This is a genomic window from Sphingomonas sp. SRS2 (assembly GCF_000971055.1).
Taxonomy (GTDB): domain Bacteria; phylum Pseudomonadota; class Alphaproteobacteria; order Sphingomonadales; family Sphingomonadaceae; genus Rhizorhabdus.
Map to the genome: position 1 here is coordinate 1 of NZ_LARW01000061.1, position 57,671 is coordinate 57,671.

Below are 57,671 nucleotides of genomic sequence, written 5' to 3' on the forward strand. Positions count from 1 at the left end.
GTCGGCAGATCACGCCATGGACTGCCCGTCCGGACAATCCATAGCACTGCCTCCAAAAATAGACGGTTGTTCCTCCCGCTTCGTCCCGGGTCGGTCGGCTTACCCAGACAATGCGGTTCCATCTTTGCCCACTGGGCGTCGGTCAGTACGAAGCGTTCCATCCAAAGTGTGAATCACATCTCCCCAAAAATGTGAATCCTAAATCCCCACAACCCCTAGAGCTTCGACAACTCCACCTTCGCCGCCTCATATTCGCGTATGAACTGCGCGACCCGCTCGGCGGCGGGAACGATGTCGTGGATTGCGCCGACGCCCTGCCCCGCGCCCCAGATGTCGCGCCACGCCTTGGCATCGCTGTTGTTCATTTGCATCGCCGAGGGATCCGACACCGCCAGATTGTCGGGATCGAGGCCCGACGCGATGATCGACGCTCGCAGATAATTGCCGTGCACGCCCGTGAACAGGTTCGAGTAGACGATGTCGGCAGCGCCGCCGTCCACCACGGCCTGCTTATAGGCCGCAGCCGCATTAGCCTCATCGGTCGCGATGAAGGCCGATCCGGCATAGGCGAAGTCCGCGCCCAGCGCCTGCGCCGCCAGGATCGATCGGCCATGGGCGATCGCCCCCGACAGCGCTATCGGGCCATCGAACCAGGCGCGGGTCTCTTGCATCAGCGCGAAGGGCGACTCTACCCCGGCATGACCGCCCGCCCCGGTCGCAACGAGAATCAACCCGTCAGCGCCTTTCTCAATCGCCTTATGAGCGAAACGCTGGTTGATCACATCGTGGAAGACCAGCCCGCCATAGCCGTGGATCGCGCTATTGACGTCCGGCTGCGCGCCCAGCGACGTAATGACGAGAGGCACCTTGTAGCGCACGCAGCTCTCGACATCGGCGGCAAGCCGGTCATTCGACTTGTGGACGATCTGGTTGACCGCGAAGGGCGCGGCCGGGCGCTCCGGATGCTTCGCGTCATGCTCCGCGAGTTCGGTAGTGATCCGATCGAGCCATTCGTCGAGCAGGTTTTGCGGCCGCGCGTTCAGCGCCGGAAAGGCCCCGATCACGCCGGCCTTGCACTGCGCGATGACGAGGCCGGGATTGGAGATGATGAAGAGCGGCGCGGCTATGACCGGCAGGCGCAGGCCACGCCGCAAAATTACTGGAATCGCCATGGTCGTCTGCCCTTTACCGTCTCTTGCCCTTGTGCCGGATATTGGCCGGACGGCCGCGCCGGCCCATCATCGGCTTGCCCTTGCCGCCCGTGCGTGGACCCCGGGGGCCGCCGCGCATCGGCAGATGGCTCGCGCCTTCCTCCAGTTCGAAGCGCAGCGAGCCGCTGATCGGATTGGCTTCGACCAGCCGGAGTTTCAATTTCATGCCCGATGTGTAGCGGTCGCCGCTCTCCTCACCTTCCAGCGCGCGGGCCGCCTCGTCATAGCGGAAGCGTTCGGCGCCCAGCGTCGACACGGGGACGAGCCCGTCGCCACCCAGCCCTTCCACCGTCGCGAAGAAGCCGAATGATTGAACCCCGGTAATCCGGGTGTCGAGCAGCTCGCCGATCTTGGTCGACAGGAAAGCCGCGACATAGCGGTCGACCGTTTCCCGCTCGGCCTCCATCGCCCTCCGCTCAGCCTGGCTGATCAACTCGCCGATCGCGGTCATCCGCTCGGCCTCGTCCTGCGTCAGCGCGGTCTTCGCGGGAATGTCTGCGGTCTTTCCGGGCCCGTTGAGCTTCGGCTTGCCGCTCTCCAGTCCATAGGCGCCGACCAGCGAGCGATGGACCAGCAGATCGGCATAGCGGCGTATCGGGCTGGTGAAATGGGCATAACTGCCGAGTGCGAGGCCGAAATGGCCGGTGTTTGCCGGGGCATAATAGGCTTGGGTCTGGCTGCGCAGCACCTGCTCCATGATCTGCGGCTTGATCGTGTCGTCGCTGACCTTGCTGAGAATATGGTTGAAGGTCGATGGGCGGACGACTTGCCCCAGCGCGAACTCCATGTCGAAGGTCGCGAGATAATCCTTGAGCGCGACCAGCTTCTCGCGGCTCGGCGGCTCATGGTCGCGGTACATGACCGGTGCCTTCTTCGCCTCAAGCGCCTTGGCGGCGGCGACATTGGCCGCGATCATATAATCCTCGACCAGCCTGTGGGCGTCGAGCCGCTCGCGCGGCGCGACCGACAGGATGCGGCCCTTCTCGTCGAGCACGACGCGCCGCTCTGGCAAATCGAGATCGAGCGGCTCGCGCGCCTCGCGCGCTCTGAACAGCGCCTTCCAGCAGGCCCATAGCGGCTTCAGCGCGCTGTCGGTCAGCGGGTGTTCGATCTCGCCATCGATCGCCGCCTGGGCGTCCTCATAGGCGATGTTCGCCGCGATCCGCACCACCGCGCGCGTAAAGCGCCATCTCGCGAGCGTGCCGTCCGCCTTGACGGTCAGATGACAGACCAGCGCCGCCCGATCGACGCCTTCCTTCAGCGAGCAGATATCCGCCGACAGCGCCTCGGGCAGCATCGGTACGACCCGGTCGGGGAAATAGACGCTATTGCCGCGCTTCTTCGCCTCGCGATCGAGCGCCGATCCGGGGCGGACATAGAAGGACACGTCGGCAATCGCGACGATCGCCTGGAAGCCGCCGGGGTTGGCGGCGTCATCATCGGGCGCGGCCCAGATCGCGTCGTCATGGTCGCGCGCATCGGCGGGATCGATCGCCACGATCGGCAGATCGCGAAGATCCTCCCGATTCTCGCCGAGATCGAGCCTCGGCACCAGCTCGGCTTCCTCGATCGTCGCCTCGGGGAAGACATCGGGAATGCCCAATTTATGGATCGCGACGAGGCTGAAGGAGCGCGGCGCAAACGGATCGCCGAGCCGCTCGGTCACGCGCGCCGTGATGCGCGGCGGGCGGCCCGCCTTTTCGGCAAGCACCAGATCGCCGGCGTCGGCGTCACCCGCGTCGGACACCAGTGTATCGCGCTTCTCGCGTTTATCGACCGGGCGCAGCCATAATTTGTCGCCCTCGCGATGGAGCACGCCGAGCATCAGCTCCTCGCCGCGCGCCAGCTTCTTCATCGGGTGGGCGATCCAGCCCCTGCCGGCCTCCTCGGTGCGCGCGAGGAAGCGATCGCCGACGCCCAGCGCCGGCCCCTTGCGCCCGCGCACTTCCTTGACGCGCAACTGCGGCGGCGGACCATTTTCGCCATGCCAGGTTTCGGGCACCGCCAGGGCTATGCCCTCGTCGGTTATGTCGGTCACGCGCAGCACCGTGACCTTGGGTATTCCACCCATCTTGTGGAAGGCGCGGCCGCGCGCGCTGTCGATAAGGCCCTCGTCGGCCATGTCCTTCAGAAGCGCCTTGAGCGCGATCTTCTCATTGCCCTGAAGCCCAAAGGCGCGCGCGATCTCGCGCTTGCCGGCAGGGATATCGGACTTGGCGATGAAGTCGAGGATCTGCTCGCGGCTCGGCAGGCCCGGGGAAATTGGACGGCTCATTTTTCACACATAGGTAGCCGCGACCGCCAAGTCACGCGCTGGAAATCCGCGGCTTTTGCTTTGGGCTAAACGCTATTGCGATTGATTTGCACTAAGAATAGCGTTAGCGGCATCTGTGACAGGGAGTCGGGTGAAAGTGACGATGCACGGGACTTTGGGGCGGGACATAGCGGCGGACGGCGATGCGCTGTTCTTCGCGGATCCGATCGCACTGCCCCGCGCAACGGCACTCCTCGGCGAACCCCGCTCCGCCTATGGCGCGAACCGACGGCCCAATTGGCCGTCGATCGTCACCATCCTGCTGGTCCATGTCGCCGCCTTCTATGCGTTATTGAAGTTCGACGTGATTGAAATCGCGCCGAAGAAGAAGGCTCTCGTCGTCGATCTGATCGCCGAGCCGCCGGCGCCACCCGCCGAGAAGCCGGAGCCGCAGCCGGTACTCATCGAAAAGGTGCAGCCGGTCGTCATCGCGCCGCCGCCGATTGTCCAGGCGCCGGCCCCACCGCCGCCGATTAACGTAACCACCACTCCGCCGCCGCCGCCGAAGCCCGTGGCCACGCCCGCGCCGCCAGCCGGACCCGTGATGGTCGGCAATCTCGACGAGCGGCTATTGGAGGGCAAGCCGCCTCGTTATCCGTTCGAGTCGCGCCGCAAGCATGAAGAAGGCACGGTGGTGGTCCGTCTGCTGATCGGTACCGACGGGCGCGTCGCGCAGATTTCGATCGTGCAGAGCAGCGGCTTCGAGCGGCTCGATCAGGCGGCGCTCCAGGCCATCCGCGGCTGGCGTTGGCAGCCGATCATGCGCGATGGCCAGCCGGTTGAGGTGCGCGGCGTCTACAGCATGCCGTTCACGCTTCAGGGCTGACGCAGATGATGCTGGCAATTCCCGGGGTGCTCCAGGGGCGCACGCTCGACCATGTCCGTGCCCTGCTGGGCGAGGCGGAGTGGATCGACGGCAATGCAACCTCTGGCCACCAATCGGCGCTTGCCAAGAAGAACCGCCAGCTTCCCGAGGATTCTGCGGCAGCGCGCGAGGCGGGCAACATCATCCTCGATGCGCTGGGCGTGGCGCCGCTGTTTATTGCCGGGGCGCTGCCGCTCAAGGTCTATCCGCCCTTGTTCAACAGCTATGCCGGCGGCGACCGCTTCGACACCCATGTCGACAATGCGATCCGCATCAAGCGCGGCACCGATTTCCGTATCCGGTCCGACCTGTCGGCCACGCTCTTCCTGACCGATCCCGACGATTATGACGGCGGCGAACTGGTCGTCGAAGACACGTTGGGCACCCATGGCGTCAAGCTCGCCGCGGGCGACATGATCCTCTACCCCGCGTCGAGCCTCCACCATGTCACGCCGGTGACACGCGGCGAGCGGGTCTGCGCCTTCTTCTGGATCCAGAGCATGGTGCGCGACGATGGCGCGCGTCAGACCTTATTCGATCTCGACAGCGCCATCCAGGCGATCGCCACCGATCGCGGCCAGAGCGATCCCGCGATCATCCGCCTGACCGGAGTCTATCACAATCTGCTGCGGCGCTGGGCCGACGCCTGAGGACTGTACCGCGCAGGGCGCGCGGCATGCGATCGCTCAGGCGGCCCTGCGGGCGCGCCGGGCCTTGTCGAGCTTCTTGAGCACCATGTCGCGCTTCAGCCGCGACAGATGGTCGATGAACAATACGCCTTCGAGATGATCCATCTCATGCTGGAGGCAGGTGGCGAGCAGCCCCTCCAGCTTCTCCTCGTGCTTCTCGCCCTTCTCGTCGAGCCAGCGAGCATGGACCAGCGCGGGCCGCTCCACTTCGGCATATTGATCGGGAACCGACAGGCAGCCTTCATTATAGACCGAATAATCCTCGGACGGATCGAACAGCTCGGGATTGACGAAGACGCGCGGGTTGCGGATCGGCTTGCCCTCCTCGTCCTCTTCTTCCTGAAGATCGATCACCAGCACGCGTTTCGGCACGCCGATCTGAATGGCAGCGAGGCCGATGCCCGGCGCATCATACATCGTCTCGAACATGTCCTCGATCAGCGTGCGCAACGCATCGTCGACGCCGTCGACCGGCGTTGAAATGGTGCGCAGCCGCGGATCGGGCGCCTCGAGAATAGGGTGGATGGCCATGGGCTTCAGCTAGGTAGTCGGGGCCGAATCGTCAAGCTCAGGCGACGGGCCGCCGCGCCCTGAGCGCCTGCGCCAGCGTGCCTTCGTCGAGATAATCCAGCTCGCCGCCGACCGGCAGGCCATGGGCGAGCTGGGTCAGCCGCACCGGCAGGCTTTCGAGCCGGTCGGCGATATAATGAGCGGTTGTCTGGCCTTCGAGGGTGGCGTTCATCGCCAGCACGACCTCGTCGATCCCGCCCGCTGCGACCCGACCGACCAGCAGATCGATCGACAAATCCTCGGGGCGGACGCCCTCCAGCGCGGAAAGCCGCCCGCCGAGCACGTGATAACGGCCGGGAAATAGCCGCGACCGGTCGAGCGCCCAGAGATCGGCGACCTCCTCGACCACGCAGAGCATTCGCGCGTCGCGGCGTGGATCGTTGCAGATGCCGCAGGGATCGCTGGTGTCGACATTGCCGCAGACATGGCAGCTGGTCAGCTTCTCGTTCACCGCCTCCAGCGCACGCAGCAGCGGCGCCATCGCCGCCTCGCGCTTCTTGAGGAGATGGAGCACCGCCCGCCGCGCCGAACGCGGTCCCAACCCGGGCAGCTTCGCCAAGGCCTGCGTCAGGGTTTCTATCTCGGGAGATGCCATGTTTTACCGATATGGGCTTGCATAGTTCCATGGCAAGCGTTTCAGAGGAGACATGCGCATCGCCTTCATGGGAACCCCCGATTTCGCCGTACCGACGCTCGATGCGCTGCTCGCGGCGGGACATGACCTTGTCGCGGCCTATTGCCAGCCGCCCCGCCCCGCCGGCCGCGGCAAGGCGCTGATGCCTTCCCCGGTCCAGAAGCGTGCGGAGATGCTGGGGATCGAGGTGCGCCACCCGGTCACGCTGCGCGACGCCGAGGCCCAGGCCGCCTTCGCCGCACTCGGCCTCGATGTCGCGGTGGTCGCGGCCTACGGGCTGATCCTACCCCAGCCGATCCTCGACGCGCCGCGCTTCGGCTGCCTCAACGTCCACGGCTCGATCCTGCCGCGCTGGCGCGGGGCCGCGCCGGTGCAGCGCGCCATCCTCGCGGGCGATCCGGTCAGCGGAGTGACGATCATGCAGATGGAGCGCGGGCTCGACACCGGGCCGATGCTCGCGACGGTCGAAACCCCGATTGCCGGCAAGACCGCGGGCGAGCTCACCGACGAAATTGCGCGGAGCGGCGCTGCGCTGATGGTACAGGTCCTCGCCGATCCGGAAGCCTATACGCCGGCCGTACAGCCCGAAGCCGGCGTCACCTATGCCGCCAAGATCGACAAGGCCGAGGCCCGTATCAACTTCCGCGAGCCCGCAGGACAGGTCGAGCGGCAGATCCGCGCCTTCAACCCAGCGCCGGGGGCGTGGTTCGATTATCAGGGCGAGCGCATCCGCATTCTCGCCTGCGACATCGTAGACCGCCACCCCATCGCCGCACCGGGCGAGGTGATCGACGATCATTTGACGATCGAATGCATCTTCGGCGCGATCCGCCCCACTCGTGTCCAGCGCGCCGGCAAGGCGGCGATGAGCACGTCCGAACTGCTGCGCGGCTTCGCGATCCCGCCCGGCAGCAACCTCGCCGCACCGACCCTCGGATGACCCGCTACCGCCTGACCGTCGAATTTGATGGAAGACCCTATATGGGCTGGCAGCGACAGCCCCATGGCCCCACCGTCCAGCAGGCGATCGAAGAGGCGATCACCGCGATCACCGGTGAGAAGGCGATAGTCCACGCCGCCGGCCGCACCGATGCCGGCGTCCACGGTCGCGCAATGGCGGCGCATGCCGAAATCCTCAGGCCGATCACCCCTTACAGGCTGATGGAAGCGATCAACGCCGCCCTGCGTCCCCAACCCATCGCCATACTCGCCTGTGAGAGCGTGCCTGAGGACTGGCATGCCCGCTTTTCATGCATCGGGCGACGCTACATCTACCGCATCATCAACCGCCGCGCGCCGCTGACGCTCGATGCAGCGCGTGCGTGGCAGATCAAGGTCCCCCTCGACGTGGGCGCAATGCGTGACGCGGCGCAGCGGCTGGTCGGGCTGCACGACTTCACCACCTTCCGTTCGGCGCATTGCCAGTCGCAGAGTCCGGTCAAGACACTCGATCGCCTCGACGTCCGCCGCGACGGCGACGTCATCGAGGTCGAGGCGGCGGCGCGCTCCTTCCTCCACCATCAGGTGCGGTCGATGGTCGGCTGCCTTGCGCTGGTCGGGCGCGGAAAGTGGAGCGCCGATGACCTGTCCGACGCGCTGGAAGCGCGCGATCGGGCGCGACTAGGGCTGAACGCGCCGCCGGACGGACTGTATTTCGTGGAAGCGGTATATCCTGACGGTTTATTTCGAAGCCATGAAGTGTCAGGCGCCTCCGATCATTTCTGACCGGAGGGTGTCTGCTGCAGGCCAAGAAAACTCTGCGCTTCGGCAATGGGTATGAACAGGTTGACCATAGGCGCCCCGTCGAAACCCAAATCCGTCAGACCCACCACCTGTCCTTTGCTATCGATGATGGGTCCGCCACTATTGCTGTGCGTTACGCCGACACACCGAACAGGTTAGACAGCGACCGATCGAGCATCATCAGCTGCCACAGCAGCCGGCCGTGGTCGACGCGCCCGCTTTGATGTTCGGTGACGATCGTATCTAGCGCCTTGCCGTCGAACCAGCCAGTTTCACCCAGTGCCGATCCGCGCGCGATGCGTTGCGCTTCGGCGGCGAGCGGACCACGGAACCAGGCGCTGATCGGGGTCGAGAAACCCATCTTCTTCCGAAACAGGATGTCGTCCGGCAAATAGCGGCGCATCGCCTGCTTCATCAGCCATTTGCCGGTGCTGCCACGCGCGCGCATCGACACCGGCAGCCGCGCGCCGAACTCGATCAGCCGGTAATCGAGCAGCGGTTCGCGCGCTTCGAGGCTCACCGCCATGCTGGTGCGGTCGACCTTGGTCAGGATGTCGCCGGGCAGCCATATCTTGAGATCGGCATATTGGGCGCGGTCGAGACCGTCGCGGGCGGGCGCGGCGCGCATCGCGGCGATATAACGGTCCTCGGCCCGGTGTCCCTGGAGGTCGCGGCGGGCGCGATCCGAATAGATGCGCTGGCGCAACGGACGCGCGGTAACGCCGACCGCATCGGCGTAGGCCTCCTCGCTCGACCGGCCGAGCCCCTGGAAAGTCGTCTTGGCACGCAGCATCTGCGGCGCCCAGTCGAGCTTGGGATAGACGCGCCCAAGCGTGCCGAAGATGCCCGACCGCACGCTGAGCGGCAGCAACCGGCGCACCCGCTCCTCGGCGTTGAAGAAGGTCAGCCGCCGGTAGCCGGCAAAGGCTTCGTCCGCGCCATCGCCCGACAGCGCCACCGTCACGGTCTGCCGCGCCAGTTCGGAAACGCGATAGGTCGGCAGCGCCGAGGCATCGGCGAAGGGCTCGTCGAAGGCGTGCACCAACGTGTCGATCAGGCCATAGTCGTCGGCCGAGACGATGCGGGTGCGATGATCGGTGGCGAAGCGCGCCGCCACCTGCGCGGCATAGCGCGACTCGTCGAAGTCGGGATGGTCGAAGCCGATCGAACAGGTCTTAACCGCCTGGGTGCTCGCCTCCGCCATCAGCGCCACCACCGCCGAGCTGTCGACCCCGCCCGACAGAAACGCACCCAGCGGTACGTCCGCGATCATCCGCGAGGTCACGGCGGCACGCATCTTCTCGATCAGCGCGTCTTCGAGCGCGGCCTCCGATCCGCGCTCGCGGTCGGCAAAGCTGACGTCCCACCATTGCGCCGGGCGCGGCAGGGGATGACCGCGCTGGAGCAGCAGGCTGTGCCCGGCGGGAAGCTTCTTCACCCCCGCGACGATGCTCGCATCATCGGGGACGTAGCCGAGGCCCAGATAATCGTCGATCGCGCTGAAATCCGGCGTGCGGCGCAGCAACGGGTGAGCCAGCAGCGCCTTGAGCTCGGAACCGAAGATCACGCTGCCATCCGACAGCTCGGCATAGAAGAGCGGTTTCACGCCCAGCCGGTCGCGCGCGAGGAACAGGCAGTTGCGCCGCGCGTCGTGGATCGCGAAGGCGAACATGCCGTTGAGCCTCGACAGGCAATCCGGGCCCCAGCGCTGCCACGCCTGCAGGATGGCCTCGGTGTCGCTATGGCTATGGAAATGGTGGCCGAGGGCAACCAGCTCGGCACGGACATCGAGGAAATTATAGATTTCCCCGTTGAAGATAATGACGGCCTGCCCGTCCTCGCTCGCCATCGGCTGCGCGCCGCCGGCAAGATCGATTATCGACAACCGCCGATGGCCGAAACCGACGCCCGGCGCGGTCCACACCCCGTCGCCGTCGGGGCCGCGATGCGCGATTGCGTCGGCCATCGCGCGGACGCGCGCCTCGTTGACCGGCTTCGCCGTCTGGAGATGATAGATGCCCGTGATTCCGCACATGGGCTCAGACGAAACCCATCATCGCGTCGAGCTTCGCCAGTTGCGCGTCCCAGCCGTAGCGGGCGATCATATGTGCGCGCGCCTTCTGTCCCATGGCGTCGCCTTCGGCGGGGTTGGCAAGGAGGTGGCTAACCGCATTGGCCATATCATAGCCATGAGCGACGATCAGATGCACCCCCGGTGTCGCATCGATGCCCTCAAAGGCAGCGGGAGATGCGACAACCGGCCGCGCCATGGCCATCGCTTCCAGCACCTTGTTCTGGACGCCACGCGCGATCTCCAGCGGGGCGACCACCGCCGCGGCGGCGGCGATCCACGGGCGGACGTCGGGCACTTCGCCTGTGACGATGACATTTTTCAGCTTGGCGAGTTCCTGCACCGCGGGGGTCGGATCGCGGCCGACGATCGCGAACAGCGTCGCCGGATGCTTCGCGCGGATTGCCGGAAAGGTCCGCTGCGCGAAATAATCGACCGCGTCGACATTGGGGCGATAATCCATCTGTCCGGTGAAGACGATCATCGGCTCCGCGCCTTCGACACGCGGGAAGCCCGCCGGGTCGAAGCGCACGGTATCGATACCGTTGTCGAGCGGGCGCACATGACTGACGGAGAGCCCGGCCCGCTTGCGGAATAGCGCCGCCTCCGCCTCGCTGACGAACAGGTTGATATCGGCCCACAGGCCGACATCCTTCTCATAACTGGCGAGCAGCCGCGCCTCACGCCGGTGGACCCAGCCCATCAGCCCGCCTTCCGCTGCGCCATAGGCGGCGAATTTCTCCGAATCGATATCGACGAAATCCATGATGAAGCGTCGTCCGGCACGGTCGTCGGGCACAAACTGCGCCATCTGCCCCGAATAGGCGAAGATGGTGTCGATCGGCCGTTCGTCGAGCAGTTGATCGACCATGTGCGTGATCCGCCGTGAACCGAACGCCGCGATCGATACCGGCTCGCCGAGCATCAACGCCTCCAGCCCGGCGCGCAGCCGCGACTTCCGGCGCACCTCGATGTGGAGCGACGCGAGCATCGGCAGCAATTCCTTCGCCGCCTTGCGATCCTCTTCCTTGTCGACGAAGCCGAGCAGGTGGACCGGCCGATATCGGGCAAGATGGCGCAGAATATGGAAACTGCGAATCCGGTCGCCGCGATCGGGCGGATAGGGGATGCGATGCGCGAGGAAGATGATCTCGTTCATCAGCCCAGGCCCCGGGCTATCCAGGGGCCAAGCCGGTTGGCGATCGCCAGCGGCAACTTCTGCCACAGCGCGACCTGCAGCCGGTAGCGCGGGCTTAGGGGGTTGATCTGGCGCGGCTCCTGCCCGTCGGCGGTGCGGATCGCATAGCCAAGTGGTTCGGGCTCGAACCCCCAGTTCTTCTTGAAGGCGAAGGCGCCGGTGCCGAATTTGGACCGGCCGAAATCAAAGGCGGTGCAGCCCCGCCGGCGCGCGTGGAGCATTAGCGCATAATACATCATGTCGTTTGCGCGCCACGTCCGCGCGTCATGCTTGCCCCCGCCCCAATAGGGCATGACGACGCCTTTATCATACAGGCTGAGCACGCTCGACAGCGGCCGGCCATCATGGCTGACGGTCAAGATGTCGGCATCTTCGCCGAATTGATCGAGCACCGCGTCGAACAGGCTACGCGGAAAGACCGGAGTACCGAGGTTGCGGACGCTTTCGGCATAGACCGCATAATGATCGGCGCGGTCCTGCTCGCCGCGCCCGGTGCGCACCGCCAGATCGAAGCCCTGCGCCCGGCGCACCTCGGCGCGCTGCTTGCGCGGGATCGCCAGCAGTTCGGCCTCGTCATCGGCGGCAAGCGCCCGGGAGAAGCCGGCATAGATCCCTTCCTCGACATGCCAGCCCGACGCCGAAGGCAATGTGCCGCCGCGCAGTTCGAGCGACGGGCAGCTCAAGCGTTCCGCCAGCTTCCACGCCGCGTCGGCCAGAGCGTCGACCGTCGCCTGATCGTCGCCGATCGGTCCGCCGCCGACCGCGAACCCCGCAGAGGCGAGCGCGCGGCCGAACAGTGGCGAATGCACCTCGGTAAGCGGCAACGCTCCCCTGAGGCTGCCTTCGCCCCCTGCAACCAGATAGTGCGCGGCCTGTCGGCAACCGCGTTCGATCGCGCGGCTCCATGCCGGGCGGTGGAAGGCGCTGCCTTGCGGATGCTCCGCGACATAGGCATCGATCGCCCGCACATGCGCGGCATCGGACAGGTCGACGCGGCGGATGGCGACCATCGCTCAGCCGGCCCAGGCGGCTTCGGCGGCCGCGACCTGGTCCACCCGGCCCCAGCTGAACTCGCCGATCACGCGTTCTAGTTTTCCCTCCATCGCGCCAAGACGCGTATAATGGCGCAGCTTCGACTTGAGCGGCGCATCGGCGACGCGCGGCTGGCCGGGATCGATTTCCCACGGGTGGAAATAGAATATTGCGGGCCGCTGCTCGGCATTGACCTGTCGTATCGCCCAGCGCGAGAAGACATAGGGAAACAGCCGGAAAAAACCGCCCCCGCCCGCCGCGACCGTCCGTCCGCCGAGCTTGGCCGTGGTCACGGGCAATTCGACCAGCGCGCTGCCGGCCACCGGGCGAAAGGCGAAGCGCGGCGCTTCGGGCCAGCCATAATGATCATGCGCGATCGGGGCGACGCTCGATGAATAAGCATAGCCGTCTTCGGCCAGTATCTCGTGAGCCCAAGGTGTCCGCTTGTCGATCGAGAAGCTCGGCGCGCGATAGCCGCTCACCTTCTGGCCGCCAAGATCCTCGAGCACCGCACGGGTACGGCGCAGATCGTCGCGAAACTGATCGGGGGTCATGGTGAAGACGCGGACATGGTCCCAGCCATGGCTGGCCAGTTCATGCCCAGCCTCGACGATGCGGCGGATCAGGGCGGGATGACGCTCGGCGACCCAGCCCAGGGTGAAGAAGGTCGCCTTCGCGCCCATCCGGCCGAACAGATCGATCACCGCATCGCTATTGCGCTCGACCCGTGAGGTAAGGCTGTCCCAGTCCTCGCGGCGGATCGTGCGCTCGAACGCACCAACCTGAAACCAATCCTCGATATCGACCGACAGGCCGTTGATCACGACAGGTCGATCAGGCCGCATCCTGATTGCCGCCGCTGCCATCGTCACGGGGCCCTTGTGGCGGTGGCGGATCGGTTTCGACCAGTTCGACCAGCAACGACAATGTGCGGCGCAGGATAGCTTCCTGCTCTACCAGCCGCGCCTCAAGCTGTGCGTTGCGCGCAGCATAGTCGATATAGCCTTCCGCTGCGGGGGCCGGTGGCGGCGCCGGTTGCGCGGCGGGCGGCTGATAAACCGGCGCCTGCGGTTCAACATCGTAGAAGGGCTGCCGCGTCGGTGGCTGGGCCATGAATGGCGGCTCCGGCGGCGCCTCCACGGCCCGAAGCTGCGGTCGCGCCGGGGCAATCGGCTGCGCCTGCGGCGTAACATCGGGCGGGACATAGCCGTCATAGCGTGGTGGCTGCTCGATCGCGGGCGGCGGGATATCGGCGGGCAGCGTAGCGAAAGGATCGTTCAGCGGCGCATAGCTGGCCGGATTATAGCTGGCGGGCGCGGCCGGAATATCGGCTTCGTCGTCGCCCGGCGAATAGCTGTCATAGGATGGCAGGCCGGGCGCGCTGGGTGGCGCGGCGGGCGTGAACTGCGGCACCGGCGCGGCCATCGGCGGCGGCACAGCGCCAGCGCCCATCGGCAGATCGGGATAGAAGGGCATCGCCTGCGCCATCGGCTGCGGGCCTTCGGCGGGCATGATGCTCTCGCTCGCCAGATCGGCGGCGACATCCTCGACCACTTCGCCGTCGATATCGGTGAGCCGCTCGATTGCACCCTGGAGCATCACCCGCCCGGCCAGCATGTTAAGCCGGCGCGGAATGCCGTCCGACAGGCGATGGAACGCCTCATAGGCGCTCTGGGTGAAGCGCGGCGTGCCCTTCCACCCGGCGCAGGCCAGCCGGTGCATGATATAGGGCGCGGCCTCGTCGGGGTTCATCGCGGTCAGATGGTGAGTAGCGATGACGCGCTGGCGCAACTGCTCGAAACGCGGCTGAGCCAACGCATCCCGGAATTCGGGCTGGCCGAGCAGGAAAATCTGGAGCAGCGCCTGTCCGCCGAACTGAAAGTTCGACAGCATGCGCAGTTCCTCGAGCGCCGAAATCGGCAGGTTCTGCGCCTCGTCGACGATCAGCAGCGTGCGTTTGCCGCTGCGCGCCTGTTCGTGAAGGAAACGCTCGATCCGCGCGAGGAGCTGGCCCTTAGCCGCAACATCGGTCGCGACGCCCAGCGCGAGCGCGACGATGCGCAGGATATCCTCGCCTTCGAGCTGGGTCGAGACGAGGTTGATCGCGGTCAGCCGCGACCGGTCGATCGTCGCCATCAGGCGGCCAACCAGCATGGTCTTGCCGGTGCCGACCTCACCGGTGACGACGATGAATCCCTCGCCCTGCGCCAGGCCATAGCCCAGGTAGGTCATTGCCTTGCGATGGGTCGCGCTCTCGAAATAGAAGCGCGGATCGGGCGTCAGCTGGAACGGCCGGTCGCTCAGCCCATAGGGATCATGGTCCAAATCGACCCTCCCGGCTGGATGAGGCGCGATCGGGCATCTCAGAACTCATACTGCATGCCAATCTGCGCACGCCCGGAAACATCGGCTGTAATCCCATCCTGCTTCGAAGCATCCACGGCCAGACTGGCGCGTGCACGGATGCTCCGTCCGAATGTCCGATAGTAGCTGGTGCTGAAACTACCAGCCTTCACATCAGACGCTCCGACCTGCCCGTTCTTAAACAAACTGCCCGTAAAAGAAAAGGAGACGCCCGAAACGCGGGAGAGTTGCCCATTCAGCGACAGGTCGCCGAAAAAGCTCTGATCGACGACGCCATCCAGCGAGAAGGGATCGTTCGGATCGTCGATATAGGTGCGCCGCGTGTAACCCAGCGAGCCCGAGATCGTCCATTCCCGCAGCGCGCGACTGACGATGATGCTGGCCGCCCGTTCGCGATAGGCCTGGGCGGAAGCTCCACCCAGCGAACCGCCAAGGCATCTGCCCGAACCGGCCGTCTTGCCGAACAGGCAGTTCTGATAGCCGGTCGCCGGATCAGCCGAGGGATCGATATTCAGATCGACCGGTGCGCCGGCAAGCCCTCCCGAAACGCCCTGACCAAAGGACTGGACCTGATCGGTCAGGATGAAGGTCAGCCCGGTCCGGTCATTCGGGCGCATTTCGGCAAGCCCGGTGACGGAGAAGCCGCCATAGCGATAACCCGCCCGCAGCTCGACGCGGCTACGGCGGCTGGGCTTCCAGATGAGGCCGGCATCGCCGATCAGCCCGGCCATGTCATAGGTCAGCACCCGGGGACTGGCTGGATCGACGACGAACCGGCCGCCTTTGCCGAGCACGGGAAAGCCGGTGGCGGGATCGAGCAGCGCTTCGCGCTCGGAGGTCTCGGTCTTCTCATAGCCGCCGCTGGCGACCAGCGCGACGGTCGCCGCGATAGGCTGCTTTATCTCGCCGCTAACCTTCAGCGCTCGGAAATGCTGGGCGAGATTGGTGGTATTCTCGCGCCGATATTGCGCGCCCACGGTCCAGTCGAACGGCAAGGCGCTCTGCTGCATACCGACGTTGAGATTCGCTTCTTGCGCCGTCGAACTGTCGAAGCGATCGACCGGCGGCCCCAATAGGGCACCGGTCTGCCCGCTCTCATTCTTGGTATAGGCATAGCGGTAGCTTGCCGCGAAGCCGACGTCGCCGATCCGGTGGGCGAGACTCGGCTGGATGAAAGCCGAATAGGTCTGCGCGAGATTCTTCGGATTACCCGAGTTGAACTGCTGCGCCGCACCGCTCGGATTGATGCGGCTTCGGGTGACGATCGCCCCGACATCGGTGGACAGCCACTCGTCGATGACGTTGGCCTGCATCCGCAATATGCCGTCCTGATTGAAGTTCTTCGACAGATCACCGACTTCGGGAATTCGATAGGATGCGCGGTAGTTGGCCGAGAGGACGATGCGGCGATTGCGTATGCTGGCGGCGAGATTGCCCGACACCTCGGTATAGGTGACGATATCCTCGCCGACGCCCTTCAGCTGGGATTCGGCGATCTGCTGAAGATCGATAAAAGCCCCGATCTCCGGACGTTCGGCGTGCGCCGCGCCGCAAAGGGCGCTCCCGGACAAGAGCCCCAGCAAGGCGCGCGCCCCCATCGACCTCATCGGGGCGCTTCATATCCGTAATAGCTGCCGAACCGGCGGGCGTTGGGCGCAAAGCGCGCGCCGTTGAGGAGAAGCTGGATCTCCTCGCACCCGCCGAGCAGCAGCACCGCGTCGCGCAATTCGGCCTCCGCAGTCTTGTCGGCACGCACCACCAGCAACACCTGACCGACATGATAAGCCAGCACAGAAGCCGGCGACGCGGCAAGCGCGGGCGGGCTATCGAACAGGATGATGCGGTTGGGCTTCGATGACAGCCGCTCGATGATCACCCGGGTGCGGTCGGCGGCGATCAGCTCGGTCGCCTCATTGGTATATTTGCCCGACGGCAGGACCGACAGGTTACCGACATCGGTCTTGATCACCAGCGATTCGACATCGATCTCGGTATCCGCCAGCGCGTCCATCAGGCCGATTGGACCATCGATGCCGAGCGTCGACAACACGGTGGGCTTGGCGAAGTCACCGTCGATCAGCAGCACTTCGATATCGCGCTCGTTCGCCATCGACAGCGCCAGATTGACCGCACAGAAGGTCTTGCCCTCATTCGCCTGCGCCGAGCAGATCAGAATGCGCCGGCCATTGGGCAGCGCGGTCGGCCCGATCGCATTGAGCAGCAAGGTGCGCTTGACGATGCGGAACTCTTCGGCGAGCGCGGTGATCGCCGCGTCAGGCATCACAAAGCCCTGATCGATCAACTCGGCGCGGTTCACCTTGGCGGTGCGGTAGACGATCTCTGGAGACGGCAGCGCGGCCGGCCCCGCCGGGGTTGCCGCAGGCGTAAGCGTCGGGGGCTGCGCGCCATGCCCCGATCCGCCGGCCAAAGCCTGTGGCGGGGCCGAGATCGTAGTGACGCCGGCGGCCTGATAGGTTGGCAGCTCCGGCGCGATCGGCTCGGGAGTCAGCGTGGGTTGCGGCGTCAGCGTCGTCTGCGGCATCACCGGAGACAACGGAACGTCGATCGTCTGGCCCGGGGCGGGGCCCTGGTCGGGCATGACCACGCGCGCACGCAGCACCGCCTCGAAATCATAGACCGACCCGGCCCGCTCGATCAGCGAACCACGGCGCCTGCGCTTCTTGGGGGGCGTCTTGTCGGTATCGTCGCGATCATCCATCCGATCAGGATACCATGATACGCTTAATGAATTCGATCAGCATCAGCAGCATGAACATCCCGGGTAAACCGGCTGCCGCGGAAGAAAACCACATCATCTGTTTCCGCCGTACCGCGCGTGTCTCGCTCGTGATGACCTCGGAGATCGATCCCAGCACCGGTAGGCCGCTCGCCTTGGCGAGTTGCTGGGTGGTCGTGTAGACACTGGCAAGCTGGCTTTTGGCGAAGGCGACGCCCGCGCCGACCACGACGCCCGCGACCAAGACACCGGTGAGCAGGAAAGTGCGGTTCGGCGCGGCGGGCTGGCGCGGCAACGACGGCTGATCGATCACACGAAAGCGCGCACCGGCAGTCTTGCCGCTAGCGTCGGCCCGCAGCTTGGCGCTCTCGCGCTGGCCGAGCAGCTTGTTATATTGTTCGCGCAGCACATCATAATCGCGATCGAGCCGCGACTGATCGATCTGCGAACCCGGCGCGGTCAGCTGGCGCTGGGCGATGCGGGTGACGTCGCCGGTCAACTGGGCCTTGCGAGCCTCCAGCGCAGCGACATTGCCCTGACGCTCGGCCTGCATCGACCGGATCGAGACATAGACGGGGTTGGGCGCCATCGGCACCGATCGGGTGCCGCCCCGCGCCCGTTCGGCGCGGAGCTGGCCGAGCTGTGCGCGGATCGCGATCACGTCAGGATGCTTCTCGGTCCAGCCGCGCGACACCGCTTCGGAAAGCTGGCCTTCAAGCTGACCAATTCGCTGGTCGATCGAGTCGACGGCGCCCATGGCGCCGCCGGCGGGGATCTGGGCGGGCGTGGCGGCGATCTGCCCATTCATCGCGGCAAGCGAACTGCGCGCCGACATCAGGCTGGACTCGATCGTCATCATCTCGTTGCGCGCAGCATCCATCCGCTGTTCGAGCGAGCCCGAACCGGGCAGCGATCCCATCGTCTCCTGAACGATCTGCGCGCGGCGGCGATCGACATCCGCCAGTTCCTTGGCGCGGCGGGCCAATTCCTGCTCAAGGAAATCCAGCGTCTCGGCATTGTTGGCGCGATTGCCGACCAAATTCTCCTGAACGAAGATATCGATCAGCTTCTGGGTCACGTTACGAACGATGAAGGCGGTCTGCTGCTCGGATATGCCCTTCAGGCTGATCCGCGTCTTGATCTCGAGCAGGTCCTCGCCCTGTGCGGTGATCGAGATGCCGCCGCGCAGCGCACCGATCAGCGACAGCGCCTCCGACGAGGTCAGGGGCCGTTCGCCGTTGGAGACGGTGCGGACGACCTTCTTCAAGATCTCGGTCGAGGTGAGCGACTGACGAACCCGGTCGATGCCTTTTTGCACATCGCCTTCGCTGCCATCTGCGAGCAGCGATTTGACCTGCACCGAAATGCGCGCGCTGCTCTCATAGGCGGCGGGCACCCGCATCACCATCACCCAGCCGATCAGACAGAATCCCCACGCGACGGCGAGCGCAAGCCAGCGCATCCGCCAGATCGCGTAGAGCGCAATCCTAATCTCGGTATAGATTGCTTCCATCGGTTTAGTCCGTCACCCCCACGGCCAACCTAGAACACGCTCTCGGGGATGATGATCACATCGCCCGGCTGTAATTTGACGTTCGCCTTGATGTCGCCCCGCTTGAGCAGACTGTCGATCCTGAGCCGGAACTCCTGCTGCTTGTTGGTGGCGGGATCGTGGCGGACCAGCTTGGCCCGGTTGCCCGCCGCGAATTGCGAAAGGCCGCCGACCGAGATCATCGCGTCGAGCAGTGTCATGTCCGACCGATAAGCAACCGCCGCGGGCCGCTCCGCCGCGCCGACGATGCGGATCTGCTGCGCGAAGGTCCCCGAGAAATTGTTGATGATCACCGATACGATCGGATCCTTGATATAGGTCGACAAGGCATCGCGAATATCGTCGGACAGCTTCGACGGAGTCTTGCCGACGGCGACCATGTCGCTGATCAGCGGCAGCGTGATCCGGCCATCGGGACGGACCTGCACCTGTGCGCCCAGCTCGGGGTTGCGCCAGACGAAGACCGTCAGCGCATCGAGCGGGCCGATGGTATAATCCTCGCCAGGCTGCGCACCCGAGGGCACGAACGGCGCCGGCGGCAATTCCTTCGCCTTCTCCTCGGCGCGCACAGGCATCGCGAAGACGATGCTCGCCAGCATCATCGCGCCCACCAGTCTCTTCACCGCACCCCACGTCATCTGCATTCCCTTCAGGGTATCGACCCCACTTACGGACCGCCATTGCCCGTAAAACTCAATCCCCGCTTATTGCGCCATAACGCATGAACATATGCTTAGGAATCACAGGATGTCAGTCCCGTCTATGGTTAATTCACCTGGGGCCGGATGACCGAGGAAAGCTTGCGGGCTCGCACTCGCCCCATAGGCCCCCGCCAGGAACAGCGCTACGACATCCCCCACCTCTGCCCGCGGTAACCCGACATGGTCTCCAAGCCGATCGATCGGCGTACACAGACACCCTACCACAGACACGTCCTCGACCATGCCAGATCCAGGGAGTTTCGTCAAAGAAATCGGATAGTTACGACGGACGACCGTTCCGAAATTGCCGCTTGCCGCGAGCTGGTGATGCAAGCCTCCGTCGACGACAAGAAATATCTCGCCATGGCTCGCCTTGCGGTCGACGATCCTGGTCAGATAAACCCCCGCCTCCCCCACCAGCCAGCGTCCCAACTCAATTGTAAATTCTGCGTCGCGGAGGATAGCGGGACGCGACGCGAGCGTGTCGGCGAGCGCCGCGCCGACCGCCACCTCATCGAGCGCGAGGTCATTGGCGAAATGAGGGATGCCGAAGCCGCCGCCGAGATTGACGTGCGGTGGCGCGACCCCCGCCTCCTCGCTCAGCCGCGCGGCCAGCGCCACCGCCGACGCCTGCGCCTCGATCAGCGCGGCGGGATCGAGCGCCTGCGACCCCGCGAAGATGTGAAGCCCGCGATATTCCGCCCCCGCCGCAACGATGCGGGCGATGATCGCTGCGGCCTGATCGGCATCGACCCCGAAAGGCTTCGCGCCGCCGCCCATCTTCATCCCCGATCCCTTGAGCTCGAAATCGGGGTTTATCCTTAGCGCGAGCCGGGGCGTGCGCCCGATGCCGCGTCCGATCGCCAGCGCACGATCGGCTTCATTGCCGGATTCGAGGTTGAGGGTGATCCCCGCTTCGATCGCCATCGCCAGCTCGCGGTCGCGCTTGCCCGGTCCCGCGAAGGAGATGCGCCGCGCATCCATCCCGGCGTCGAGCGCGCGTTGCGCCTCCCCCGCCGAAGCGACGTCGATGCCATCGACCAGCGGCGCGATCGCCTTGATCAGCGGAGGGTGCGGATTGGCCTTCACCGCATAATGGAGCGACACCCCCGAAAAGGCGGCGCGGAAACGCGCTATGCGATCACGCACGATGTTCAGGTCATAGACGAACAACGGCGTGTCGCCCGCCGCGTCGATCCAGGCGGCGGCAGTGCGCCCACCGATCATCAGCTCGCCGTCGCGCCACTGATAGTCGGGGGGGATCGGTCCGGCGGCTTTCATGCCCCCGCCTCTGCTTTCAGCGCGGCGCGGTCAAGCTTGCCATTGGCGTTACGCGGCAATTCGTCACGCCAGACGATGCGCGCAGGCTGCATGAAGTTCGGCAGATTGCGCCTGAACCAGTCGGTCAGGCGCTGATCGGCATCGTCGGTGGCGGGTCGCGCGTAGAGCAGGATCGCCTGGCCCAGCCGATCGTCGGCGATCCCCAGCGCCACCGCCTCGGCCGCCGCGCCGCTCGCGATCGCCGCTTCCTCGATCTCGGTCGGACTGATCCGATTGCCCGAACTCTTGATCATCTCATCATCGCGCCCGACGAAACGCAGCAAACCGGCGGCGTCGCGCACCACGGTATCCCCCGACCAGACCGCCATGCCCCCCTGCCGCGACGCGGGTGGTGCGGGGCGGAAGCGCTGGGCGGTGCGATCAGGGTCGCCCCAATATCCTTGCGCCACCAGCGGGCCGGCATGGACCAGTTCGCCCGGCTCGCCATCGTCGGTGACGGCGCCATCAGGGCGGACGACGAGAATTTCGGCAAAGGGGATCGCGCTGCCGATCGACTCGGGATGCACGTCGATCAGCGCGGGATCGAGCCAGGTCGAGCGGAACGCCTCGGTCAGGCCGTACATCGAGAAGAGCCGCGCTTGCGGGAACAGCGCGCGCAGGCGGCGCACCAGCGACACGCTCATCCGTCCGCCCGTGTTGGTGAGCCGGCGCAGCCGCGCGACGCTTTCGCACGGCCATTCGCTCTCGGCCAGCTGGATCCATAGCGGCGGAACGCCCGCCAGCGTGGTGATGCCGTGCCGCCCGACCGCGCGGACGACATCGCGCGGCGTCAGATAATCGAGCGGGTGAACACAGCCACCCGCCGCCCAGGTCGAGAACAGTTGGTTCTGGCCATAGTCGAAGCTGAGCGGCAGCACCGCCAGCGTGCGGTCGTCCGCTGCAAGGCCGAGATAGTGCGCAACGCTGATCGCGCCGAGCCACAGATTCGCGTGGCTGAGCATCACCCCCTTGGGCCGGCCGGTCGAACCTGAAGTGTAGAGGATCGCGACGAGATCGCCGGCATCAGCCGAAGATGGCGGCAGAGGCACATTGCCCGCGAACAGCGCCGCGCCGTCCGCTTCCTCAATCAGGAGCGCGCAGCCATCGGGCCGGTCGCCGGATTGGAGGCTGTCCGCCCTGCCCTGTCCGGTGATCAGCAGCCGCGCGCCGCTGTCGGCCAGGATATGCGCGACCTGAGCGCGCTTGAGCAGCGGATTGACCGGCACATGGACCAGCCCCGCCCGCGCGGCAGCCAGCGGCATCAGGCAGGCGATGCGGTTCTTGGGCAGCCAGCTGGCCACCCTGTTGCCGGCCGTGAGCCCGCGCGCGCACAGCCCCGCCGCCAGCAACCCCACGGCCCGATCGAGTCCCGCATGATCGAGCAGCCCGATTTTGTCGGCCAGCGCCGGTGCGTCGCGTGGCCCGATGACAGCGAGATGATCGAGAGGACGAGGATTGGGATCGGGGTGCATCACGGCAACGACTAGCCTATTTCAAATCCAAATCCTTGTCCCGATTGCGCTATACCGCTAGTGGGCACGCCATTTCGCCAGTGCAGGGACGAGAAGACGTGGGCGCAACCGATCCGATCAACACCGAAGACGCGGTACGCGCCGTGCTGGTCGATGTCCTCGGCATCGATCCCACACGTGCCGCCGGGTTCACCGCCGATACGGGGCTGTTCGGATCGATGCCCGAGCTGGATTCGATGGCGGTCGCGGGGCTGCTCACCGAGCTCGAAGACCGCCTCCACATCATCATCGACGATGACGAGGTCGATGGCGAGATGCTCGAAAGCTTCGGCGCGCTGGTCGACTTCGTGCAGCGCAAGATCAAGGCCTGACGCCGCCCTCAGGCGGCAACCGTCACCCGCGCCTCGAAATCGGCTTCGGCCAGGAAGCGCTCCGCGTCGAGCGCGGCCATGCACCCCATGCCCGCCGCCGTCACCGCCTGACGATAGACCTTGTCGGACACGTCGCCGCAGCCAAAGACGCCGGGAATATTGGTCCGGGTGCCGCCCTTCTCGACGACGAGATAGCCGTCCTCGTCCAGTTCGAGATGACCCCGGAACAGCTCGGTCGACGGATGATGGCCGATCGCGACGAAGCCGCCATCGACCGGGAGGGTCGATGCCTCACCCGTGACGGTGTCCTTCAGGTCGATCGCGACAAGGCCCTGATGTGCTTCGCCGCCGACGAAGCGTTCGACGCCTTTATTCCACAGGATCTTGATGTTGGGGTGGGCGAACAGCCGCTCCTGCAGGATCTTTTCGGCACGCAGCGAATCGCGGCGGTGGATGAGAGTCACGTCATGGCTGTGGTTGGTCAGGTAGAGCGCCTCCTCGACCGCGGTATTGCCGCCGCCGATGACCGCCACCTTCTTGCCGCGATAGAAGAAGCCGTCGCAGGTCGCGCAGGCCGAGACTCCCTTACCGCCGAGTTCCTGCTCGCCCTCGATGCCAAGCCACTTGGCTTGCGCGCCGGTGGCGATCACGAGCGTGTCGCACACATAGATGGTGCCGCCGTCGCCCCTCAGCCGGAAGGGGCGCTCGCTCAGATCGACATCGACGATCGTGTCCCAGATCATCTGTGCGCCAACATGCTCGGCCTGGGCCTGCATCTGCTCCATCAGCCAAGGGCCCTGAATGACGTCACGGAAGCCCGGATAATTTTCGACGTCGGTGGTGATCGTCAGCTGGCCGCCCGGCTGAATCCCCTGCACCACGATCGGCGCCATCCCGGCGCGCGCGCCATAGATGGCGGCGGACAGGCCGGCCGGGCCCGATCCGAGAATCAGCATGCGGGTCGAGTGGGTAGCGGTCATGGGTCAGGCTGGCTCCGGAATCGGGACGGTCGAATCTTCGATGTTCAGATAGGGATGCGTCCCCCGGCTTGGCAACCGTCGCGGCCTTTACCAGACCTTAGGGTTCGGTCGTTACGGACCTCGAAAATCTATGGCGCGCCAAAGACGGGGTTGGATGGGAAATATGGTCGCGATGTTTTCTGGCCTGATCCGTGACGAAAGCGGCAAGGCCCCGCTCAAGCTTGTGGTGGGCAGCTGCCTGCTCGGCATAGCGGTGGCCAGCGCCTCGCCCGCCTTCCAGGCAAATCCGCTGATCAGCGGCACCATCCACAAGATGGGCAAGCATCTGCCCGAGACGCTCGAGACCATCACCCGCGCGATGGGCGGCTGATTGCACAAACTAAGACAAAGTTAGTCCGTGTTTTTACTTGACGCCATAACTCGGATCATTATGGTCCGCGTTATGGCACATATCACCACCAGCGTCGAATATGGCATCCACTGCCTCCTCTTCCTCGTCGGCAACGACAAGGCGATGAGCAGCCGCGACCTCGCTGAATTGCAGGGAATATCGCCAAGCTTCCTCGCCAAGATCTTTCCGAAACTGGAGAAGGCGGGAATCGTCGCGGCTAGCGAAGGCGTGCGTGGCGGCTACCGGCTGGCCCGTGAGCCCGACGAAATCAGCTTCCTCGACATCGTCGACGCGATCGAGGGCCGCAAGCCGCTGTTCGATTGCCAGGAGGTCCGGGGCCGCTGCGCGGTGTTCGGCGAAGCGAAGCCCAAATGGGCGACGGCGGGCATCTGCGGCATCCACGCCGCGATGATCCGGGCCGAGCGTGCGATGCGCGATAGCCTCGCCAGCGTCACGCTGGCGAGCATCGCATCCGACTTCGGCAAGGTAGCGCCGGCCAGCTTCTTCGAGGATGTCGGCGGCTGGATGGGCGACCGTCTCAGCGGCCGCACCGCCCGCATGCCGAGACCCGACAAGGCCGCGCCGCCCTAAGCGGCGACGCGCTCCACCAACCACTGAAAATCCTTTCCCGCTGTCCTGCCGGACGCGCCGGGAGAGTATTCGCGCGCCCTGTCGATCGGCGCTGCGGAACGACCACGCACGTCCGGTGACCATCAGGGAAGAACCATCATGACCCAGAACATCATCATCGCAGGGTCCGGCTTCGCCGGTCTCTGGTCGGCCATCTCGGCCGCCCGCGCCATCGCGCTCGCCGGGAGGTCGGGCGACATCCAGGTGACCATGGTGTCGCCCAGCCCGAATGTCGGCATCCGCCCGCGCCTCTATGAAGCCGTGATCGAGAATATGAATCCCGACATCGCCGCGCTGCTGGACGCGGTCGGCGTCCGCCATGTTGCCGGGCTGGTCGAAACGATCGATGCAGCGGCCAAGCTTATCACTATCGCGCATCGCGACGGAGGCTGGACCACCCTCCCCTATGACCGCTTCGTGCTGGCGACGGGCAGCAGGGCGTTCGCGCCCGACCTGCCCGGTCTGCACGAATATGCCTTCGACGTCGATACGGTCGAACGCGCGCTGCAACTCGACGCGCATCTCAAGGGCCTGCGCGATGCCCCCGCCACAGCGGCGCGCAACACTGCCGTCATCGTCGGTGGCGGTTTCACGGGTTTGGAATCGGCGACCGAGATGCCCGACCGGCTGCGTGCCATATTGGGCGGGGACGCTGATATCCGCGTGGTGATTGTCGACACCGCGAAGGAGATCGGCGCGGAACTCGGCGCCGAAGCCGCGCCGGTCATCCGCGAGGCACTGGCCGAATGCGGCGTCGAATCGCGCTCCGCCGTCCGCGCCACCGCGATAGATGCGAACGGCGTCACCCTGTCGAGCGGCGAACGGATCGAGGCGAGCACTGTCATCTGGGCCGCCGGCATGCGCGCCAATGCGCTCGCCGCGCAAATCCCCGGCGAGCACGACCCGCTCGGCCGTGTGGTTGGCGACGCCTTCCTTCACGCGCCGCAGGCCGACGGCATCTTCGTCACCGGCGACACGGTAAAAGCGGCAACCGACGATCAGGGCAACTTCGCCGTGATGTCATGCCAGCACGCGCTGAGCCTCGGCCGCGTAGCCGGGCACAATGCCGCCGCCGAACTGGTCGGGCTGCCCCTCCATCCCTATAGCCAACCCAAATATGTCACCTGCCTCGACCTCGGCCCATGGGGTGCGCTCTACACCGAGGGATGGGACCGCCAGGTCCGCCTGACCCGCGCGGAAGGCAAGAAGGTGAAGCAGGAGATCAACACCGTCTGGATCTACCCGCCAGCCCCCGACCGCGACGCAGTCTTCGCGGCGGCGAACCCGGATTATGTAATCGTGCCGTAAACAGGAATATCGCTGCTCCTGGCCGGGCAACCGGTCAGGAGGCGTTCTCGCGGAATCGCCAAAAATATTATTAGCGACCGGGATATTCTCCGTCCGGTCCGATCTCGATCGAATAACCGATTCCGACCCACCGAAAGCTAAATCACGAGAAGCTCAAATGTTCGAGCTTTGAACGATGTTTCCTCGCCTTCGACCGAGCCGCTCTATCGCGTCCTCCCCCGCGTTGGAGCGCGGCTTTAATATAAGCGCTGTGATAGCCAGACCCGAATGCTCGCAAAGCAAGGCTGGAAACCTTCATTTCTCGCAAGATCATCAACTGATCAATCTCAGCGAGCAATTTCGCTCGATGCGCTAAAATCCGGGCGATATGGGCGGCGTTGATCATGGTCAGGGTTAGCACGGGCCGTTACCATTGCGAACGTCAAAATTGGGGGCGGCGGCAGTCGTTAGATCCAGTTTGGTGCAGAACGGCTCAGATTGGTGGTTTACTGCGATCCTGGTTACGCACCTGCGCAAATTACTACAGCCGCTGCTCTGAATATTGCTGACAGCCTTCGGACTCGAGGCGATGTTCCAGGCGCTGACTCCTGATCAGCAGGTGCTACCCGCATCCACCGTCAATATCGTTCCAGTGACTGCCCCGCCGTCAGGACCAAGAAGGTAGGCCACCGCTCCTTCGACATCTTCGGGGGTCGCCAGTCGTCGGAGCGGGCTGCGGCGCATGATCGAGCGGAGCTTGTCGCCTTCGAGCCCTAGCGTCATGTCGGTCTGCATATAGCCGGGAGCTACCGCGTTTACGGTGATATTCACGCGGCCCAGCTCACGCGCAAGCGAACGGGTGAAACCTTCGATAGCCGCCTTCGACGCGGCATAGGCCGCAAGCCCTGAAAAGCCGGTGGATGCGATGATCGAGGAGATATTCACCACGCGGCCCTGGCGGTTGAGCATCATCGATCGCGAGACATATTTGGTCAGCACCATCGGAGCCAGCGTGTTGATCCGCAAGGCCCGTTCGATATCGGAATTGTGCATCGTCCCCAACACGCCGTCGATTCCGATCGCAGCGTTGTTCACCAGACCGTAGATATCATCATGGGCGCTCGTGATGCTTTTCACGAGATCATGAATGCCATCCACTTGGGCCATGTCGAATGAATAGAAACTCAGCGTCTCGGGATATTGCTCCTGTAGCGCTTCAACGGCTTTGGTGATGTTCCGGCCGGTGGCGACGATAGCATAGCCATCCCGCAGGAGGCGCGAGGTAATCGCAAGCCCCAATCCGCGCGTAGCCCCGGTGACGATCACCGTCTTCAAAGGCTGCTCCTCTCGATCTTGCCCGCCGCGTTCGAGCGGATTTCAGCAACGACGCGCAGTGTTGCCGGCACCTGCCAGCGTGGCAAACGGCTCCTACAAAGGTTCAATAACTCTGCTGCCAGTGCCTTGTGATCCGATGCCGGGTCAGCCGGTACGATCTCGCCAACAACGAGTTGGCCGGTAATGGGGCTGGGCCGTGAAAATATACGCGCTTCGCTGACGGTCGGCTGTTCGAGAAGTATCCGTTCGATTTCCTCTGGAAACAGCTTGTTGCCGCCGACATTGATCGCGCCATTGGAGCGGCCGCGAAAGAATATCCGATCACCGCGCTGTTCGACAATGTCGCCCGTGTCGACGAACCCGTCTTCGTCGCGGAAGCTCTGACCGGACCCCAGATATTTACCCGTAACATCGTGATTATGTACGTATAAACGGGCATCATTTATCTTAATGACGATGCCGCTGGGCGGGTTTCGCAGATAGGATTCAGGAAAGCCGGCGCGGCCATCATGTACCGCCAAGGCGGCACCCGCTTCGGTCGACGCGTAGACATGCGTGATCCGGGCGTCCGTGAACTCGCGTTTCAGCGCCGTCAGAACAGCGTCGTCGGCAATTTCGCCCCCTAAAGTGATTTGGCGCAGATCCAGTTTCGGACGGTCACCGGTCAGCAAAATCTTTCGCCAAAGCGTCGGCGTGGCGGATAGGGCAGTGCAACGCCATTCCGCCAAGAGCCGTAGCTGTGCGGAGAGGGACGAAATTCGGTTGGGCAGCAGCAAAGCGCCTCCACCGGCTAAGCCTTGTAGCATAACCTGAATGCCGGCGAACCGCGTGATCTCGTACAGCTGTCCCCAGCGGACCGTCTCGACGCCTGGTTTCGAAGGCCGCGTTGCTCGCGAAAGCGATGCAAAGCTGTGCTCAACAAGCTTGGGTCGCCCCGTCGTGCCTGAGGTCGCAAAAACCCACTGAGTTGAGCAAATCCTGGGTCGTGGAGCTGAGCGGCGTTCCGCAACCGAGGCAATCTCTTCGCTCCACAGCGTGACGACAGCCCCCTCCGATTGGAGCGCCTTATTGTCGGTCACGATCAGATCGGGGTCGAATTCGGAAATCAGGCCGTCGAACTCGGAAGACACCATGCCGGGCGAGAGCAACAATATGCGAGATGCAATGCCATCAAGGGCGATCAGGCCGAGAATCACTTTCGCCGGATCGCCGAGCGACAGTGCGACCTTCGACGATCGACCATCACGCAGTGGAACCTGGCCAGAGGCGGCCATCAGATAACGAGCCGTCCACGCGCCGGCCTGGCTAATGAGGATCGGTTCGTCGGAACCAGACTGCGTGTCTATCGCTTCAAGAAGGCTTATGGATTTCATAGAAAGCCACGAAGTCCCTGAAGGTTGTGGGATAATAAGCATCCTCGGATATCGAAAACGGGTCATACCCCAGCTCGTCGTCGAGCCGCGCTACGAGGATGGCGAAACCCAGCGAATCAAGCCCGCTTTCAAGCAGCACGGTGTCGTCCTCAAGCGGCCCGGTCAGACCCATGCCACTTTCCTCCATCACGCTGTGAAACGTCGTTTCGATGGCTGTTCTAAGATCGAGTGTCATAGATTGCATAATCATGTCACTTCCTGTTGTTTATGTATCGAGAATATCGACTAGCGCCATCAAGAATGAGGAGCACAAGTCAGATGACCGAGCACCAACCTAGGTTAGATCAAGTATCGCTATGGGATCTCATCAAAGAGGATCATCGCACGCATTACTCCGACTGGACCCGGCCTGGTTTTAGGGCGATGGCCGTGTATCGCTTTGGGCACTGGGCCCTGAGGCGAAGATCCTACACGCTTAAGCTGGTCTTAAGCGTGATCCACCGCACAGCCTTCCGCTTTGTGCGGAATGTCTATGGTATCGAGATCAGGCCAACGGCTACTGTTGGCCGACGGTTCCATATCGGCCATCAAGGTGCGATCGTCGTGCATGCCCACGCCGTCATCGGCGACGACTGCTTGATCAGGCAGGGCGCTACTCTTGGTATAGGCGGTCTGGAACGTGGCACGGATTTCGAGGAGAGCGGCCCGATCATCGGAAATCGGGTCGACATCGGCGCGGGTGCTATGATCGTAGGCCGCCTGACCATAGGCGACGACGTGAACATCGGACCTAACGCGGTCGTGCTGGTGAATGTCCCATCCAACTCGACGGTGTTGCCCCCGCCGGCCCGTATTCTGCCGCGCCCACCTCAGAACGCGGCTCTGCAAACCAGTACTGCTACTACGGCGGGAGCGATTTCGGCCGCGATCCTGTCGAGCGGTTTCTTTCTGCGTGCAACGGATTACTTGCCGGGAATTTATGCCTGAACCGCCCTTGGTATCGAGGTTCGATCCCGACGAAGAGGTTACCAAGCGCGCCGTCGGTCGCGGCGCGATGGTGACGGCGTTCGCCCAAGGGCTGAAGTTCCTCGTACAATTCATCTCCGTCGTGGCGCTTTCACGGCTGCTCGCCCCCGAGCAGTTTGGCATCATGGCGATGGCGACGCCCTTTTTTGCGTTTCTAATTCTTTTCCAGGATCTTGGTCTCACACAGGCGACGATCCAGCGGCAAACGATCAGCCATGCGGTTGTGAACTACCTGTTCTGGATCAATATGGCCGCAGCTACTATGCTGGCCTTGTTGCTCCTGGCCCTCTCGCCCTTGGTTGCCTGGTTTTACAGCGAGCCACGTGTTGGCGGCCTCGTCGCTGCCATGAGCGTCCTGATGATGGTTTATGCGGCCGGTGCTCAGCATTCGGCGATCCTCAGCCGGAAGATGAAGTTCCAGTGGCTCGCTGTCATCGAAGTGAGCAGCGCGGCCGCCACCGTGATCGTCACCCTATTGTGGGCGCTGGTGGACCAATCATATTGGGCGCTATATTTCGGTACCCTCGCGGGAGCGATCACCAGTACGTCCGCGATGTGGTTTGGATCGCGATGGCTTCCGTCATTGCCGCGCGCCTGTCCCGAGGCGAAGGAAAGTCTCGGATTCGGCGCAAGTCTTACGGGATCCAGTCTGGCCAATTTCGCATCCCGCAATCTGGACAATGTGCTGATCGGCAAGGTCTGGGGAAGCGTGCAGCTAGGCCTATATGATCGTGCCTATAAGCTACTGTTATTTCCGCTGTCCCAGATCACCAATCCACTGTCTCGCGTCATGGTACCGTCGCTATCTCGCTTGCTGAGCGAACCAGAGCGTTATCGATCGGGGTTCTTGGCTATCATGCCGTTGATCCTGTTTGCTACTCTCCCGGGAGTCGCCTTTGCCGGCGCGATGTCTGATCGGCTGGTGCCATTTGCGCTCGGCGAGCAATGGACCGGAAGCGCGCCTATTTTCAGTGCGCTCGCCTTTGCAGGCTTGCTGCAGCCGTTGAATAATCCGGCAGGATGGCTGTTCATTAGCCAAGGTCGTGGAGCTGACGCCATGAAGTGGGCCTTGTTCACCGCAGCCTGCTCGATCTGCGCGTTTGCACTCGGCCTTCCTTATGGTGCGCTTGGAGTCGCTATTGCGATCTCAGTCAGCGAATATCTGCGTACGCCACTCCTCTGGGCATATGTCGGACGGAGGGGGCCGGTGAAGGCGAGAGATATCCTGCGGATCGCGCTTCCATTTGTTACGGGTGCGCACATATCGATGCTCATAATCTGGCTAGTGAGCGATCTGCTGCCTGAGGGTCCGGTGCTGGGATTGATCAGCGGCCTGGTTATTGCATATGGAGCGACCTTGGCGATCGCCTATCTTTTCCCTGGGGGCCGAGCCGCGATCGTCCAAGCTCGATCCTCCCTGGCGCATCTGCGCGGCAGTGATCGCACTATCCATGCTCGCGGATGATCCAGTTCTGCATAAGGCGCCTTCTATCGATGGCGGTGGCTGCTTGCTGCCATAGCTTCCGATGATGGACGAACGGCAGCTTCCAGCCGCTAAGGCCCCGACTTCCCGAACAACCGGCTGAACCGCGCCCGTGCGGCCTTGTCGGCTTCCTCGTCATGCGCGGCGCGGACGGCGGCGGTGGTCTCGCGAAGGCGTTCGGACAGGAAGACGGCGATCGCGCGGTAGAAGCGGGCGGCGAAGACGGGTTCGTCCTCGAAGCGCTGAAGGATCAGTTTGCGCGGGATCGCGAGCATCTCGACGATATCCTCGGCGATCACCGAAACCAGCGGCGAATGGCGGTCCACGAAGGACATTTCGCCGACCACGTCACCCTGATGAAGCTGGGCGACGCGGGTGCCGTCATCGAGATTCACCGCCAGCGTACCATTGATGACGAAGAACAAGTCGGTGACTTGCTTGCCCGAGGTGACGAGCTTCTCACCGGCGCGGAGCCGGCGCAGCTTGCCCATCGAAAGCAGCCACAGCATATCGGCATCGCTCAGGCCGGCGGCGATATAGCGGGCGTTCTGCATCAGCGTTTCAATACCATCGATCGCAAATAGACCCCATAGGCGCTCTTGCCGAGCGCGTCGGCAAGGCACTCGACCTGCGCGGCATCGATGAAGCCCTGTTCATAGGCCACCTCCTCGGGACAGGCGATCTTGAAGCCCTGCCGCTTTTCCAGCGTGCGGACGAATTCGGCAGCCTCGATCAGGCTGTCGGGCGTGCCGGTGTCGAGCCAGGCATAGCCGCGGCCCATCAACTCGACCGACAGTTTCCCCGCGGCGAGATAAGCCTTGTTGACGTCGGTGATCTCAAGCTCGCCACGCGCCGATGGTTTGAGGTCGCGGGCGATAGCTACCACGTCCGCATCGTAGAAATAGAGGCCCGTGACGGCCCAGTTCGAGCGCGGCGCAGCGGGCTTTTCCTCGATCGATAGCGCGCGCATCGCTCCGTCGAACTCGACCACGCCATAACGCTCGGGATCGGTGACATGATAGGCGAAGACGGTCGCGCCGTCGCGGCGCTCCACCGCGCGCCTGAACAATTCGGTCGCGCCATGGCCATAATAGATGTTGTCGCCGAGGATCAGCGCCGACGGGCCGTTCCCCACGAAATCCGCGCCGATGATATAGGCCTGCGCCAAGCCGTCCGGGCTGGGCTGCACGGCATAGCTGATCTCCATGCCCCACTGGCTGCCGTCGCCAAGCAGCGCTCGGAAGCTGGGCGTGTCGCGCGGGGTGGAGATGACCAGCACCTCGCGAATGCCGGCGAGCATCAGCGTCGTTAGCGGATAATAGATCATCGGCTTGTCGTAGACCGGCAGCAACTGCTTCGACGTCACCATCGTCATCGGGTGGAGCCGCGTGCCGGAGCCGCCCGCCAATATGATGCCCTTCACCCGCTCACACTCCAGTCTGCGGGACCGTCCCCACCAGTTCGTCGATAATGTCCCGCACCGCCGCGCGCCAGTCGCGTGGGTGAATGCCATAATCAGCGGTGATCTTCGAGGTTGAAAGGCGCGAATTGGCCGGGCGCTTCGCCGGCGTCGGATAATCGGCGGTGGTGATCGCCTCGATCTCCGCCACCGGCCCGCCCGCTGCCGCGCTCAGCACAAATATTTCTCGCGCAAGCTCACACCAGCTCGCCTCGCCCGCATTTACGAAGTGGTGGATACCGAGCGGCGCGCCCTCGTCCTCAATCAGGCGCAGCGCAATCACCCGGATCGCCGCCGCTATGTCTTCCGCCGAAGTCGGACAGCCCCGCTGGTCGTCGACAACGCGCAGCGTCGGATTGGTCGCCGCGACGCGCAGCATCGTCTTGAGGAAATTGGCGCGCTGCGCCGATATTATCCAGGCGGTGCGCAGGATCACCGAGCGCGACTGGCCCGCCTGCACCGCACGCTCGCCCTCCAGCTTCGACGCGCCATAGACGCCGAGCGGCGCGACCGGATCGTCCTCCGTGTAAAAACCCTGTTTCGACCCGTCGAAGACATAGTCGGTCGACAGGTGGATCAACGGAACGCCAGTGTCAGCGAGCCAGCCGGGCGCTTCGCCGTTGATCCGGAAGGCGGCGTCGCGATCCTCCTCCGCCTTGTCGACCGCGGTATAGGCCGCGCAGTTGATGATCGCGGCGAAATCATAGCTGCGCAGATAGGTGAAAAGGCTCGCCTGCGATGCCAGATCGCAGGTTTCGCGGGTCGGAAAATGGACCCGGACATCCACCGGCCAGTCCTGCCGCTTCAGTTCAAGGCCGACTTGCCCCTGCCCGCCTGTAACGAGGATGTGGCGAGTCATGCCTTGGCGAGCCCGAGACGCCCGGTGTCGTAGCGCAGCGCAAGAATGTCGCCCCACCAGCCGCGATTGTCGAGATACCAGCGCACGGTCCGCTCGACCCCCTGCTCGAACGTCATCTGCGGTTCCCAGCCGAGCGTGTCGCGGATCTTGGCGGCGTCGATCGCATAGCGATGATCATGCCCGGGGCGGTCGGTGACGAAGCTGATCTGGCCGGCATAGGGCCTGCCGTCGGCGCGCGGGCTCAGCCGATCGAGCGTCGCGCAGATCGTCTCGACCACGTCGAGATTCTTCCGCTCCGAATTGCCGCCGACATTATAGGTTTCACCGGGTACACCGCCCTCGAACACCGCGCGTAACGCGCGGGCGTGATCCTCGACGAACAGCCAGTCGCGGACGTTCGAGCCATCGCCATAGACCGGCAGCGGTTCGCCGGCGAGCGCCCGGATGATGATTAGCGGGATCAGCTTTTCGGGAAAATGATAGGGTCCGTAATTATTCGAGCAATTGGTGACGAGCACCGGCAATCCATAGGTATGCCCCCAGGCGCGGACGAGATGATCCGACCCCGCCTTCGACGCCGAATATGGCGAGCGCGGATCGTAAGCCGTGGTCTCGGTGAAATAGCCATCATCACCCAGCGAACCGAAAACCTCGTCGGTCGAGATATGGTGGAAGCGGAAGCCCGCCTTCCGCGCGCCAGCCAGACCCTGCCAGTAGCCCAGCGCCTGCTGAAGCATGTTGAAAGTGCCGACGAGGTTGGTCTGCACGAACTCACCCGGTCCGTCGATCGACCGGTCGACATGGCTCTCGGCGGCGAGATGCGCGATCACATCGGGCTCGAACTCGGCGAGCAGCCGGGCGACTAGCGCGGCGTCGCAGATATCCCCCTGGACGAACCGGTAGCGTGGGCTGTCATCCACCGGAGCGAGCGAACTCAGCACACCGGCATAGGTCAGCTTGTCGAGGTTGAGCACCGCATGCCCGGTCTCGCCGATCAGGTGGCGGATCAATGCCGAGCCGATGAAGCCCGCGCCGCCAGTGACAAGGATACGCATCGTCTGTTCCGTTCAGGGTGCGAGCGGCCGGAGCGGCTCGCCGTCATAAGCGAAGGGGCTAGTCCACTCCGACAGGGCAGGCAATCGCATGTCCTTGTCCGACAACACCGGCCCCGTGGAAGGAAGCGGCCAGTCGATCCCGATCATCGCACAATTCCAGCGGATTCCGCCATCGGTCTCGGGGGCATAGATATCCGAAACCTTGTAGATCACCTCGGTATCGGGTTCGAGCGTGACGAAGGCATGGCCGAACCCGACCGGTATGTAGAGCTGGTTGCCATTGTCCGCCGTCAGTTCGGCGGCGACATGCTGTCCATAGGTCGGCGAGCCTGCCCGCAGATCGACCGCATAGTCGATGATGCGACCGCGGCTGCAGCGGACGAGCTTGGCCTGAGCATGGGGCGGTGCCTGGAAATGGATTCCGCGGATCGTGCCGGCCAGTTTCGACAGACTATGATTGTCCTGAACGAATTCATCGGCCACGCCCTGCTCGGCCAGACGCGGACGATGATAGGTTTCCGAGAACCATCCGCGATCGTCGCCGAAGCGGCGCGTGTGGATCAACTTCACGGGCAAGTGCCGAACTCCCAAAATGCTCGACATCGCCGATTGCAGGGCTTTCGCCCTCTGTCCAGTCCGATGCAGACCGCCGGCCCTGAGATAACTATGTTGCGGCGCGTGATCCCCTTCTCTACCACCCGGCCCGTCGGGGACTTTCAAGACTGTTGGACGATGACCTGTAAGCAATGCAGGGCGGCTTCCGCCTGATGCGCAAAATCCTGCGATTCTCCCGGCGTATCTTCGCCTTCCTGTTCCCGCGTCCCGATACCCCGGCGCGCAAGGCGGCGCGGCTTGGCGATGCGGCGCGCGGCCGGCGCGACTGGCCCGCCGCGGCCGAAGCCTATCGGACCGCGGTGAGCGCCGATCCAGATATGGCTCATATCTGGATCCAGCTCGGCCATGCGCTCAAGGAGCAGGGCGACCTGACCGGCGCGATCGAGGCCTATGGCGCGGCCGCCGCGCGCCGTCCCGACCTCGGGGAAACGCATATCTTCCTCGCGCACCTTCACAAGATGCTCAACCGGATCGAGCTCGCGATCGTCCATTTCCTCAAGGCGCTCCACAGCGGCGAGCAGACCGCAGGCGAGAATGACGAACTGCTTCGCCTGCTCGCGCAGCAAGGCGATGCAGGTCGCGCCGGTCTGATAGACCTGCTCGCCAGCGCCTTTGCCGAGCTGCCCCCCGCCAAGGGAGAGGCACGGCTGCTGAGCCAGATCCGCGACGTCGTCACCCATGACATGACGTCACCGCCGCCCGCCGCGACCTCAGGCGATCCGCGTCCCGCGCTGGTCTTCGATATCTCCGACCTGATCGGCTATTATGCCAATGCCCGGCTGCCCACCGGCATTCAGCGGGTCCAGCTGGAAACGATCGAAGGCGCGCTGTCGCGGGCCGACGGGCGCGAGATCCGGCTGTGCTGCTTCATCGACGGCCGCGAGGAATGGCTGGAGCTCCCGCTAGGCCGGATGCGCGCGATCGCGCGGCTGAGCGTCGCTGGCGGCGACCGCTTCGATCCCGAGTGGACCGACGCGGTGGCGGGGCTGCGGCTATTCCTGTCGCTGACCCATGCCTTCGAATTCCCGCACGGTGCGTCGCTGATCAACCTCGGCACCAGCTGGTGGCTGCAAAATTATTTCCTGTTCGTGCGCCATGCGAAAGCGACCAGGGGGATACGCTATATCCCCTTCGTCCATGACATGATCCCGATCATGACCCCCGAACATTGCACGCGCGGCCTGACCCAGGATTTCATCAGTTGGGTGATTGGCGTGTTCGACCATGCCGACCATTTCCTGGTGAACTCGCAGGCGACGAAGAAAGACCTGCTGACGGTAGCCGCCACCCTCGGCCATGAACTCGCCCCCGACGACGTCGCGGTGATCCCGCTCGACACCGATTTTCGCAAGCCCGGCGCCACCGAACTGCCCGATGCGGCGCTCGACCGCTGGCAGCTTCGCCCCGATGGCTTCGTGTTGTTCGTGTCGACGATCGAATCGCGAAAAGGCCATCTGATCGCGTTCGACGCCTGGGCCGATCTGATCGCGCGCCATGGGCCGGATGCTGTCCCGCAACTCGTCTGCGTCGGCAATCGCGGCTGGTTGAACGACCGCATCTATCAGCGACTGGCGAACGATCCGGTGCTGGCCGCCAAGGTTTCGATGCTCTCGCGGCTGTCCGACGAGGAATTGTCGCTGCTCTACCGGACCTGTCGTTTCACCGTCTATCCGAGCACCTATGAAGGCTGGGGCCTGCCGGTCACGGAGTCGCTGTGTTGCGGCAAGGTGCCGCTGATTTCGGACGCGGCGTCGCTGCCCGAAGCTGGTGGCGATTTCGCCGTCTATGTTCCCGCCGGATCGGCCCCGGCGCTGGCCGATGCAGCCGAGCGACTGATACTCGATGCGGAATATCGCGCCGCGCTGGAAAGCCGGATACGCGCCGAATTCCGCCCCCGTGCCTGGAGCGACCTCGCCCACCAGATCGCCGACGAACTCGATCGCTTCGCTACGCGCGATGTAGGATCGGCTATCGCCCCTCTCCCGCCGCTGACCGCGAAGATCGGCGCCTGGCATGCAATCGCCCGCAACGAATCCACGCGCATCTGGCGGGGCATGCGCACCGGGGAGGGCTTCCGAGCGGATCTCGGCTGGTATTGGCCCGACAATCGCGGATGCCGGGTCCGGCGCGAAGGCGGCGAGTTGCTCATGCGGATCGATGGGCCCCACAAGGCGCTACGCATCCTGGTCGAACTGGTCGGCGACGAGCATGCCGACGCTCTGTGGTCGCTACGCAGCGGCGATATCGAACAGGGCGGTGAGATCCGCAAAGGTCAGCGCAGCTGGACCACCTTCACCGTCGATGCGGCCGGAGCGAGCCATGAGCTACGGATCCGGTTCGAAGCCCCGCCAGCCGGGGATGGCCCGGCGATCACCTATTTCGTGTCGGGCTTCTTCCTCCACGCGATAGAGGACATCGCCACCCGCCAGGATTTTGCCGAGGCCGTAGCCCTGGGCCGACTGGACTGGCTCGACGCCTTCCGCGACAGGTGACGGCGCGAACCATCCGCGATAAGGACCGCGCATGTTGACCGAGCCGGCGGACGCCGCTTCATCGTCATTGCTGCCGGCCGGTGCGGAGATCATCCTCGATCTGTCGCGGCTGCTGTCGCGCACGCTGCATGCGATGCCGACCGGGATCGACCGGGTCGAGCTCGTCTATGCCCGCACCCTGTTGTCGCTGGTGCCCGATCGGCTGCATTTCGCTGCGGTCAATCCATTCGGTTTCTATGGCCGGCTGCCGCGCGAGACCGTCGTCCGCTTTCTCGACGAGACCGAAGCACGCTGGGCGAACCAGGCCGCGTCGTCCCGTCCCGCGATGCTGTGCGCCGCCGCGCGGACACTGATGCGCCTTCGCCCGCGGCGGGTGCCCTCCGCCGATGGCGCGCGGCGCTATTATGTCCAGGCGTCGCCTCATCACCTCGATAATGCCGACCGGGTCTATGCGAAGCTACGCACCGAAGACGCCCGGTTCATCGCGCTGGTCCATGACCTGATCCCGATAGAATTCCCTGAATATGCCCGCCCCGATGGCGCGGAAAAACATGTCCGTCGGATGAACACCATGGCCGAACTCGCCATCGGGCTGATCGCCAACAGCGGATCGACCGCGCAGTCAATGGAGCGATTCCTCGCCGGCTCCGGAGCAGAGCCGCTGATCCGCGTCGCTCATCTCGGCGCCGACCCGCTGCCCCAAGGCGAAGACCCATCGCCGATCCCGCAGCCCTATTTCGTCGTGCTGAGTACGGTCGAGCCACGCAAGAACCATCTTCTTTTGCTCAACATCTGGCGGCGAATGATCGAGACAATCGGGCCGGAGCGCACGCCGCATCTCGCGATTATCGGGCGGCGCGGCTGGGAAAATGAGAATGTCGTCGACATGCTCGAACGCTGCACCGCGATCCAGGGGCATATCCATGAATTTTCAGGGCTGTCCGACCCGATGGTGGGCACGCTCTTGCGGAGCGCCCGCGCGCTGCTATGCCCCTCCTTCGCGGAAGGATTCGGCATGCCGGTGACAGAGGCGCTCCTGTGCGGGACGCCGGTGATCTGCAGCGATCTACCCGCCTTGCGTGAGGCCGGCGGTTCCGTCCCCGACTTCATCGATCCGTTGGATGGACCGGAGTGGATCAGGGCGATCATGGACTATAGCTCGAACGACCCACGACCGCGCGAGCAGCAGATCGAGCGGCTTCGGGACTGGACGCCGCCAAGCTGGCAAGGGCATATCGAAACCGTGCTGAAGCTGATCACAGATATCGACCTGAGTCGGGACGCCTGCGCATGACAACCGCGCCGCGACCGGGCTTCTATCACCAACTGACGCTCCAGCTCGACGTGATCGGCGCTCTGGTGCTGCGCGAGTTGCATACCCGCTTTGGCCGCAACAATATCGGTTATCTGTGGATGATCGGTGAGCCGATGATGCTGGCGACGGTGATCGGCGCACTGCACGCCTTTCAGCCCGGACATGTCGGATCGACGATGCCGCCGGTCGCTTTTTCGCTTGTCGGTTATTGCATCTTCATCATCTTCCGCGGCATCTTCAACCGGGCCGAGAGCATTCTGGAAAGCAGCCTTCCGCTGCTATACCACCGCATGGTATCGGTGCTAAACGTCTCCATATCGCGGGTAGTTGTCGAAAGCGTCGGCTGCGTAACCACCTTCATATTGCTATATACCATCATCATCCTGCTGGGGTTCGCCGAACTGCCGGCGCGGCCGCTTTGGGCGATGGCAGGCGTTGCGGGGATGATCTGGATATCGTTCGCCTGGGGTCTGAACGTCACCGCGCTGGCGTTCGACAGGCCCACTATAGGGCGACTGGTCCACCCGATCTCCTATTTCATGATGCCCCTATCGGGTGCCTTTTTTGCCGTCGAGTGGTTACCCGTCAGCATCCAGAAAGCCGCCGACTGGTTCCCTCTGGTCAACGTATTCGAGATCGTCCGCTACGGCATGTTCGAAATGGCGTCGGACAAACATCTGTTTCCCGGCTACCTCATCGCCAACTGCGCCTTTTTCACCTATGCCGGCTTGATCGCGCTTCGCCGGGTTCGCAATCGCATTCACCTGAACTAAGACCCCGCCAGCTCTATTCGGATATTCGATGCACGGAATCATCAAACCCCAATCTAGCCAAGATGCAGCCGGCGAGCTTTGGACGGACAAGCTGCGTGGCTGGGCCTATCGCAACAAGTGGTTCGTGTTGCTGGTGCTGTTGCCGACGCTGCTGGTGGCGATCTATTATTATCTGCTCGCGTCCGACCAATATCAGTCGGAAGCGCATTTTATCGTGCGCACGGCTGACAGCGCACCGATGCCATCAGGCGGTTTCAGCCAGCTGTTGGGTTTGGGTGGCGGAGCTTCGCAATCCCGTAGCGAAGCGATGAGCGTCAACGACTATCTCGATTCGCAGCAAGCGGTGAATCTTCTCAATCAGCGCACTAATCTGGTAGAGCGCCTTCGCCGTCCGGAAGCTGATATCGCTACTCGGCTATGGTTCGCGGAGCCTACGCCGGAAATGCTCATGCGCTATTACCGCAAGAAGGTGGATGTGCGCTTCAATCAGGAGACGGGCATCACGACGCTTCGCGTCCGCACGTTCCGGCCCGAAGACAGCTACACGGTCATTAATCAGTTGCTCGCCATGGGCGAGGAGCGCGTGAACCTGCTCAACCGCCGCAGCCAGACGGATGCGCTTAAGACCGCTCGCCGGCAGCTTGCCGAAGCCGAGCAAGGCCTGCTCGACGTCCAAAGCAAGCTGACCGTCTTCCGTCAGGAACGTGGCGACCTTGATCCGGAGCGCTCGGGCACGGCGCAGCTCGGCCTCGTCACGACCCTGCAAGCCCAGCTGACGAATGCGCGTGCGCAACTCAATGCGATGCAAGGCATTATTACGCCCAGCAGTCCCCAATATGTGGCTACCGCGGCGCGTGTCCGCGCGCTCGAGGCACAGGTCGCCGGACAGACGGGCAAGCTTACCAACGGCGGCGGAGCGATCGCGGCGCGGCTGGGCAACTATCAGGATCTCCAGATCCGCCAGCAGTTCGCCGCCAAGCGCTACGAAGTCGCCGCCGCCAACCTGGAAAAGGCGCGCGATACCGCGATGAAGCAGCAGCTTTACATCGTCCGCGTGGTCGACCCGAACCTACCCGTGAAATCAGAATATCCGGAGCGCGGCAAGATCCTGCTGACCCTCTTCCTGTCGCTGATGATCGCTTATGGCATCGGCTGGCTATTGGTGGCCGGCGTCCGCGAGCATTCGCTCTGAACCGGCTGACCGGACCACATTCAAAGCGGTCGAAGTAGGAGGATGGGAATGGATTTGACGATCTTGCAGACGTCAGATGCATTCAAATATAGCCGGATGCTGCGAGCGACGTCGCGAACCGCCATTGAATATGCACGCCGGCACGGCTTCGTTTATGAGAGCTTCACGGGTATCAAGAGGGGCTTCCGGGGGGCTCATGCGGCGTTCAATCGCATCATGTTGCTCGATGAGATGATCGCACGCGGCAATCGCGGCTGGGCGCTGTATATGGACGCCGATGCCTATGTGTATGATCTCGACTTCGACCTGCACACCTATCTGGCCGACAAGCAGGATAGATCGGCAGTCATGGCGACAATCCCCGGCGAGATGGTCCCTTGGCACATCAACTCCGGCGTGCTGCTTTTCAATCTGGGTCATCCGGCCGGGCGCTCGCTAATCGGTGAATGGAAGCGGCGCTTCATGGCAATCGCAGAGGATAGTCTACGCTCGCTAGAAACGGTGTGGGACGACGAGAACGACCAAATCCTGTTGTACAAGGCGCTTAACGAGGATCCGGTATTGCGAGACGCCGTCCTGTTTGAAGATGCCAAGCTCTTCAACCATCACGACGCCCGGTTCATCCGCCAGTTCCTTAACTCGCTGGACGGCAACATCGATACGCGCACCGAAACAATCGAGGTGGCGGTCAACGAAGTGCTTCATGGCCAAGGCATGCACGCCGGGTCCAGCGCTGAGCAGCAGATGGTCGCTGATCTTTATCGCATTATATTAGGACGTGATCCCGACTCCGGCAGCCGTGGCTATTCGGACCTCATAGCAGCGCAAGGCCTTACGCGCGGCACCCCCATCGTGGTCAGCGCGCTGCTGGATAGCGAAGAATATCGCCTCAAACGACGGTAATGGCTTGACCTTACGAGCCGCTCTTTCCTAGGTCCCGAGGCATATAAAGTAGCGTACGGATCTGCTCGAACAGTGGACTGGAGAACTCTAGGACATAGGCTCCGCCTAAACTGAACGGTTCTGCATTCAGATCGAGACATCTGAAGTCCCCAGGGACGATGTCGTAATTATGGCCCGTGGTGAAGTCGGTCGTCGACAGGTCGTAATTATGATGCTTCAGCTTCCGATAAGAATTGGTAATCAAGCACATCGGATAACGGTTGAACAGCCGATCACGATGCACGAACACGTCCGCATTGGACAAGTGCTGCAGGACATCCTTCATGATCAGCAGGTCCGCCTGCGGAACCTCGTTGAAATCCTGCGGCATCATATCGAACGAGACATTGTCCGAGGCATAGAGCCGGCGATTTCTCTCGACCACACCCTCGACCACATCGAAACCGTGGTAGCGCACGCCGGACAGGTTGAGCAACCGACTGAACTGCCAATCGCCGCAACCGATGTCGACGATCGACCTAATGTTATTCAACGCGATAAAGCGCTCGATGAAGGCCCGATATTCGATCGTCCAATAAGGAATCGAGCCTCCTCCCGAATGGCCGCCCCAGGCGGAAGAAATATCGTCATAATAATGACGAAAGGCGTCACCTCGGCTATCGATGTTCGTCATCGTTACGCGGCTCCCTTCCCAAGGCGCGGGCTCATTGAATTTGGAACAATAAATCGAAATGCACCCAGCCGGACGGCAGGTGGCCAGCGAACGTAGCGGCTTTATCGCGCTCCTGCCATAATGCCATGAGACTTGCGGCCGACCGGACTTTGGTGCGGCCACCATCATGCTCGACCAGTTCGACTATGTCCGTAAGGTCATAGATGAAGTCCGCCAGTGTCCGTGCATCGATCCCGCCCTGCGCATTGAGGCATAGCGGGTTAAACTCACACAGAACCTTCGGCTTATGGCACGCCAGCGCCTGCCGCATGCCCTTCAAAGCCGGCAGCTCATAGCCTTCGATATCGATTTTGATCAGATCCAGCCGCTGCTCATACTGCAATATCTCATCTGCTGGAATAGCCTGGATGACCTCTGCGGCTTGGGTCGCGAGCGCATCACCCAGCACCTTCGCGTTGGACGCGCTGGTCAGACCGATCATGTGCCGGTGATCCGACAAAGCCAGCGGGAATAACGTGACGTTCGCGAATTCATTGGCAATGACACCTCGACGAAATGCCGAGACATTTTGCGGATTGGGCTCGAACGCAACGACCTTACCCGTGGGCCCCACCACAGCGGCGGCGTTGAACGACATGATACCAACATTGCCGCCAACATCCACGAAGGTCTGCCCGAGCGCGAGGTTTGATCGGATCGCATCGACGATATGCGGTTCCCAGCCTCCCCCTGCCGCGATGTGCCTTCCGAACTCCGGCTCCTGCGGATCGACAACCGCTTTCAGATCGTTACCGATGTCGACTGCAACATAGCTCGCTTTTCCCTGCGTGAATTCCGGGCTCTCGAGCAGAGCCCTACGGAGGTCGGGCCAGATCAGCTTACCCGATCGCAGGCGTTCCGCATAATGATCGAGCCCGCCGGAATCGGCATCGCGCCCCAGTATCCACCGATAAGCGGCACGGACGTCTTCCTCGGCGTCGCTCATCGTCCCATCACGCCTGACAGCCTGTCGTTACGCCATACCTGTTCGCCGTCGACGAACAACACCCGCCGTCCGTCCATCGTTGCGCGTAGGATGCACGGAACTTCGGATTCGCAGACCCACTCATTATCATGGAGCAGATCAAAGAGATGCCCCTCGATGCTGCGTGAGTGAGTGCCGATCACTAGCCGCCGGACCTTGGCGTTCAGATGATCAATTCCCGCGGCTAATACCGCCTCTTCATGCCCTTGTATGTCGATGTGGATCACGTCGACCCGGTCTTTGCCCGCCAACAGGGTTTTTATCGACAGGCATCGTATCTCTTCCAATTCCCCCCGCATCGCGGCGGCATCACGCTCGGCTTCGCCGAACACCGCATTGGCGCCATAGTCGTCAGTCGCCACCGGAAGACGAGGAAAGGACGCTATGCCATCGTCCGCACCGACCACCGCATGGTGCAGGCTATGCCTTTCAGGATTGAGACCGTTATTGCGGAAATTATCTAGCATAAAGCCATGGTGCTCCGCGGAAGCTTCCACGCCGGTCAGATCGATATCCTCGATACCGCGCAAGCGGGCGGCGCGCTCCGAAGCGACCAACCATGGCGCCCATCCCGCCCCCAGCTCCATCGCCGTGAATCGGTCGCCGGCTTCGAGCACACTGCGTAGAGTGCCGACCCATTCGGAAGTGCCATGCAGGCTCGGTTCACGGTCTCGGGGGACGCTCTTAAACACATAGCCGGCCAGCCGGTGCCAGCCGCGATCCAGATAATCTACCTTCGTAGTTGCGCCGAACATGTCACGAAACGCGCCATCGACCGCACCACTCTCTGGAAAGGGCGCGAAGGCATTTATGATCGCGAAATCGGTGAGCGCACTGGAACCCGGCGAGCCCGTTTCGAACTCACGCGTGCCACAGATGCGCAAGCGAAGATTGTTGACCTTATCGTCAGAAAGCAGGTTATGCTCGAGTTCAGCCTCGCTCGGCTCCCTGCGCAATAGCAGTCGAAACCCCCACAGCACCCCCTCTCGCCAGTCTATCGGGTATTCGGGTTCGAAAATCTCGCCCGCTCGATCCAGGAGGAGCGCAAATTCGCGCGATGTTCGCAAATTCCGACGCAATGCCTGCGGATCGGTGAACGAACTCTCGCCGGCGCGCCGCTCCTCGGTTGAAGGATCCCGATTCAGGATCAGCCGATACGCCCAGAGAACGCCCTCACCAATATTCATGCCTAACTCCCAAATGCGTGATCGACAGTGCAGCCGTGCGGTTGAAAAGAGCAACCCCATCAGCCGTTATCCTCGCCAATTCCGATATAATGTTCTTCGACATAGCCGGTGCGCAGCCAGTGGCGATGGCGGGACGCCAGCCGATAGCCGTGCGCATCCCGCACCAGCTCGGCGACTGCCGTCCTTCCCGGCAGCTCGGCCTCGGAATTGATGCTCAACATGTGGTGCACACCGATCCGCCGAGCGTCGCGCAGTATATTGGTGGCGATGCAACGCTCTATACTGGGCAACGTATCCGTGTTGAACAGGATGTCGATCGAGCCAGGCTCGATCCCGGCAAGCGCATCGATCGAGCCGACCGCGGTGGCAGTGGTCACATCCTGCAGCACATAAGCCTGGACGGCGCTCATCACGGGCGTATCGAACAGCCAGTACCGGCTCACGCCCAGCGTAGCAGCATAATAGGCGGTCAGCCCCGCGCCCCCGCCGATCTCTGCGATGCTCGCTTGCCCGCCCAGACCGAGCGCGTCGGCCATCTGGCGCAGACGCCAGGCCGCATGGATCGCATCGAGCATCCGCATATGGACGATCCGTCCGCCGCCCACGTCGATGCCGAGATGACCGCCGATCGACGCCGGCGGGGTGAGGTCGATGCCCAGCGCCGCCTCGACATCGCCGAACAGGCGCGCCGGATCGATCCGTGGGTTCCCGCCCCACGATCCGTTTTCCGGATTTTCCAGTCTGACCGCGCCGACCGCTTCGGACAGCGAGAGCAGCTTGTCGTAGGTCCAGCGGGCCAGACGATCGGCGAAGCCACGATCGCGCGCGCGCTCATGCTGGCGCGCGCCGCCGAGAAAGCCCTGGGCGAAATCGGCACGGCCAAGCCCGGCTAGGCGGGCGGCGGCCATGTTCGCGTCCTGCCGCGTCAGCGCATCGGTAAAACCGTCCCAGACCGCTCCCTCACTCGCCGGTCCGGAAGCCCTGGCCCATGCCGACATTACCGCCGGCAGAATATCGATCCGGGCGACGGGAACGGGCGCCTCCATCAACAAAGGTTGCCGCAGGTCGCTATGCGCGAACCGCGCCGACCAGCGATCATCCTCGGTCGAAGGCTGCATGACGGCGACCCGGCCGTCGCGGCGGAAAACGTCGGTCACGGCTTCCGACAGGGTGCGGAGCCGATCCTCCAGGCTAGGCGACAAGGCCCTTAGTTGCTGTCGAATGAAACGGGCATGCGGCCCGTTGAGGAAGGACATCTGTTCGACCAGCACCGCGCCGGCTATCGCCGAATCCCGCTGCAATATCTGATGCAGCAGATCCTGGTCATTCCCGCCGCCGAACCACTCGTCGCCAGCGCGCAGATCGTCATCGCTGTGCCCGGCGAACCCTGCCGCCCATTGCGCCACCAGTTCGCGGCCGAGCGGATGACCGAGATTGATCAGCGCCACGCCGGCATTCACATCCCACGGTTCGCCGGTGACACCCGACGTCGCGAAGATCGCCGCGCGATCCTGTTTGTCGGCGAGGTATGCTGGAAGATCGAAGTCGAGATCCTGGATCCAGGCGTCGGCATCGAGATAGAGCGCCCAGCCGGTGAAGCCGCGTTCAACCAGTTCGGCCAGCATTGGAATGCGGTTGAAGGTGGCCTGCCACGGATGGAAGCCGCGCTTGATCCCGACGAAGCTTTCATAGCCGAGGCAATGGCGGCGGCAATATTCGCGGACGTTGGGCGCGGTCGTCGCCAGCATCGGCGCGTAGCGGTCGGCGTCGGCGGTCTGGAGGACGATGACGTCATTGCCCGCCGCCCGGTGCCGCGCCCGCTCGCTGGCCGCAGCGTTGAGCCGCAGCACCGCGCAGAACTCGTTGCGATCGCGGGCAGGGTCATAGAGGCCCGCCAGCTCGAACCCCGTAAGATCGAGTGCGCCGAGCGCCTCGATGATGCCGCGGAAGCTGTCGGGCGTGAAATACCAGGCGTGGACGTCGATATAGTTACCGCCGCTCATATCATAGGCGCTGATCGCGTTGCGCAGCCGCTCGATCCGGTTTGCCGGTACGGCCAGCCCGTGGTCGCCCGCCCAGTGGCGCGCCGGCACATTGTGGGTGGTAAGCGCCACATGCTCGATCACGCTGGCGATATTATGGACGCCCCGCCGTTCGCGATGCGCCTGAATGACGTCGGCGATCGTGCTTTCGGCCATATAATGGTCGAAACAATAGCGTTTGTCGGGAATGATCAGGCAGAACAGGCCATCGGGCTCCAAAATGCGCTCGACCTGCTCGAGGTGCTGGACCAGATCGGGGTTATGCTCGATCGCATGGCTGCTGATCACCCCGTCGAAGCGGCGGCTGACCTGTTCGAGCCCACCGACATAATCAATCCATGCGGGGCATCGCGCAGGATCCTTGCCGATCTTGACCGCGCGCGCGCGCAGCTGCTCGGCATCGAGGACATCGAGATAGGCGATATTGGGACCGCGCAACAACGGATCGCAGAAGGGACCGATCTCCAGGACCGAGCGGCCATCGTCGATCAGCCCGATGAGATTCTCGCGCAGCGCCATGGGCGACGCCACCCGTCCCTCGGCACGGCCGGTGCGGACATAGTGATCGGCCGCCTCATCGCGCGAGATGGCGAGATCGGGATTGACCGCCAGATAGTGATCGGCGTCGAAACGGGGCGGCAATTGCATCACCATAGCGTCCGGTTAGCCGCTGCACCCGCGTGAGCCTAGTCCGAAATGCGCGGGCGCTCAGCGGTACCAGGCGCCGGGATCATCGGCGGGCGTCACCTCGAAAACGTCGCGGCGCAGCCCGGGGTGCCAGGAGGGATCGTCGTTGAGCCAACGGATCCAGCGCTGGTGGAACAGCGCATATTGATCGCCCGCCACCGGCGTTTCGCCGCGTGACGCCTTTTCAGCATGGGTCATCTCGGCCTCAGGCGTGCAGATGATACGGTAGCCCAGCGCGCGCAGCCGCAGACACATATCGATGTCGTTGAACTCTAGCGTGAACCGCTCGTCGAAGCCGTCAATCTCTTCCAGCAGCGAGCGGCGAGTCGCGAACAGCGCGCCCGTCACCATCGACCATTGGCGCTGGACCAGCGCCCAATCCTGATAGGTACCGCCAGCCTTGACTCGCCCCGCCCACGCATGCGCGATCGCGCCATGGATCGGGGCGATTCCGGCATGCTGGAGCCGGCCATCGGCATAGAGCAGTCTTCCGCCGACTCCGCCAACCGTCTCATCCATCGCGAAGCCGACCAGCGCCTTCAGCCAGCCCGCATCGCCCGGCAACAGGTCGTCGTTCATCAGCACGATCTGCTCGGTTCCGGCGGCCCGCCACAGCAGGTTCATCTTCGCCGCATAGTTGAACGGCTCATCCTCGCCGCGCAGCGTCTCGATCCGCCGCAGCGCAAAGGGCCAGGCCTGCTTCGCCCAGGCGGGCTCACCGGCGACGTCGTCCCCGACGATCACCGTCAGCCGATCCATCGGCCAGTCGGCCTTGGCGATCGCCTTGAGCAAGCGCTCGACATAAGTGGAGCGAGCGCCCGGCAACTTGCTGCGCCGCGTTGGCACGATCAGCGATACGGCCGGGAAGTTCCGGCCAAAATCGCGCCACTGCGCCCAGCTGCCTGCCGCCCGGCCCGCCGAGAAGCGATAATGGGCGAACAGCGGCTGGCTTTCGAGCATGGCCTTGCGCACCGCCGGGTCGATGCGTGGGCGCGCGTCGGGATAGGCCAGCAACACCTGCGGAATCCGCTCGATCGACACGCCCGCATGATGCGCGCGCAGCAGCAGATCATCGAGCAGCGCAGCGCCGGTTTCGACCCGCAGGCCGAGTTCGGAGAGCAGCGAAGCGCGGATGATCAGCGGCGCGCCGATATAGTCCTGCGCGGCAAGAAGGGTCAGATCGAAAGCAGGCTTGAGCCGGAGCTGGTCGAGCCCACGGTCCGCGTTCGCGGCGAAATCATCGCCATAGAAGATGCCGACATCGGGCCGCGTCTCGGCGGCGTCACGCCAGGCGCGCTCGAACAGCGGCGCCAATATCGCCCCCCGCGGCGCGAGCACGATCCACTGATCGCGGCTGGTGGGCAGGTCTTCGGGCAACGCGATGTCCAGGGCGCCATCCGGGGCCAGCGCAACGATGCTCAACGCAGGGCCGAGCACTGCGCGTTCCACCGGCACCCCTGCAGACAGGTTGGCCGGGATATGCACGCCGCCCGCATCGGCCGGCGTCTCGACAACCGCGGCAAAGCTTGCCGCAACCTTTGCCGCGACCGCCTCATGCGACAACAGCTCGCCGATCCGCTCACGCGCGTCGCGCCCCTTCGCGCCGTCCCCGGCCTCGATCGAGTCGGCCGCCCGGATCAGCGTCGCGCTGAGCGCCGGCTCGTCGATCCGCGCCCACTGGCCGCCCTCGGTATAATGGCCGAAATCCTGATCGAGCCGCCACGCATGCCATTTGACCGGCCAGCCGACATTCGCGTCGAGGAAGTCGCGGCTGCCCCCGAAATCGGTCGCGACGACCGGCTTGCCCGCCGCCATCGCCTCGGCGATCGTCAGGCCGAAGCCTTCGGAGCAATGCGGCGAAGCATAGAGATCGGCGAGCGCGGTGAGATCAGCCAGTTCGTCGGCGGCCATAGCGCGATCGATCAGCACCACGCCTTCGGTTTCCTCCGCCAGCGCATGGAACGCCGCGCCTTCTTCGGGACGGTCGTTGAGATGCTTGGTCTTCAGTATCAGCGACCAGCCGCGCGCGGCCAGTCCCGATGCCGAGAAAGCACGGACCAGCGCCGCAGGATTCTTGCGCACCAGATAGCTCGACCCGTCGAATATATAGAGAATGGTGCGACGATCGGCGGGCAGACCCAGCCGCGCCAATGCCCGGGCGCGATCCAGCGGCCGCGGTTCGGAAAGGGGCACGACATGGGGAACGACGTCCACGGGCGCCTCGCCCTGCGCCGCGAACAGATCCGCGCAATAGCGGCTAGGCGCCCATATCCGGTCGACCGCGACGAAATTACGCCGCCAGGCCGGCGGAATATGCCCCATCTCCCAGACCCAATAGCCGATCCGCCGCCCCGCTTCGGCGATCGAACCGCGCTGCCAGTCGGTCAGCAGATGCCAGCTGTCGGGATTGAGGTGGACCACCGCGATATCGGCGCGGCCTTCGAAATCGAGGATGTCGACCGGCGGCGCCAGCGGTTTGTGGATATGGAAAGGCTGCTTGATCGGATGGAGATTGACCAGTGCCCCGGTGCGGCGGATCGCGCCGATGATTCCCCGGCTGGCATGGCCCAGCCCATTGTCGTAATTCCACGGCCCGAAGAAGGATATCCGCAACGGCGCGCCGGCCTGCGTCTCGCCCGGCAATCGCCGGGCGATCAGCCGTCCGCCATCGTCGACGGGGCCCGTCTCCGCCGCCGCGGTCAGCGTAGCCTCGGCAAGGGCGACATCGAAGCCGGCATCGGCCAGCACAGCCTGCCAGCCTTCGATATCGGCCTGCTTGAACTCACCGTGCAGCAGCAGCAGCTTCACCAAGGGCAACCCGTCGGTGATCAGCTGACGCCAGCCGAACAGGGCCGGATTGATCGCAGTCGCGCTGGGGAACAATATCTCGACGTCAAAGCCGTCGCGCTCCGCCATCTCGCCAAGCCGCACCTCATAGGCGCGGATCACATGGTCCTTGCGGGTGAGCATCCGCAGATCGTCCATGAAGCCGTGGAAGCCACGCGACGCGAGCAGCCGCGGCTTGATGGCCAGGAAGTAGCTCTGGACATGCCAGCGCCATTCATGGCTCTCAGTCAGTCCGATCAGGTCGGCCTTGCTCGCGCGTATCCGATCGACGATCGCGCCGATCCGGGCGTCGCGGGTGGCGGGAAACACGCTGTCGTTGACCAGGTAGAGCGTCGCCGCGCCATAAAGCCGCGGATGAAGCTTGAACGCATGGCTCCACGCGCCGAAATCATAGCCGGCGTTGCGCCGGACGATCAACGCATCGGTCAAGGCGATCAGGTCGGCGGGCAGATCGACAGGCCGATCGACGGCCGCGATGAGGAAGATGCCGAGGCCCTGAGCCTTCAATGCCCGCAGATAAGGCAGGACGTGCGGCTTGATCTTGCCGCTGCGCGAGTGGGTGACGAACAGAACGATCTCGCTGTCCACCGGCAGGGTCAGCGGCTTGACCACCTCACAGGGCACGCCCCAGGCGACCGGATGGTCGGTGGGATGGCGCGACGGCGGGAAGAGCAGGACGGGTGATGCTTCGAGCTCCACGCCATCCGGCATGCGCCGCGCCACGACCTCGACGCCTTCGCCATTGTCGCCGAGATCGACATCCAGCGTCGCACGGAAAACAAGCGCGCCATCATCGTCCGCTTCGGCAACCGCCTGCCCTACCAGCCGCTCGCCGACGCGAAACTCGACCCAGGCACTATCATCGCCATCGCCGAACAGAACACCTGATACATCGCGGCCAAACCAGCCCTGCAGCACGCCGCCGCACCGTTGCGGGGAAACTCCGTCAATTTCAAAGCCCGGCGACGTAAGCTCAGCCAGCGCGGCCGCCGCATGATCGTTGCCATCCAGCGCGAGGCTCTCTCGATACAGGACGATCGCCTGCGCGACGTCCCCCATGCGGCGAGCGAGATGCCCACGGCACAAGGCGAGATCGGCGTTGCGGGGATTGAGGTCATAAGCCGCACGATAGGCCTGATCGGCCGCCGCGCTGTCGCCGCTTTCCGCCATCATGTGGCCAAGCTGTACCCAGATCGCGAAATCATCGGGGCGATGGCGTAGGAAGCGGCGATAATGTTTCCCCGCGGCCCGCCAATCGCCGACGTCGCGGGCTGCGTTCGCCTTGGAAAGGGCGCTTCTCATCGCCCGCCGTCGCCAAAATCCCCCCGTCATGCCAATCTCGCTACCATGCCGGACGATATGACGAAATAGCCAGAAACATGCGACGGATCCTGATTGGAAACGGCCGCGGCACGCGGCACAATGGTGCGGTCTCTTAGGAAGAAGAGCGCTTTGAGCGCAAGCCGTTAAGCCCCCAGCAAGGAGCGGATCGTAATTGACAGCCGCGCACAGGTGGCTATGGGCCCGGTCGGCATGATAGGCATGCCTCGCAGGAGCTGTCGGTATATGGGGCGGCGAACTGGATGATATTCACCATCGATCCTATCACCATCAAGGCAAATCGCCTCGGCGCGCGCCGCTGGGCGCTGCTGCTTAGCGCGGCGACGGTGATGCTCGCCCCCGCGCCGGCCTTTGCGGAGACGCTGATGGATGCTGTGGCGTCTGCCTATGCGAGCAATCCAACGCTGACCGAACAGCGTTACCGCCAAAAGAGCGTCAACGAAAATTATGTCCAGACGCGCGCCCAATATGGGCCGAGCCTCTCGGTCAGCGCCACGGCGACCTATGATTATTCCAAGACGCGGATCACCAGTACCTTCGACAGGGTGACCAGCGATAAGATAGGTGACGCTACGTTAAACCTGCGGCAGCAGGTCTATAGCGGCGGCCGGGTGCGGGGCGCACTCGAGGAAGCGCGCGCAAATGTCCACGCCAGCGAGGAGCAGCTCCGCCGCGTCGAGGGGCAGATCGTCCAGAACGTCATTGCCGCCTATGCCGCCGTACTGCGCGACCAGTATCGCCTCGCGGTGTCGCGCGAGAATGTTCAGGTATTGCGCGATCAGCTCGACGCGAGACGGACACGCCGCAAGGTCCGCGACGTCACCCTTACCGATGTCGCGCAGGCCGATGCCCGGCTCGCCTCCGGCGAGGTCCAGATCGCCAATGCGGTGGCACAGCTATCGATCAGCCGCGGTGAATATCTTCAGGTCGTCGGTCATGAGCCCGGCGAACTGGCTCCTCTGCCCGAGCTGCCCGGCCTGCCCACATCGATAGACGAGGCATTCGCGATCGCCGATGCGGAGAACGCCAATCTCCTGGCGGCCCGCCACGCGGAAATGGCGACGCGCGCCAACATCGCCGAGCAGCGTGGCGGCCAGCGGCCGAGCGCGGTGATCTCCGCTCAGGCGGGAAAAACCGGAGATCTCCGCGATCCCAGCTTCCGCGACTATACTACCGAGGTGCTTGCCCAGGTCACGATCACTCAGCCTCTGTGGCAGGGCGGCGCGATACGCTCGCGTATCCGCCAGGCGCAGGACCAGAATAATGCCGCCCAGGCGGTTGTCGACGGCGAGCGGCGCCAAGCGTTGCAAGATGTGGTTCTTGCATGGAATCAACTTGCTTCCGCGCGAGTGGCCGTCACCTCGGGCACGCGTCAGGTCGAAGCCACGCAGATCGCCTTTGCGGGCATGCAGCGCGAGGAAGGCTATGGCCTGCGCAGCCCGACCGAAGTGCTGAATTCCGAACAGGAGCTGGCCAGCGCGCAGCTCAATCTGTTGTCGAGCCGCTATCAGGAATATATCGCGCGGGCCGCGCTGCTGCTCGCCATGGGCCGGCTCGACGCCCGCACCGTCAATTCGGCGATTCCCGCCAAGGATCCCGAAGCCGAATTCAAGAAGGTACGCTGGCGGGGCTTGTTCCCGACCGATCCGGCGATGATCCTGATCGACCATATCGGCGCGGCGCCCGTCAACTCGAAGCGCAAGCCCGATCTGCGCGGCAATGCCCAGCCGAAACCGACCGGTTCTTCGGCGCTGCCGCCGACGCCGGGAAAGCAGTTTACCGACGCACCCCTTGTGCCGATCACGCAGAGCCCTCTGCGCGAGGCGGGCAAACTGCCACCATCGGTGCAGCATTACGAAACCGCTCCGGGCGACGAAAAGCCGCCGCGATGAAAATCTTTCGCCGCCTCGTCGCCATCTGATAAGACGCACGCGCTCGGCGGCCTACCGGCCATCGGCCCATCCAGGATCTATTTCGCCCCCATGAAAACCGGCTCATCCAAGAAAGAGACGACGCGGCTCTCGGAAGCACTGGCGCTAGGCAAGCGGTCCTTCATGTTCGCCGCGCTGTTCAGCCTGGCCAGCAACCTCCTTTATCTGGCGCTGCCGATCTACACCAACCAGATCTACAGCCGGGTGCTGACCAGCCATAGCGGGGCGACGCTTATGGTCCTGACCGTCGGCGTCGCGATTGTCTTCATGGTGTCTAATCTGCTCGACCATTTCCGGGCGCAGGTGCTGATCCATTTCGGCGTCGCCTTCGACCGCAAGCTTGCCAGCCATACCTTCGCAGCGCTGTTTGACCTCGTCGTCCGCCGCAAGGGCGGGTCGCACGCTCAGGCGCTGCGCGATCTGGACACGGTGCGCACGATCGTGTCCGGCAACGCCGTCGGGGTGCTGCTCGACGTGCCGTGGATACCGGTCTTCCTGGGCATTTTGTTCGTGATCGATCCGTGGATCGGCCTGCTGACCTTTGTCGGGGGGCTTATCCTGCTGCTGCTGGCCTTCCTCCAGGATCGCGCGACGCATACGGCGCTCAAGTCGCAAAGCCAGGCGTCGATCCGAAGCTATTCCTTCACCGACGCGGCGCTGCGCAACGCGGAGATCGTCCGCGCGCTCGGCATGCTGCCCAGCCTCGGCGCATCCTGGGCGCATTTCCGGCAGATCGCATTGCAGATGGGCATCGTCGCAAGCGAGCGGGGCAGCTTCTACGGTTCCGCAATCCGCTTCGTGCGCATGCTGATCCAGGTCCTCGTCATCGGGCTCGGCGCCTATCTGATCATCGTGGGCAACATCGCGCCGGGCCTGCTGTTCGCGAACATGATCCTCTCGGCGCGCGCGCTCGCGCCGATCGACAGAATCATGGGGTCGTGGAAGGCGCTGTTCGAGGGACGCGAGGCCTATCGCCGGCTCGAGGACGTCCTCGGCCAATATGAAGCGCCCGTGCCCGCAACTCAGCTGCCGACGCCGACCGGCAGGATCACCTTCGAAAATGTCAGCTTCGCGCCACAGGGCGCGCCGTCGCTCGTGCTCGTCGGCCTCAACCTGCGGATCCAGCCCGGCGAAATGGTCGGCATCATCGGCCCGTCGGGTGCGGGCAAGTCGACCATGCTGCGGCTGATGTGCGGCGTCTGGAAACCCAATAGCGGAACGGTGCGCCTCGACGGCGCCGACGTCTATAGCTGGGACCGCGCCGATTTCGGCCGGCATGTCGCCTATCAGCCGCAGGATACTGAGCTGTTCGCGGGCACCGTGCGCAATAATATCTGCCGCTTCCTGCTCGATGCGGATGATGCCGATATCGTTAGCGCCGCGAAGGCGGCGGGCGCGCATGATCTGATCCTGCGCCTGCCCAAAGGCTATGAGACCGACCTGGGCGAATCCGGCGTGACCCTGTCCGCTGGCCAGCGCCAGCGCGTCGGCCTCGCGCGGACGTTGTACGGCGATCCGAAGGTCGTCATTCTCGACGAACCCAACGCCAATCTCGATGCTGAAGGTGAATCGGCGCTGCTGAAGGCACTGGAAGGAATAAAGGCGCGCGGCGGAACGGTCGTCATGGTTTCGCACAAGCCCAGCATTTTCGCAGGAGCGGATAAGCTGCTGGTGTTACGCAATGGCCAGATCAACAAATATGGACCGCGCGAAGAAGTGTTGAAAGCCCTGCAAGGCGATCAGCGCCCGGCCCTCCCGGAGATCAAGTCGTGAAGCTTCTGTCCGATTTCCGCCGCCTCCTGAGACGCGAGGAACCCGAGGTCGACGCCGACAGCGACGAATCCGCCGTCGCCTATGTTTCTGGCAATCCGGCCGACGATGCCCAGCTGCGCAAATCGCTGCAGCGTCCGATCATCGCTGGATCGATCGTTGTCGGCCTGTTGGTCTTGACGATGGTGCTCTGGGCCTTCCTGTCGATCTCCGGCGCGGTACTCGCGCCCGGCACGGTCCGCGTCGAGAATAACAGCAAGGACATCCGGCGGCTGGAGGGCGGCATCGTCCGGCAGATCCTGGTCCGCGAAGGACAGCGCGTCGCCAAGGGGCAGGTGTTGATCCGGTTCGACGACACCCAGAGCAAGGCGAGCGTCGATGTCTATCAAAGCAATGTCGACAGCGCCCTGGCCAATATCGCCCGTTTCCAGGCCGAGGCTGCCAACGCCAGTGACATAAGCTTTCCGCCCCAGCTTCTGAGCCGCTCGGCCGAGCCGGCCGTGGCCGCGTTGATGGACACCCAACGCTCACTGTTCCAGACGCGCACGCTACTGTACCGCAGCCAGGCGCAGGTGCTGCGGTCTCAGGCATCGCAGGTGGCGACGCAATTAACGGGCCTCCGCGTGCAGGCGCAGGCGATCGACGACCAGACGGGCCTTATCCAGCAGGAACTTCGCGACGTTCGTGAGCTCAGCCGACAGGGCTATGCGCCGGAGACCCGGCGCCTCGCGCTCGAACGCAATGCGGTCAACATCCGTGGCCAGCGCGGATCGATGACCGCGGAAATGGCGCGCGCGCGCCAGTCGATCGGAGAGATCCAGCTGCAGATTGCCCAGCTCGAAAACAAGCATCAGACCGAGGTAGCCGACGGCATCCGTGCCGCGCAGGATCAGCTGGCCGAGAACGAGCCCAAACTTCGCGCCCTGCTCGCTCAGGTAGCGCAGACCGAGATTCGCGCGCCGGTGAGTGGTTATGTGTTCAACCTCAGCCAGTTCACGGAGGGCGGCGTCGCCACCCAGGGCCAGCAGCTGATGCAGATCGTGCCCGCCAATGCGAAGCTCGTCGTCACCGCCGAGGTATCGCCCAAGGACATCGCCGACGTGAAGGTCGGCATGCCGGCGCAGGTTACCTTGACCGCGTACAGCACCCACACGACCCCGCCGGTCGAGGGGCATGTTACTCTGGTTTCCGCCGATGCCCGGATCAACGAGAAGACCGGCACGTCCTTCTTCATCGCCGAGGTGACGATCACGCCCGAGGCGCTGGCCAAGGCGGGCCCCAATGTGAAGCTGACCCCGGGCATGCAGGCCCAGGTCGCCATAGTGACCGGCTCGCGCTCGATCATGGGCTATCTGATCCAGCCGTTCACCGACGCGATGCACGATTCCATGCGCGAGAAATGAGCGGCGCGCGGAAGGTCGAGTTTCTTGTAGCGGGCGTCCAGAAGGGCGGCACCTCGGCGCTGTTCGAATATCTGCGCGATTTGCCTGGGCTCCAACTCCCCGACGTCAAGGAAGCGCATTTCTTCGATGACGCGGATAGGGTCGATTGGGTTCACCCTGATTATGGGCCCTATCACGACCTTTTCGTCGATGACGGCCGGATGTGGGGCGAGGCGACGCCAATCTACATCTACTGGCCAGACGCGATCGCGCGGATTGCTGCTTACAATCCGACAATGCGTTTCATCCTGCTATTCCGAGACCCCATCCAGCGCGCCTGGTCGCACTGGAAGATGGAATATGCCAAGGGCAAGGAGACGCGCCCCTTTCAGTGGTGCATCCGCGAAGGCCGCGCGCGCATGGATCCCGACAATATCGCAGCAGCGTCGCATCACCGGGTGTTCAGCTATGTTGAGCGAGGTTTTTATGGTCGGCAGGTTTCCTCCCTGCTGAAGTATTTTCCGCGGGAGCAGTGTCTGTTCTTACGGTCGGAGGATCTGCGTGACCGGCCAAACACTGTAATTCCGGAAATCTGCTCCTTTTTGGATCAAACTTCCGCTCCGTCCGTCGCAGTCAGGATCATCCACAGTGCGCGCGAGCAGGATTATGGCACGAAGCTACAACCGGCCGACATCGCTTTGCTTGCCGACACATATGCCGATGATCTGAAGCAGTTCGGCGCCCTCACGGGAATCGCCACATCGGCCTGGTCAGC

The 57,671-nt window shown here is 63.8% G+C and carries 49 protein-coding genes (1 of these 49 running past the window's edge); 19 read left to right on the top strand and 30 right to left on the bottom strand.

The window, feature by feature from the left end; translation table 11 throughout:
* The 3 genes from WP12_RS23935 to WP12_RS05475 form a co-directional block, all read right to left on the bottom strand.
* Positions 1-161 (bottom strand): transposase (locus WP12_RS23935; RefSeq protein WP_152663831.1); only part of this gene is annotated, 161 nt, incomplete at its 3' end.
* Positions 162-215: 54 nt separating this feature from the next.
* The gene (locus WP12_RS05470) at positions 216-1,172 is read right to left on the bottom strand and encodes an NAD(P)H-dependent flavin oxidoreductase (protein ID WP_046192755.1); all 957 of its coding nucleotides are present in this window, start codon (positions 1,170-1,172) and stop codon (positions 216-218) included.
* 13 nt (positions 1,173-1,185) lie between these two features.
* On the bottom strand, positions 1,186-3,486 hold the full coding sequence (locus WP12_RS05475) for a ribonuclease R family protein (RefSeq protein ID WP_046192756.1): 2,301 nt from the start codon (positions 3,484-3,486) through the stop codon (positions 1,186-1,188).
* Between the two features lie 142 nt (positions 3,487-3,628).
* On the opposite strand from WP12_RS05475, the gene WP12_RS05480 reads away from it, so the two are divergent.
* Positions 3,629-4,351 carry an energy transducer TonB gene (locus tag WP12_RS05480; RefSeq protein ID WP_046192757.1) on the top strand — a complete coding sequence of 241 codons (723 nt, stop codon included), beginning with the start codon at positions 3,629-3,631 and terminating at the stop codon, positions 4,349-4,351.
* A gap of 5 nt (positions 4,352-4,356) precedes the next feature.
* Positions 4,357-5,040: a Fe2+-dependent dioxygenase gene (locus tag WP12_RS05485; protein ID WP_046192758.1), complete on the top strand. Its 684-nt coding sequence runs from the start codon at positions 4,357-4,359 to the stop codon at positions 5,038-5,040.
* 36 nt (positions 5,041-5,076) lie between these two features.
* Here WP12_RS05485 and def read toward each other — a convergent pair whose 3' ends face one another.
* Positions 5,077-5,610, bottom strand: a complete 534-nt coding sequence (def, locus tag WP12_RS05490) for a peptide deformylase (RefSeq protein WP_046192759.1) — start codon at positions 5,608-5,610, stop codon at positions 5,077-5,079.
* Positions 5,611-5,647: 37 nt separating this feature from the next.
* Positions 5,648-6,244, bottom strand: coding sequence for a recombination mediator RecR (recR, locus tag WP12_RS05495; RefSeq protein ID WP_046192760.1), 597 nt, complete (start codon positions 6,242-6,244; stop codon positions 5,648-5,650).
* 52 nt (positions 6,245-6,296) lie between these two features.
* Between recR and fmt the strand changes: the two genes are divergently transcribed.
* Both fmt and truA read left to right on the top strand, forming a co-directional pair.
* Positions 6,297-7,223 carry a methionyl-tRNA formyltransferase gene (fmt, locus tag WP12_RS05500; protein WP_046192761.1) on the top strand — a complete coding sequence of 309 codons (927 nt, stop codon included), beginning with the start codon at positions 6,297-6,299 and terminating at the stop codon, positions 7,221-7,223.
* A complete protein-coding gene (truA, locus tag WP12_RS05505; protein WP_046192762.1) occupies positions 7,220-8,008 on the top strand; it encodes a tRNA pseudouridine(38-40) synthase TruA in 789 nt (262 codons plus the stop codon). The genes fmt and truA overlap by 4 nt, the downstream gene beginning before the upstream one ends.
* Before the next feature lie 151 nt (positions 8,009-8,159).
* Here truA and WP12_RS05510 read toward each other — a convergent pair whose 3' ends face one another.
* The 11 genes from WP12_RS05510 to WP12_RS05560 form a co-directional block, all read right to left on the bottom strand.
* Positions 8,160-10,061, bottom strand: a complete 1,902-nt coding sequence (locus tag WP12_RS05510) for an XrtA/PEP-CTERM system amidotransferase (protein WP_046192763.1) — start codon at positions 10,059-10,061, stop codon at positions 8,160-8,162.
* A gap of 4 nt (positions 10,062-10,065) precedes the next feature.
* Positions 10,066-11,256, bottom strand: a complete 1,191-nt coding sequence (locus tag WP12_RS05515) for a TIGR03087 family PEP-CTERM/XrtA system glycosyltransferase (RefSeq protein WP_046192764.1) — start codon at positions 11,254-11,256, stop codon at positions 10,066-10,068.
* The gene (locus WP12_RS05520; RefSeq protein ID WP_046192765.1) at positions 11,256-12,305 is read right to left on the bottom strand and encodes a FemAB family XrtA/PEP-CTERM system-associated protein; all 1,050 of its coding nucleotides are present in this window, start codon (positions 12,303-12,305) and stop codon (positions 11,256-11,258) included. The genes WP12_RS05515 and WP12_RS05520 overlap by 1 nt, the downstream gene beginning before the upstream one ends.
* A gap of 3 nt (positions 12,306-12,308) precedes the next feature.
* The gene (locus WP12_RS05525) at positions 12,309-13,172 is read right to left on the bottom strand and encodes an XrtA system polysaccharide deacetylase (RefSeq protein WP_046192766.1); all 864 of its coding nucleotides are present in this window, start codon (positions 13,170-13,172) and stop codon (positions 12,309-12,311) included.
* Positions 13,162-14,652, bottom strand: a complete 1,491-nt coding sequence (locus WP12_RS05530) for an ExeA family protein (protein ID WP_046192767.1) — start codon at positions 14,650-14,652, stop codon at positions 13,162-13,164. The genes WP12_RS05525 and WP12_RS05530 overlap by 11 nt, the downstream gene beginning before the upstream one ends.
* Before the next feature lie 38 nt (positions 14,653-14,690).
* Complete coding sequence (locus tag WP12_RS05535) at positions 14,691-16,298, bottom strand: hypothetical protein (protein WP_046192768.1); 1,608 nt, start codon at positions 16,296-16,298, stop codon at positions 14,691-14,693.
* The gene (locus WP12_RS05540; RefSeq protein ID WP_046192769.1) at positions 16,295-17,410 is read right to left on the bottom strand and encodes an AAA family ATPase; all 1,116 of its coding nucleotides are present in this window, start codon (positions 17,408-17,410) and stop codon (positions 16,295-16,297) included. The genes WP12_RS05535 and WP12_RS05540 overlap by 4 nt, the downstream gene beginning before the upstream one ends.
* 4 nt (positions 17,411-17,414) lie before the next feature.
* Complete coding sequence (locus WP12_RS05545; RefSeq protein ID WP_046192770.1) at positions 17,415-18,941, bottom strand: XrtA system polysaccharide chain length determinant; 1,527 nt, start codon at positions 18,939-18,941, stop codon at positions 17,415-17,417.
* 29 nt (positions 18,942-18,970) lie between these two features.
* Positions 18,971-19,582 carry an XrtA/PEP-CTERM system exopolysaccharide export protein gene (locus WP12_RS05550; RefSeq protein ID WP_152663911.1) on the bottom strand — a complete coding sequence of 204 codons (612 nt, stop codon included), beginning with the start codon at positions 19,580-19,582 and terminating at the stop codon, positions 18,971-18,973.
* Positions 19,583-19,720: 138 nt separating this feature from the next.
* Positions 19,721-20,962: a pyridoxal-dependent decarboxylase, exosortase A system-associated gene (locus tag WP12_RS05555; protein ID WP_046192771.1), complete on the bottom strand. Its 1,242-nt coding sequence runs from the start codon at positions 20,960-20,962 to the stop codon at positions 19,721-19,723.
* Positions 20,959-22,473 (bottom strand): acyl-CoA ligase (AMP-forming), exosortase A system-associated, encoded by a 1,515-nt coding sequence (locus tag WP12_RS05560; RefSeq protein ID WP_046192772.1) that lies wholly within the window; start codon positions 22,471-22,473, stop codon positions 20,959-20,961. Before WP12_RS05560 ends, WP12_RS05555 begins: the two co-directional genes overlap by 4 nt.
* A gap of 98 nt (positions 22,474-22,571) precedes the next feature.
* Here WP12_RS05560 and WP12_RS05565 point away from each other — a divergent pair, with 98 nt between their 5' ends.
* A complete protein-coding gene (locus WP12_RS05565; protein WP_046192773.1) occupies positions 22,572-22,844 on the top strand; it encodes an acyl carrier protein in 273 nt (90 codons plus the stop codon).
* A gap of 8 nt (positions 22,845-22,852) precedes the next feature.
* Here the strand turns inward: WP12_RS05565 and trxB are convergent, their stop codons facing one another.
* Positions 22,853-23,824, bottom strand: coding sequence for a thioredoxin-disulfide reductase (gene trxB / locus WP12_RS05570; protein ID WP_046192774.1), 972 nt, complete (start codon positions 23,822-23,824; stop codon positions 22,853-22,855).
* A 163-nt stretch (positions 23,825-23,987) separates the two neighbouring features.
* Here trxB and WP12_RS05575 point away from each other — a divergent pair, with 163 nt between their 5' ends.
* The 3 genes from WP12_RS05575 (at position 23,988) to WP12_RS05585 (ending at position 26,153) form a co-directional block, all read left to right on the top strand.
* Entirely contained in the window at positions 23,988-24,194 is a 207-nt protein-coding gene (locus WP12_RS05575) for a hypothetical protein (RefSeq protein WP_152663903.1), read from the top strand.
* 72 nt (positions 24,195-24,266) lie between these two features.
* Positions 24,267-24,806: an RrF2 family transcriptional regulator gene (locus WP12_RS05580; protein WP_046192776.1), complete on the top strand. Its 540-nt coding sequence runs from the start codon at positions 24,267-24,269 to the stop codon at positions 24,804-24,806.
* A 138-nt stretch (positions 24,807-24,944) separates the two neighbouring features.
* A complete protein-coding gene (locus WP12_RS05585) occupies positions 24,945-26,153 on the top strand; it encodes an NAD(P)/FAD-dependent oxidoreductase (protein WP_046192777.1) in 1,209 nt (402 codons plus the stop codon).
* Between the two features lie 591 nt (positions 26,154-26,744).
* Here WP12_RS05585 and WP12_RS05590 read toward each other — a convergent pair.
* From WP12_RS05590 to WP12_RS05600, 3 genes are read right to left on the bottom strand one after another with little or no spacing between them, the layout of a single operon-like run.
* Positions 26,745-27,458 carry an SDR family oxidoreductase gene (locus WP12_RS05590; RefSeq protein WP_235398986.1) on the bottom strand — a complete coding sequence of 238 codons (714 nt, stop codon included), beginning with the start codon at positions 27,456-27,458 and terminating at the stop codon, positions 26,745-26,747.
* A 5-nt stretch (positions 27,459-27,463) separates the two neighbouring features.
* Positions 27,464-28,840, bottom strand: coding sequence for a class I adenylate-forming enzyme family protein (locus tag WP12_RS05595; RefSeq protein ID WP_160299162.1), 1,377 nt, complete (start codon positions 28,838-28,840; stop codon positions 27,464-27,466).
* Positions 28,818-29,075: a phosphopantetheine-binding protein gene (locus tag WP12_RS05600; protein ID WP_200894463.1), complete on the bottom strand. Its 258-nt coding sequence runs from the start codon at positions 29,073-29,075 to the stop codon at positions 28,818-28,820. Before WP12_RS05600 ends, WP12_RS05595 begins: the two co-directional genes overlap by 23 nt.
* Before the next feature lie 83 nt (positions 29,076-29,158).
* Between WP12_RS05600 and WP12_RS05605 the strand changes: the two genes are divergently transcribed.
* Both WP12_RS05605 and WP12_RS05610 read left to right on the top strand, forming a co-directional pair.
* Positions 29,159-29,827, top strand: a complete 669-nt coding sequence (locus WP12_RS05605; protein WP_084690983.1) for a serine O-acetyltransferase — start codon at positions 29,159-29,161, stop codon at positions 29,825-29,827.
* Positions 29,820-31,331, top strand: a complete 1,512-nt coding sequence (locus WP12_RS05610) for a lipopolysaccharide biosynthesis protein (RefSeq protein WP_046192780.1) — start codon at positions 29,820-29,822, stop codon at positions 31,329-31,331. The genes WP12_RS05605 and WP12_RS05610 overlap by 8 nt, the downstream gene beginning before the upstream one ends.
* 89 nt (positions 31,332-31,420) lie before the next feature.
* Here the strand turns inward: WP12_RS05610 and WP12_RS05615 are convergent, their stop codons facing one another.
* Genes WP12_RS05615 through rfbC form a run of 5 tightly spaced genes read right to left on the bottom strand, consistent with a single transcriptional unit; the run spans position 31,421 to position 35,292 of the window.
* On the bottom strand, positions 31,421-31,903 hold the full coding sequence (locus WP12_RS05615) for a cyclic nucleotide-binding domain-containing protein (RefSeq protein ID WP_046192781.1): 483 nt from the start codon (positions 31,901-31,903) through the stop codon (positions 31,421-31,423).
* Positions 31,903-32,772 (bottom strand): glucose-1-phosphate thymidylyltransferase RfbA, encoded by an 870-nt coding sequence (gene rfbA / locus WP12_RS05620; protein WP_046192782.1) that lies wholly within the window; start codon positions 32,770-32,772, stop codon positions 31,903-31,905. The genes WP12_RS05615 and rfbA overlap by 1 nt, the downstream gene beginning before the upstream one ends.
* Before the next feature lie 4 nt (positions 32,773-32,776).
* Positions 32,777-33,667, bottom strand: coding sequence for a dTDP-4-dehydrorhamnose reductase (rfbD, locus tag WP12_RS05625; protein ID WP_046192783.1), 891 nt, complete (start codon positions 33,665-33,667; stop codon positions 32,777-32,779).
* On the bottom strand, positions 33,664-34,722 hold the full coding sequence (gene rfbB, locus WP12_RS05630; RefSeq protein WP_046192784.1) for a dTDP-glucose 4,6-dehydratase: 1,059 nt from the start codon (positions 34,720-34,722) through the stop codon (positions 33,664-33,666). The genes rfbD and rfbB overlap by 4 nt, the downstream gene beginning before the upstream one ends.
* A 12-nt stretch (positions 34,723-34,734) precedes the next feature.
* A complete protein-coding gene (gene rfbC, locus WP12_RS05635) occupies positions 34,735-35,292 on the bottom strand; it encodes a dTDP-4-dehydrorhamnose 3,5-epimerase (RefSeq protein ID WP_443027854.1) in 558 nt (185 codons plus the stop codon).
* A gap of 197 nt (positions 35,293-35,489) precedes the next feature.
* Between rfbC and WP12_RS05640 the strand changes: the two genes are divergently transcribed.
* Genes WP12_RS05640 through WP12_RS05660 form a run of 5 tightly spaced genes read left to right on the top strand, consistent with a single transcriptional unit; the run spans position 35,490 to position 42,012 of the window.
* Positions 35,490-37,829 carry a glycosyltransferase gene (locus WP12_RS05640; protein WP_046192858.1) on the top strand — a complete coding sequence of 780 codons (2,340 nt, stop codon included), beginning with the start codon at positions 35,490-35,492 and terminating at the stop codon, positions 37,827-37,829.
* Positions 37,830-37,860: 31 nt separating this feature from the next.
* On the top strand, positions 37,861-39,123 hold the full coding sequence (locus tag WP12_RS05645) for a glycosyltransferase family 4 protein (protein WP_046192786.1): 1,263 nt from the start codon (positions 37,861-37,863) through the stop codon (positions 39,121-39,123).
* Positions 39,120-39,917, top strand: coding sequence for an ABC transporter permease (locus tag WP12_RS05650; protein ID WP_046192787.1), 798 nt, complete (start codon positions 39,120-39,122; stop codon positions 39,915-39,917). The genes WP12_RS05645 and WP12_RS05650 overlap by 4 nt, the downstream gene beginning before the upstream one ends.
* Positions 39,918-39,945: 28 nt before the next feature.
* The gene (locus WP12_RS05655) at positions 39,946-41,109 is read left to right on the top strand and encodes an LPS biosynthesis protein (RefSeq protein ID WP_046192788.1); all 1,164 of its coding nucleotides are present in this window, start codon (positions 39,946-39,948) and stop codon (positions 41,107-41,109) included.
* A 48-nt stretch (positions 41,110-41,157) separates the two neighbouring features.
* Positions 41,158-42,012, top strand: coding sequence for a hypothetical protein (locus tag WP12_RS05660; protein ID WP_046192789.1), 855 nt, complete (start codon positions 41,158-41,160; stop codon positions 42,010-42,012).
* Between the two features lie 10 nt (positions 42,013-42,022).
* Here WP12_RS05660 and WP12_RS05665 read toward each other — a convergent pair whose 3' ends face one another.
* Genes WP12_RS05665 through WP12_RS23375 form a run of 5 tightly spaced genes read right to left on the bottom strand, consistent with a single transcriptional unit; the run spans position 42,023 to position 51,774 of the window.
* A complete protein-coding gene (locus WP12_RS05665) occupies positions 42,023-42,685 on the bottom strand; it encodes a class I SAM-dependent methyltransferase (protein ID WP_052730230.1) in 663 nt (220 codons plus the stop codon).
* A gap of 31 nt (positions 42,686-42,716) precedes the next feature.
* Complete coding sequence (locus WP12_RS23365) at positions 42,717-43,670, bottom strand: FkbM family methyltransferase (RefSeq protein ID WP_052730231.1); 954 nt, start codon at positions 43,668-43,670, stop codon at positions 42,717-42,719.
* Positions 43,667-44,896, bottom strand: coding sequence for an FkbM family methyltransferase (locus WP12_RS05675; protein WP_046192790.1), 1,230 nt, complete (start codon positions 44,894-44,896; stop codon positions 43,667-43,669). Before WP12_RS05675 ends, WP12_RS23365 begins: the two co-directional genes overlap by 4 nt.
* A gap of 59 nt (positions 44,897-44,955) precedes the next feature.
* A complete protein-coding gene (locus WP12_RS23370; protein WP_235398983.1) occupies positions 44,956-47,586 on the bottom strand; it encodes a class I SAM-dependent methyltransferase in 2,631 nt (876 codons plus the stop codon).
* A 60-nt stretch (positions 47,587-47,646) separates the two neighbouring features.
* Positions 47,647-51,774 (bottom strand): glycosyltransferase, encoded by a 4,128-nt coding sequence (locus WP12_RS23375; protein WP_052730233.1) that lies wholly within the window; start codon positions 51,772-51,774, stop codon positions 47,647-47,649.
* A gap of 281 nt (positions 51,775-52,055) precedes the next feature.
* Between WP12_RS23375 and WP12_RS05700 the strand changes: the two genes are divergently transcribed.
* The 4 genes from WP12_RS05700 to WP12_RS05715 form a co-directional block, all read left to right on the top strand.
* Positions 52,056-53,705 (top strand): TolC family outer membrane protein, encoded by a 1,650-nt coding sequence (locus WP12_RS05700; RefSeq protein WP_052730235.1) that lies wholly within the window; start codon positions 52,056-52,058, stop codon positions 53,703-53,705.
* Positions 53,706-53,795: 90 nt separating this feature from the next.
* A complete protein-coding gene (locus WP12_RS05705; RefSeq protein ID WP_046192791.1) occupies positions 53,796-55,517 on the top strand; it encodes a type I secretion system permease/ATPase in 1,722 nt (573 codons plus the stop codon).
* Positions 55,514-56,917, top strand: coding sequence for an HlyD family type I secretion periplasmic adaptor subunit (locus tag WP12_RS05710; protein WP_046192792.1), 1,404 nt, complete (start codon positions 55,514-55,516; stop codon positions 56,915-56,917). The genes WP12_RS05705 and WP12_RS05710 overlap by 4 nt, the downstream gene beginning before the upstream one ends.
* A protein-coding gene (locus tag WP12_RS05715; protein WP_046192793.1) for a sulfotransferase domain-containing protein crosses the window boundary here: on the top strand, positions 56,914-57,671 show its 5' portion. The gene runs 43 nt beyond the window's last position; the window shows 758 of its 801 coding nt (coding positions 1-758); its start codon is at positions 56,914-56,916; the stop codon falls past the right edge of the window. Before WP12_RS05710 ends, WP12_RS05715 begins: the two co-directional genes overlap by 4 nt.

Excerpts from the sequence above, each read along its gene's own strand:
- WP12_RS05470 (WP_046192755.1), bottom strand. The coding sequence starts at position 1,172 with ATGGCGATTCCAGTAATTTTGCGGCGTGGCCTGCGCCTGCCGGTCATA.
- WP12_RS05475 (WP_046192756.1), bottom strand. The coding sequence starts at position 3,486 with ATGAGCCGTCCAATTTCCCCGGGCCTGCCGAGCCGCGAGCAGATCCTC.
- WP12_RS05480 (WP_046192757.1), top strand. The coding sequence starts at position 3,629 with ATGCACGGGACTTTGGGGCGGGACATAGCGGCGGACGGCGATGCGCTG.
- WP12_RS05485 (WP_046192758.1), top strand. The coding sequence starts at position 4,357 with ATGATGCTGGCAATTCCCGGGGTGCTCCAGGGGCGCACGCTCGACCAT.
- def (WP_046192759.1), bottom strand. The coding sequence starts at position 5,610 with ATGGCCATCCACCCTATTCTCGAGGCGCCCGATCCGCGGCTGCGCACC.
- recR (WP_046192760.1), bottom strand. The coding sequence starts at position 6,244 with ATGGCATCTCCCGAGATAGAAACCCTGACGCAGGCCTTGGCGAAGCTG.
- fmt (WP_046192761.1), top strand. The coding sequence starts at position 6,297 with ATGCGCATCGCCTTCATGGGAACCCCCGATTTCGCCGTACCGACGCTC.
- truA (WP_046192762.1), top strand. The coding sequence starts at position 7,220 with ATGACCCGCTACCGCCTGACCGTCGAATTTGATGGAAGACCCTATATG.
- WP12_RS05510 (WP_046192763.1), bottom strand. The coding sequence starts at position 10,061 with ATGTGCGGAATCACGGGCATCTATCATCTCCAGACGGCGAAGCCGGTC.
- WP12_RS05515 (WP_046192764.1), bottom strand. The coding sequence starts at position 11,256 with ATGAACGAGATCATCTTCCTCGCGCATCGCATCCCCTATCCGCCCGAT.
- WP12_RS05520 (WP_046192765.1), bottom strand. The coding sequence starts at position 12,305 with ATGGTCGCCATCCGCCGCGTCGACCTGTCCGATGCCGCGCATGTGCGG.
- WP12_RS05525 (WP_046192766.1), bottom strand. The coding sequence starts at position 13,172 with ATGCGGCCTGATCGACCTGTCGTGATCAACGGCCTGTCGGTCGATATC.
- WP12_RS05535 (WP_046192768.1), bottom strand. The coding sequence starts at position 16,298 with ATGAGGTCGATGGGGGCGCGCGCCTTGCTGGGGCTCTTGTCCGGGAGC.
- WP12_RS05540 (WP_046192769.1), bottom strand. The coding sequence starts at position 17,410 with ATGGATGATCGCGACGATACCGACAAGACGCCCCCCAAGAAGCGCAGG.
- WP12_RS05545 (WP_046192770.1), bottom strand. The coding sequence starts at position 18,941 with ATGGAAGCAATCTATACCGAGATTAGGATTGCGCTCTACGCGATCTGG.
- WP12_RS05550 (WP_152663911.1), bottom strand. The coding sequence starts at position 19,582 with ATGATGCTGGCGAGCATCGTCTTCGCGATGCCTGTGCGCGCCGAGGAG.
- WP12_RS05555 (WP_046192771.1), bottom strand. The coding sequence starts at position 20,962 with ATGAAAGCCGCCGGACCGATCCCCCCCGACTATCAGTGGCGCGACGGC.
- WP12_RS05560 (WP_046192772.1), bottom strand. The coding sequence starts at position 22,473 with ATGCACCCCGATCCCAATCCTCGTCCTCTCGATCATCTCGCTGTCATC.
- trxB (WP_046192774.1), bottom strand. The coding sequence starts at position 23,824 with ATGACCGCTACCCACTCGACCCGCATGCTGATTCTCGGATCGGGCCCG.
- WP12_RS05575 (WP_152663903.1), top strand. The coding sequence starts at position 23,988 with ATGGTCGCGATGTTTTCTGGCCTGATCCGTGACGAAAGCGGCAAGGCC.
- WP12_RS05580 (WP_046192776.1), top strand. The coding sequence starts at position 24,267 with ATGGCACATATCACCACCAGCGTCGAATATGGCATCCACTGCCTCCTC.
- WP12_RS05585 (WP_046192777.1), top strand. The coding sequence starts at position 24,945 with ATGACCCAGAACATCATCATCGCAGGGTCCGGCTTCGCCGGTCTCTGG.
- WP12_RS05595 (WP_160299162.1), bottom strand. The coding sequence starts at position 28,840 with ATGAAATCCATAAGCCTTCTTGAAGCGATAGACACGCAGTCTGGTTCC.
- WP12_RS05600 (WP_200894463.1), bottom strand. The coding sequence starts at position 29,075 with ATGACACTCGATCTTAGAACAGCCATCGAAACGACGTTTCACAGCGTG.
- WP12_RS05605 (WP_084690983.1), top strand. The coding sequence starts at position 29,159 with ATGACCGAGCACCAACCTAGGTTAGATCAAGTATCGCTATGGGATCTC.
- WP12_RS05610 (WP_046192780.1), top strand. The coding sequence starts at position 29,820 with ATGCCTGAACCGCCCTTGGTATCGAGGTTCGATCCCGACGAAGAGGTT.
- WP12_RS05615 (WP_046192781.1), bottom strand. The coding sequence starts at position 31,903 with ATGCAGAACGCCCGCTATATCGCCGCCGGCCTGAGCGATGCCGATATG.
- rfbD (WP_046192783.1), bottom strand. The coding sequence starts at position 33,667 with ATGACTCGCCACATCCTCGTTACAGGCGGGCAGGGGCAAGTCGGCCTT.
- rfbB (WP_046192784.1), bottom strand. The coding sequence starts at position 34,722 with ATGCGTATCCTTGTCACTGGCGGCGCGGGCTTCATCGGCTCGGCATTG.
- WP12_RS05640 (WP_046192858.1), top strand. The coding sequence starts at position 35,490 with ATGCGCAAAATCCTGCGATTCTCCCGGCGTATCTTCGCCTTCCTGTTC.
- WP12_RS05645 (WP_046192786.1), top strand. The coding sequence starts at position 37,861 with ATGTTGACCGAGCCGGCGGACGCCGCTTCATCGTCATTGCTGCCGGCC.
- WP12_RS05650 (WP_046192787.1), top strand. The coding sequence starts at position 39,120 with ATGACAACCGCGCCGCGACCGGGCTTCTATCACCAACTGACGCTCCAG.
- WP12_RS05655 (WP_046192788.1), top strand. The coding sequence starts at position 39,946 with ATGCACGGAATCATCAAACCCCAATCTAGCCAAGATGCAGCCGGCGAG.
- WP12_RS05660 (WP_046192789.1), top strand. The coding sequence starts at position 41,158 with ATGGATTTGACGATCTTGCAGACGTCAGATGCATTCAAATATAGCCGG.
- WP12_RS05665 (WP_052730230.1), bottom strand. The coding sequence starts at position 42,685 with ATGACGAACATCGATAGCCGAGGTGACGCCTTTCGTCATTATTATGAC.
- WP12_RS23365 (WP_052730231.1), bottom strand. The coding sequence starts at position 43,670 with ATGAGCGACGCCGAGGAAGACGTCCGTGCCGCTTATCGGTGGATACTG.
- WP12_RS05675 (WP_046192790.1), bottom strand. The coding sequence starts at position 44,896 with ATGAATATTGGTGAGGGCGTTCTCTGGGCGTATCGGCTGATCCTGAAT.
- WP12_RS23370 (WP_235398983.1), bottom strand. The coding sequence starts at position 47,586 with ATGCAATTGCCGCCCCGTTTCGACGCCGATCACTATCTGGCGGTCAAT.
- WP12_RS23375 (WP_052730233.1), bottom strand. The coding sequence starts at position 51,774 with ATGAGAAGCGCCCTTTCCAAGGCGAACGCAGCCCGCGACGTCGGCGAT.
- WP12_RS05700 (WP_052730235.1), top strand. The coding sequence starts at position 52,056 with ATGATATTCACCATCGATCCTATCACCATCAAGGCAAATCGCCTCGGC.
- WP12_RS05705 (WP_046192791.1), top strand. The coding sequence starts at position 53,796 with ATGAAAACCGGCTCATCCAAGAAAGAGACGACGCGGCTCTCGGAAGCA.